General features: G+C 42.8%; 35 protein-coding genes. 31 read left to right on the forward strand and 4 right to left on the reverse strand.

The annotated features are described in order from the left end of the window. The 8 genes from Q0502_RS09210 to truA all read left to right on the forward strand — a co-directional run. A partial coding sequence (locus Q0502_RS09210) for a septum formation initiator family protein (RefSeq protein WP_366521783.1) occupies window positions 1-297 on the forward strand: 297 nt, incomplete at its 5' end. A gap of 94 nt (window positions 298-391) precedes the next feature. Then, window positions 392-736 carry a hypothetical protein gene (locus Q0502_RS09215; protein WP_298649871.1) on the forward strand — a complete coding sequence of 115 codons (345 nt, stop codon included), beginning with the start codon at window positions 392-394 and terminating at the stop codon, window positions 734-736. 29 nt (window positions 737-765) lie between these two features. Continuing rightward, window positions 766-2076: a response regulator gene (locus Q0502_RS09220; RefSeq protein ID WP_298649872.1), complete on the forward strand. Its 1311-nt coding sequence runs from the start codon at window positions 766-768 to the stop codon at window positions 2074-2076. 8 nt (window positions 2077-2084) lie between these two features. Next, complete coding sequence (locus Q0502_RS09225; protein WP_298649874.1) at window positions 2085-4613, forward strand: ATP-binding protein; 2529 nt, start codon at window positions 2085-2087, stop codon at window positions 4611-4613. 1 nt (window position 4614) lies between these two features. Continuing rightward, window positions 4615-5508, forward strand: a complete 894-nt coding sequence (xerD, locus tag Q0502_RS09230) for a site-specific tyrosine recombinase XerD (RefSeq protein WP_298649876.1) — start codon at window positions 4615-4617, stop codon at window positions 5506-5508. Window positions 5509-5645: 137 nt separating this feature from the next. Continuing rightward, entirely contained in the window at window positions 5646-6770 is a 1125-nt protein-coding gene (dnaN, locus tag Q0502_RS09235) for a DNA polymerase III subunit beta (RefSeq protein WP_298649878.1), read from the forward strand. 10 nt (window positions 6771-6780) lie between these two features. Beyond that, window positions 6781-7551, forward strand: coding sequence for a 3'-5' exonuclease (locus tag Q0502_RS09240; protein ID WP_298649880.1), 771 nt, complete (start codon window positions 6781-6783; stop codon window positions 7549-7551). A 16-nt stretch (window positions 7552-7567) separates the two neighbouring features. Then, window positions 7568-8317, forward strand: a complete 750-nt coding sequence (truA, locus tag Q0502_RS09245; RefSeq protein ID WP_298649881.1) for a tRNA pseudouridine(38-40) synthase TruA — start codon at window positions 7568-7570, stop codon at window positions 8315-8317. A 129-nt stretch (window positions 8318-8446) separates the two neighbouring features. On the opposite strand, the gene rho is transcribed toward truA, so the two are convergent. Together rho and Q0502_RS09255 are read right to left on the reverse strand one after the other, a co-directional pair. Then, the gene (gene rho / locus Q0502_RS09250) at window positions 8447-10405 is read right to left on the reverse strand and encodes a transcription termination factor Rho (protein ID WP_298649883.1); all 1959 of its coding nucleotides are present in this window, start codon (window positions 10403-10405) and stop codon (window positions 8447-8449) included. 523 nt (window positions 10406-10928) lie between these two features. Next, window positions 10929-11978, reverse strand: coding sequence for a DUF6340 family protein (locus tag Q0502_RS09255; RefSeq protein WP_298649885.1), 1050 nt, complete (start codon window positions 11976-11978; stop codon window positions 10929-10931). Window positions 11979-12319: 341 nt separating this feature from the next. Between Q0502_RS09255 and Q0502_RS09260 the strand changes: the two genes are divergently transcribed. The 22 genes from Q0502_RS09260 to Q0502_RS09365 all read left to right on the forward strand — a co-directional run bounded on the left by Q0502_RS09260 (window position 12320) and on the right by Q0502_RS09365 (window position 44217). Next, window positions 12320-13192: an electron transfer flavoprotein subunit beta/FixA family protein gene (locus Q0502_RS09260; protein WP_298649887.1), complete on the forward strand. Its 873-nt coding sequence runs from the start codon at window positions 12320-12322 to the stop codon at window positions 13190-13192. 96 nt (window positions 13193-13288) lie between these two features. Next, window positions 13289-14308 (forward strand): electron transfer flavoprotein subunit alpha/FixB family protein, encoded by a 1020-nt coding sequence (locus Q0502_RS09265; protein WP_298649888.1) that lies wholly within the window; start codon window positions 13289-13291, stop codon window positions 14306-14308. Window positions 14309-14361: 53 nt separating this feature from the next. After that, window positions 14362-14490 (forward strand): four helix bundle protein, encoded by a 129-nt coding sequence (locus tag Q0502_RS09270; RefSeq protein ID WP_298649890.1) that lies wholly within the window; start codon window positions 14362-14364, stop codon window positions 14488-14490. A gap of 112 nt (window positions 14491-14602) precedes the next feature. Continuing rightward, the gene (locus Q0502_RS09275) at window positions 14603-16321 is read left to right on the forward strand and encodes an acyl-CoA dehydrogenase family protein (RefSeq protein ID WP_298649892.1); all 1719 of its coding nucleotides are present in this window, start codon (window positions 14603-14605) and stop codon (window positions 16319-16321) included. Window positions 16322-16667: 346 nt separating this feature from the next. Further along, window positions 16668-18356, forward strand: a complete 1689-nt coding sequence (locus Q0502_RS09280) for a hypothetical protein (RefSeq protein WP_298649894.1) — start codon at window positions 16668-16670, stop codon at window positions 18354-18356. Between the two features lie 368 nt (window positions 18357-18724). Continuing rightward, window positions 18725-19096: a hypothetical protein gene (locus Q0502_RS09285; RefSeq protein WP_298649895.1), complete on the forward strand. Its 372-nt coding sequence runs from the start codon at window positions 18725-18727 to the stop codon at window positions 19094-19096. A gap of 127 nt (window positions 19097-19223) precedes the next feature. Continuing rightward, entirely contained in the window at window positions 19224-21215 is a 1992-nt protein-coding gene (locus Q0502_RS09290) for a transglutaminase domain-containing protein (protein WP_298649897.1), read from the forward strand. A 68-nt stretch (window positions 21216-21283) separates the two neighbouring features. After that, window positions 21284-23764 (forward strand): glutaminase family protein, encoded by a 2481-nt coding sequence (locus tag Q0502_RS09295; RefSeq protein WP_298649898.1) that lies wholly within the window; start codon window positions 21284-21286, stop codon window positions 23762-23764. Beyond that, the gene (locus tag Q0502_RS09300; protein ID WP_298649899.1) at window positions 23748-24539 is read left to right on the forward strand and encodes a DUF1573 domain-containing protein; all 792 of its coding nucleotides are present in this window, start codon (window positions 23748-23750) and stop codon (window positions 24537-24539) included. The genes Q0502_RS09295 and Q0502_RS09300 overlap by 17 nt, the downstream gene beginning before the upstream one ends. Window positions 24540-24892: 353 nt before the next feature. Next, the gene (locus Q0502_RS09305; RefSeq protein ID WP_298649901.1) at window positions 24893-25264 is read left to right on the forward strand and encodes a hypothetical protein; all 372 of its coding nucleotides are present in this window, start codon (window positions 24893-24895) and stop codon (window positions 25262-25264) included. Between the two features lie 245 nt (window positions 25265-25509). Further along, entirely contained in the window at window positions 25510-26478 is a 969-nt protein-coding gene (locus tag Q0502_RS09310; RefSeq protein ID WP_298649902.1) for a 6-bladed beta-propeller, read from the forward strand. Between the two features lie 200 nt (window positions 26479-26678). Continuing rightward, entirely contained in the window at window positions 26679-27875 is a 1197-nt protein-coding gene (locus Q0502_RS09315; protein WP_298649903.1) for a 6-bladed beta-propeller, read from the forward strand. Between the two features lie 46 nt (window positions 27876-27921). Continuing rightward, window positions 27922-28515 carry a hypothetical protein gene (locus Q0502_RS09320; protein WP_298649904.1) on the forward strand — a complete coding sequence of 198 codons (594 nt, stop codon included), beginning with the start codon at window positions 27922-27924 and terminating at the stop codon, window positions 28513-28515. Between the two features lie 32 nt (window positions 28516-28547). Then, entirely contained in the window at window positions 28548-29414 is an 867-nt protein-coding gene (gene lepB, locus Q0502_RS09325) for a signal peptidase I (RefSeq protein WP_298649905.1), read from the forward strand. Between the two features lie 7 nt (window positions 29415-29421). After that, window positions 29422-31254: an O-antigen ligase family protein gene (locus tag Q0502_RS09330; RefSeq protein WP_298649906.1), complete on the forward strand. Its 1833-nt coding sequence runs from the start codon at window positions 29422-29424 to the stop codon at window positions 31252-31254. A gap of 2 nt (window positions 31255-31256) precedes the next feature. After that, a complete protein-coding gene (locus Q0502_RS09335) occupies window positions 31257-32324 on the forward strand; it encodes an efflux RND transporter periplasmic adaptor subunit (protein ID WP_298649907.1) in 1068 nt (355 codons plus the stop codon). A gap of 44 nt (window positions 32325-32368) precedes the next feature. Next, the gene (locus Q0502_RS09340; RefSeq protein ID WP_298649908.1) at window positions 32369-35452 is read left to right on the forward strand and encodes an efflux RND transporter permease subunit; all 3084 of its coding nucleotides are present in this window, start codon (window positions 32369-32371) and stop codon (window positions 35450-35452) included. Window positions 35453-35471: 19 nt separating this feature from the next. Then, entirely contained in the window at window positions 35472-36962 is a 1491-nt protein-coding gene (locus Q0502_RS09345; protein ID WP_298649909.1) for a TolC family protein, read from the forward strand. Between the two features lie 6 nt (window positions 36963-36968). Then, a complete protein-coding gene (locus Q0502_RS09350) occupies window positions 36969-40265 on the forward strand; it encodes an efflux RND transporter permease subunit (RefSeq protein ID WP_298649910.1) in 3297 nt (1098 codons plus the stop codon). A gap of 997 nt (window positions 40266-41262) precedes the next feature. Further along, window positions 41263-42216: a substrate-binding domain-containing protein gene (locus Q0502_RS09355; protein WP_298649911.1), complete on the forward strand. Its 954-nt coding sequence runs from the start codon at window positions 41263-41265 to the stop codon at window positions 42214-42216. A gap of 71 nt (window positions 42217-42287) precedes the next feature. Then, complete coding sequence (locus Q0502_RS09360) at window positions 42288-43745, forward strand: VWA domain-containing protein (protein ID WP_298649912.1); 1458 nt, start codon at window positions 42288-42290, stop codon at window positions 43743-43745. Between the two features lie 115 nt (window positions 43746-43860). Then, window positions 43861-44217, forward strand: coding sequence for a hypothetical protein (locus Q0502_RS09365; RefSeq protein ID WP_298649913.1), 357 nt, complete (start codon window positions 43861-43863; stop codon window positions 44215-44217). Window positions 44218-44304: 87 nt separating this feature from the next. Here the strand turns inward: Q0502_RS09365 and Q0502_RS09370 are convergent, their stop codons facing one another. After that, the gene (locus Q0502_RS09370) at window positions 44305-46176 is read right to left on the reverse strand and encodes an AMP-binding protein (protein ID WP_298649914.1); all 1872 of its coding nucleotides are present in this window, start codon (window positions 46174-46176) and stop codon (window positions 44305-44307) included. Window positions 46177-46544: 368 nt separating this feature from the next. On the opposite strand from Q0502_RS09370, the gene Q0502_RS09375 reads away from it, so the two are divergent. Beyond that, window positions 46545-47138, forward strand: coding sequence for a sigma-70 family RNA polymerase sigma factor (locus Q0502_RS09375; protein WP_298649915.1), 594 nt, complete (start codon window positions 46545-46547; stop codon window positions 47136-47138). A gap of 12 nt (window positions 47139-47150) precedes the next feature. Here Q0502_RS09375 and Q0502_RS09380 read toward each other — a convergent pair whose 3' ends face one another. Next, window positions 47151-48038, reverse strand: a complete 888-nt coding sequence (locus Q0502_RS09380) for a hypothetical protein (protein ID WP_298649916.1) — start codon at window positions 48036-48038, stop codon at window positions 47151-47153. Window positions 48039-48296: the final 258 nt, after the last annotated feature.

Genomic DNA, 48296 nt, shown 5'->3' on the forward strand with positions numbered 1-48296 from the left:
AAATCAGGGTCAGGAAGAATTCTGGGGCTCACCGCTTACCAGATCATTATTCTGCTTGTGTTGATCGCGATGCTCTTTTTTTTCAGCGACAGCAGTGTTACCAAGAGGATCAGATATGAATCTCAGATTAAAGACCTTGAATCCCAGATTGAATATTATCGCCATCAGACGGAAACAGACAGAGAAAAACTGAATGAGCTTCAATCCAATAAAGAGGATCTCGAAAAGTTTGCGCGGGAAAATTATCTCATGAAAAAAGAGAATGAAGAGGTTTTTATCATTCAAGAAGAGAAGTGAAAAAGATATTGGGATGTAAAAATTAAAAAAAAGTAATATATTTGTAGGATCATGATCGGATTTTGTTTTGTTTTTCTTAATTAATACGTATAAAATGCATCACGTAAAAAATGTTTTATTTCGGGTTTCCGGCATTTTGATTTTGCTATCAGCGGTATTATATCTGTTTATACCTGCCGTAGCGCCCTGGATAATGGCATTTGCCGTGGGGGTCTTCTCCGTCATTACTTTTACCCATCCGTATCCGGGTAAGAGTATCCGCGGCAAGAGGCTGTTCAATTTCCAATTGTTTTCCTGCATATTGATGATTGTGGCGACCTATCTGATGTTCAGAGGGCGTACCGAATGGGTGCTGGCTATGATGGCAGGTGCGATTTTTTTGTTATATGCGGCTGTAGTAATACCGCGGGAACTGGAGAAAGAGAAAAACAGATCATAGACCTTACAGTATATGCATGTAATTCTTTTATGGATAATACAAGAAGAAACATACTCGTTATTGATGACAATCTGACTGTTTGTCTGATGCTGAAATCGTGGCTGGTAAAAAAGGGGTTCAGCGTGGAAACGGCTACCCATGTCGATGGGGCGAAGGAGAAGGTGAGGGAGCATCCGTTCGATTTAATCCTGACTGACATAAGGATGCCTGATGCCGACGGATTCAGCTTTCTGTCCTGGGTGAAAAAATATGATTCGGATATACTGGTGATCATGATGACCGGTTATGCGGATATCGAGTCGGCAGTTGAATCGATGAAATCAGGAGCGGTAGATTATATTTCCAAACCGATCGAACCGGAACAACTCTTCAAAAAAATCGATGAGGCATTCATCCTTCAAGAAAATATGCTGAAAAACAGCCGTTTTAATGATGATTTTATTAAGTTTCCCGGAAAGGAATACGAACAACTTTACAAGCAGCTCGATCATACCGCGGAAAATAATACCCATCGGTTGATCATTGGAGACAGGGGTACGGGGAAATTGTCGGTTGTAAGATATATCTACGAAAAAGGTATCCATCTGTCAAAACCGCTGGTGATTTTCGATATTGAAAAATCCGCAGATGCTGTGACCCTCCGTCGCGCGTCATCCAATGAAGCTGAGGACAGGTCGCCACTCATGCAGAAGTTCCATGAAGCAAAGGGAGGCCTTTTATATATCCGCCAATTGACCCATCTTAACATCAATCTGCAGGATGAATTGTTAAGCATCCTCACCCGGCAAAAAAGGGACGATGATTTTATACAAGTGATCATGAGTACGGATATGAGTAAAAGGGAATTGCAAGAGTATCTCATTCCCAAACTCTATTATCTGATTGAACCGGAGTGTATTACGTTGCCCACCCTGAAAGGAAAAAAGGAGGTAATTATTTTTCTTGCCGCCCATTTTCTCCAGTTTGCCAATTCCACGCTCCATAAACAGATACAGGACTTTGATCCCGCCATACAGGATCAACTGGTCGGTTATGCCTGGCCGGGAAATATTCAGGAACTGAAAAACTGCATTATAAAAGCTGCCTTGCTTACCGAGGAAGCGGCCATATCGGCCTCCATTGCGCCGGTGTTGTTTGGGTATGAATCAAAGAATGGGAGCCGCCTGCTTTCTTCGAGCCCTATACAAGGGCTTCGCAAGGAAAATTACGAGAAAGAAAAGATCATGGAGGCACTGGAACTGGCCAAAGGTAACAAAACGATGGCAGCGTCCATCCTGAATATCGACAGAAAAACACTTTATAACAAGATAAAATTGTATAACGTTCCTATCCATAACTGACAGATAATATGGATTTATCATCAAAAAACGGAAACAGAGACTCTTCAAAGGTTAAATCCACTGTGATCATCGGATATGTACTTGTGATGGCGGTGATGGCCTTCGGTCTCATTACCCTGTATAATAATCTGGTAAACTATTCCGATAAAAGGATCAGAAGTGAAGATATGTCGGAATTACTGATGGTGGGAAACACGCTTTCCATGCTTTACGAGATTGAAATCGAGCAGAATCTGTTCAGTGCGGAAAATGCGGAACAATATTTCCGTAAGTATGATTCCATTGCCCCGAAGATAAAGGTTAACCTGGATGAATTGAAACAGATGGCTGCCGATTCTTTGCGGATAGGAAAACTGGATACCATACAACTGTTGGTCGACCGGAAAAGGGAAAACCTGCAGGAAGTTGCTATATTGCTCGACTCCATCCGCCGTGCACCGAGGATCGTGGTACGGACCGAAAGCAGCTATATACCCAGGGAATTGAACAGGGAGATAGCCGACTACCTGGAAAGTAAAAATCTGAATAATCCCGCCGATAATCAGAGTGATACGAGTGTAGTTATCGGTACAAAAAGAGGTTTTTTGGATCGTGTTCGCGATGTGTTTGTAGCCCGTTCCGACTCCACGGTTGTGATAGAAAACAAGTCGATTGTCTCAGACAACGACCTCAGACTGATCGTAGACACAATTATCAACAAGGTACGCTATTCGGAAAGGCTCGACCTTGAACGGCAGAAGCAATTTCAACTCGCTTTCCTCCGACGCCAGGAGGTGATGAGCCAGACCAACCGGATGCTTACTTCACGTATCGACGAATTATTGAAAGGGATTGAGTATGAGGAATTAGAGAAGTCGGTGCGGCTCCTTAAAGAGAAAGAACGGACGCTTGCAGCTTCACAGCATACCATGTTTATTGCCTTTTGTATGGCGTTACTCATCGCGTTTGTTTTTGCCGTACTGTTTCTGGTAGATATCAACAGAAGCCAGCGCTACAGAAAACAACTGGAAGCATCGAACAAGCGTATTTCCGACTTGCTTGCCTCAAGGGAGAAACTAATGCTTACCATATCGCATGATATCAAAGCGCCCATGAGTTCAATCCTCGGATTCATTGAACTGATGAACACCCACGGGGATCAGAAAAACGAGTCCTATCTGAGCAATATGAAGAACTCAGGGGAACATATCCTGGAGCTTGCCTCAGCATTATTGGATTATCATAAACTGGAGGAGGGAAGCTGGCAGTTGAAGGAATCGGATTTCAACGTGCACAGCCTGGTAAATGAAGCTGTTTCGGGTTTTGAACCGCTGGCCACACGGAAAGGACTTGAATACAAGGTTGAAAATTATTTGCCGGAACAATTGTCTGCCTATGGCGATCCGTATATGCTACGCCAGATCATGAACAATATTATCTCCAACGCGATAAAATATACTCCTGAGGGTAATATTCTGATCAAGGCCCGGATGGAGAACGGCGATCTCCCGAAACGGCTGGTATTTTCCGTATCCGATACGGGAGCGGGAATCGATGAGTCTGATCAACAGATTATCTTTCAGGAATTCAAGCAATTGTATAATCCTGCCGGAGGGCATGTGCCCGTGGAAGGAAGCGGTCTGGGACTGGCTATCACCAAAGGGTTCGTGGAAGCCTTGAAAGGGAATATCCGTCTCAATTCCCGGAAAGGGGAGGGCTCGGAATTTATTGTAGAGATTCCGCTGAAAGATATACAGGAAGAACAGAAACAAAGCATAGACAAGCCTGAAATGGGACAGCAAGATATTGAAGGTGTCTCCGTACTGCTTGTGGACGATGATCCTGTTCAACTGACAATGACTTCGGAGATGTTTGCGAGAAAGAAAATAAAGAGCGTGGCGGAGGAAAACCCCGATAAAGTGTTGCCGCTTCTTCAATCGTTATCATTCGATATTCTGTTCATGGATATTCAGATGCCCGGTACCGATGGACTAATGCTGGTTGAAAAGATCCGGCATTGGGAGAGCGGACAGATAAAAAATATGCCTATCATAGGGTTATCGGCCCGATCGGATGTATCTAAGGAAAAAATGAAAGCCTCCGGATTCACCGATTTTCTCACCAAGCCGTTTACTTCCGACAGGTTATATCATATGATCCATAGATATGTGGGGAATGAAAATCCTGCGGAAGATACTTTCATGACGGATGAAAAACAGTCTTTTGACGAAAAGGGAGCCAGGGCGTTAATAGAGTTTGTAAGTGACGACAAACAAACCTCTGGAGCTATATTGCAATCGTTTATCGATGAAACGGGAGAGAGCAGGACTCAACTGGAAGAGGCTTTTCAGGAAAAAGACGAACAAACGGCCCGGCGAATTGCCCATAAGATGTTGCCGTTGTTCCGGTTAATGAGCAGTAAGTTGCTGGTAACCCTTATGGAAAAGCTGGAAAAAGGAGATCCTTTATCGGCCGGAGAGGAATCTTTGATACTGGGTAAGATCGGAGATCATCTGGAAGAGGCGGGAATCCTCCGAAAAGAGATAGGGGAAGATTGAAATGAAACCGACTCCGGATATTGAAAAATATAAGCGCTATCTTCTGTTGGAGAAAGGATTGTCATCCAATACCATCGATGCCTATATGACCGATCTGCAGAAGTTACTTGATTTCATGCAGATCCGGCAACTCACCGTAAGTTCAGTGCAGATCACTGAACTGGAAGAGTTCCTCGCCGGGTTGCACGATAAGGATATCTCGCCGCGTTCCATCGCCCGTATCATTTCAGGCCTGAAATCATTTTTCCGTTTCCTCCTGCTGGACAGGCAGCGTGATGACGATCCCAGCGAATTGCTGGAGGCTCCCAAGACCGGGCTGCAACTTCCGGTTGTTTTGTCGGTGGAGGAGATCGATTCGTTGCTGGCTGTCATTGATGTCTCAACGGCCGAAGGCACGCGCAATTATGCCATCATTGAAATGCTGTACAGTTGCGGCCTTCGTATATCCGAACTGACCAACCTCCGTTTTTCCAACCTCTTCTTCGGGGAAGGGTTTATCCGTGTGGAGGGGAAGGGGAGTAAACAGCGGCTGGTTCCCATTTCCGATATAGCCATACAAAAAATCAGGGATTGGCTTTACTACCGGAATCAGATCGCTATTAAAAAAGGAAACGAAGACATTCTCTTTGTCAGCTCGCGCGGCAAAGCGATTTCCCGTGTCACCGTTTTTTATTATATCAAACGGTATGCCGAAGAAGTGGGATTACAAAAGAAGATCAGCCCGCACGTTTTCCGTCATTCGTTTGCTACCCACCTACTCGAAAGGGGAGCCAACATACGGGTGATCCAGGAGATGCTGGGACACGAGAAGATTACTACCACGGAAATCTATACGCATATCGACCGTCATTTCCTGCGGCAGGAGATCATTGAGCATCATCCGAGAAACAGATAGCAGTGGTTAGGTGGAAAGGTGATTTGAAAGGATATGGAAAGCGGGAAGTGGGACGATGTCGATAAATTTATCGGGAAAACAAGGGATGCTCCAAGATAATTTTATATATTTGCTGAAAAAATAAATATTTTAATCATATGAAGTTTGTAGTATCGAGTGCCACATTGCTGAGTCATCTGCAGGCCATTAGCAGAGTTATCAATTCCAAGAACACGTTGCCCATCCTCGATTGCTTTTTGCTCGATCTGAAGGGTAATACACTGTCGCTTACCGCGGCCGACAACGAAACCCGGCTTGAGACAACGGTGGAGGTGAATAGTGCGGAAGGTGAAGGAAGCCTGGCCATCAATGCCCGGAACCTGCTCGATCCGCTTCGTGAATTGCCTGATCAACCGCTTACGTTCGATATCAACGACGAAACGCTGGAGATATTCCTCTATTACCACAACGGTAAATACAATTTTGTCGGTTTGAAAGGAGATGAGTATCCGGAACCGAAGCCGCTCAAGGATTCATTCATGACATTAGCGGTAGAGGCCGATACACTCTTTTCCGGTATCAACCGGACAGTCTTTGCCACTGCCGATGATGAGTTGCGCCCGGTGATGAACGGTATTTACTTCGATATCACTACCGATGATCTTACTTTTGTGGCTTCCGACGGGCATAAGCTGGTACGTGTGACCACTACCGAGGCTAAAGGCGAAGGACGCTCTTCGTTTATCCTGCCCAAAAAACCGGCTAACCTGCTCAAATCACTCCTTCCGAGAGAATCCGGGACGGTAGAGATCAGGTTCGATGAGAACAACGCGTACGTCGCCATGGCGTCCTATAAGATGGTGTGCCGCTTTGTGGAGGGGCGTTATCCCAATTATAATTCGGTGATCCCGCAGAACAACCCGAACACATTTACCTTAGACCGCCTGACACTGCTGAACGCCCTCAAACGCGTGGCTGTGTTTTCCAATCCGGCAAGCAACCTGGTGAAATTCCAACTATCGGAAGACAAAATAGTGGTGACCGCCCAGGATATCGATTTCCTGACCACCGCGGAAGAGACCATCCCCTGCACCTATGAAGGGAATGTGATGAACATCGGCTTTAAAGCCTCTTTCCTGATTGATATTCTTGATAATATACCCTCTTCCGATGTGCGTATCGAACTTTCCGATCCGTCTCGTGCCGGATTGATCCTCCCTGTGGAGAAGGAAGAGAACGAAGATATGCTGACACTCCTGATGCCGATGATGTTGAATGATTAATAACAATCTGATGAAGTTAAATCTCAAAAATCCGCTGGTTTTCTTCGACCTGGAGACGACCGGGATCAACATCACGCACGACCGCATTGTAGAGATATCATTCCTGAAAATTCATCCCAACGGAAAGGAGGAGATCAAATCACGCCGTGTTAATCCTGAGATGCCCATTCCGCCCCAGGCGACAGCCATTCACGGTATCACCGATGAAGACGTGAAAAACTGCCCTCCTTTCAAACAGGTGGCCAAGTCACTTGCCGACCAGTTGGAAGGGTGTGATCTGGCCGGCTTCAATTCGAGCAGGTTCGATGTGCCGATGCTGGCGGAAGAGTTTCTTCGCGCCGGTGTGGATTTCGATATGAGCAAACGTAAATTTGTGGATGTGCAGATCATCTTCCATAAAAAAGAACAACGCACGTTGGAGGCGGCTTATGCTTTTTACTGCGATAAAAAACTGGATAACGCGCACTCCGCCGAATCCGATACCATCGCAACCTATGAGGTGCTAAAATCGCAACTCGACCGCTACCCCGATTTGGCAAACGATATAGAGGCGCTGTCGAAAGAGTATTCGAGTTTCAATAGCAATGTGGACTTTGCCGGACGATTCATCTACGACGAGAAAGGAGTGGAAGTTTTCAACTTCGGGAAACACAAGGGAAAACCGGTGGCAGAGGTGCTCAGAAATGAACCGGGCTACTATGCCTGGATGATGGATGGTGATTTCCCCCTCAATACCAAACAGGCACTCACCAAGATCAGATTGAAGGAGTTGAACGGTTAACCGTTATTCATCAAAGATGCCTCGTTTTTTCATCACGCTCGCCTATAACGGTAAAAATTATGTGGGCTGGCAGATCCAGCCTAACGGAATGAGTGTGCAGCAAGCGCTTCAGGAAGCGCTTGCTGTCATTCTGAGACAAGAGGTGGCGGTGATAGGGGCCGGCAGGACCGACGCGGGCGTACATGCACGCGAGATGGTGGCTCATTTCGACTGGGAGGGGGATGCCTTCTCTTGCGGTGATCTGGTATATAAACTCAATAATTTTCTTCCAAAAGATATTTCCCTTTCCGCTATACGCCAGGTGCGTCCGGATGTGCATGCCCGTTTCAGCGCCATATCGCGTACTTATAAATACTATGTGACGACGGTGAAAGACCCGTTTCTCCATGAACACACCTACAGGTTGTTTTTTCAGCCTGACCTGGAAGTGATGAATGCCTTGTGCGATGTGTTGAAGGAATATAATGACTTCACCAGTTTCAGTAAGCTGCATACCGACGTAAAGACCAACAACTGCCGGATTGAGTATGCCCGGTGGGAGAAAAAAGGCGATCTGTACGAGTTTACCATTCGGGCCGACCGTTTTCTCAGAAATATGGTGCGCGCTATTGTGGGAACCCTGCTCGAAGCGGGTAGGGGGCGGCTCGATGAGAGGGGATTGCGAGGTATTATTGAAGCTAAAAACAGGGGTGTGGCGGGCGACTCCGCACCCGGGCATGCCCTCTTTCTTGAAAAGGTGATCTATCCCAATGATATCTGGATGTAAAAAAGAACCGGCGGACAGGGCTCGGGATAAAAGTAAAAAAACGCAGCGGAACCGTGAAGTTCGCTGCGTTGTATTTTTTATATGTGTTTCCCCTTTACAGGGAAACTTTTGAATAGGTTTCCTCAGCAATCAATCATTCATAGAAATAAGGAACTCTTCATTGCTTGAAGTACGTCTCAGACGGTTCAGCAGGAATTCCATCGCTTCCACCGAGTTCATATCCGACAGGAAATTGCGGAGTACCCACATACGGTTGAGCGTTTCTTCCGACAGGAGCAGATCGTCACGACGGGTGCTCGATGCGATGATATCCACAGACGGGAAGATCCGTTTGTTGGAGAGCTTGCGGTCGAGCTGCAGCTCCATGTTGCCGGTGCCCTTGAATTCTTCGAAGATCACATCGTCCATCTTGGAGCCGGTTTCCGTAAGCGCTGTGGCGATAATGGTGAGCGATCCGCCGTTTTCGATATTACGGGCGGCCCCGAAGAAACGTTTCGGCTTGTGCAGTGCATTGGCGTCCACACCACCCGAGAGCACTTTTCCCGAGGCAGGCTGCACGGTATTGTAGGCACGAGCCAGACGTGTAATGGAGTCGAGCAGTATGACCACATCGTGTCCGCACTCCACCAGCCGGCGGGCTTTGTTCAGCACGATCTCGGCGATCTTCACGTGGCGGTCTGCGGGTTCATCGAAGGTAGAAGCAATCACTTCCGCGTTCACGCTTCGTTCCATGTCGGTCACCTCTTCCGGTCGTTCGTCAATCAGCAGTATGATCATATATACTTCCGGATGATTGTCGGCAATAGCGTTGGCAATATCCTTCAGCAACATCGTTTTCCCTGTTTTGGGTTGTGCCACGATCAGGCCGCGTTGTCCTCTCCCGATAGGAGAGAAGAGATCAACCACACGACAGGAGAGATTATCATTGTGTCCTTTGGTGAGGTTGAATTTCTGGTTGGGAAAGAGCGGTTTCAGATGATCGAAAGGCACCCGGTCGCGCACATCATCGGGATTACGTCCGTTGATATTGTCTACTTTTACCAGCGGAAAGAATTTTTCTCCCTCTTTGGGCGGACGGATAGGGCCTTCCACCACATCTCCCGTTTTCAGTCCGAAGAGACGGATCTGCGACTGGGATACATAGATATCGTCGGGTGACGACATATAGTTGTAATCGGAGGAGCGGAGGAAACCGTAACCATCAGGCATGATCTCCAGCACACCGGCGGCATTCAGGATCCCGTCGAAATCGTAACCGGGATCTTTTTCCTTTTGTTGTGGTTGCAGGGACTGCACTTGAGCCTGAGCCTGAGGCTGTGGTTTGTTCTGTTGCGTAAGCGGCTGTTTGGGTTGCAACGGAGAAGGTGATATAAGATCCATCATAGAGAGTCTGCTCCCGGTGACGGGTATTTCTTTCGCGGAAACGACCGTTTTTTCTTCGGGCGCTTCTTCGGCCACTACAGGAGGTAATGTGACGGGCGCGGGAGCAGTACTTTTCTCTTCATTCCGGTGTTTCGATGAGCGGAAAACCAGCTGGATCGGCTTTTCGGGAGCCTTCGGAGTAATTTCTCCTTCAGCTTTTTTCTCTGGGATGTCAGCTTTTTTCTCAATGCCTCCGCCACTCTTTTCGGGAACTGTTTTGGCGGCTGCCGGTTTTGTTTCAGGTAAAGGAGCCGGGGCCGGGACACTCTCATTTTTCGTAGCCGGGGTTTTCTCCTCTACGGCCGCGAGTTCCTTCTTCACTAATTTGGGCTTTTCAGTAACCTGGGCCGGCTGCGGTTTGCTTTGGGCCGGTTTCCGGTCTTCTTCTTTATCTGCATTCTTTTCTTTGGATTCCTCTTTCTTGGCAGCGGCCCTGTTTTTCTGGTTATTTGTTTTGTTGTCGGAACCTCTTCTCGGTGTGTAACCTTGTAGGGTTCCGCCATCCGTACTCAGTTTTTTTGTCTCGGCAATTGCCTGTTCATCAAGAATCTTATAAATGAGTTCCTCTTTCTTGTATGCATCAGGGCGTCTTATCCCCATCTCTTTGGCAAGAACCCGTAATTCCGTCGTAAGCTTTTCATTAAGCTCAATAATGTTATAAGCCATGTAAATGTATAAAATTCGTTATGGTTTTTGAATAAATATTGTTGTTGAATAATTATATGTCCGGTTTCAGTGACGAATGCATTGATTTCATTCATGATGAATAAAACGGGCTGATATAATTGAATTTGAAAATGAATTTAAAACAGTGAACGTTCGCATCTCACTAAAACCCAAATAAGTTTGTTCTTTGGGTTCGCGGTTTCTCGTCAGCTACTTTGCCGAACGCAGAACTATTTCGTTAAGCCAAATAAGCAAGAAAGCAAGTTTGATTCCATTATACCGTGGCAAGAACTCCTTCGTTAAGCGAACACAGAGACAAATGAAATAGTCGAATCAAGTCCGAAAAGTCTAATTTTAATAAACAGTAGAATATAAGTAAAATTACTGTTGAAGATCCGGGAACAAAGGTACTCTTTTTTTTGAAAACGGGAATAAGTTTGCGGTTTTTTTATGGTTTAAATGAAATAAACCTGAAAAAAGCGGCCTAACCCACTTCTTTCGGGCTCTGCCTGATAAATATTTATCAAAAGTCACCCATATCCAACTTGTTGGTATGGTTGATCCGTCTCCCGATTTCATTCTTGTAAAGCAATGATCTTCTTCTCTCCGGAGAGTTGGGTGCTGTGGATTCATTGAACAGGTTGTTCGAGATGGTAGCCCATTCCAATGCCCGGCTCATATCATCCATCATCTCATAGGCAAGTGCAATGTTACTGGCCGCTTTGGCTTTGTCGGTTTTTTTAGAGTGAGTGTTGTAAAACGCTTCCCATTTCTCAATTGCATTCTTCCATTGCGATCCTTTGGCATATGTTTCCCCTTCCCGCATCACTGAATTAGGAAGCGTATAATACCATCGGTCCTGTATTTCCCAGTGTGGGGCAAATACGTAGGTCATCTTTTCCGCAGCCCTGACTGCCAGCAGTTTTATCGCTTCTTTATGGGAGGGGATCATCATATCTGCATAAGCCCTTCCGTCGTGGATGTCGAATCCTTCCCAACGGATGCTGTCGCTATATTGTACAGCCGGGATCTTTCCCGCCATCGTAGGCAGATATACGCGGAGAATGGAATGTATTTTCCCTGTCATGTCGGCATAGGTATATCCCTGTTGCCGGAAATGATCTCTCTTTTTAGTCTCAATGATCAGTTTGTCGAGAGAGATAATGGCCTGGACCCCTGTTTCCCTTCTGATCTTGTTCATCGTTTCGGGATCGACAGGTTTTTCCCGGAAGAAATCATTGTCATCCCTCAGAGGTTCGTTGTAATAAATTACCTGCTGAAAATAGTCCTCCTCATTCAGGAACTGCGCCAGCGCTTCGGTATAGAAAATGGCGGCACTGTCGGACGAAACTTTTGCCCTTTCCGCGTGTGTATGGCCTATGGGTATGCTGTCATGGCCTATTTCATCCGGTTGCTGCACCACATTATTAACAATCGCTATAGAAAGAACATTCGAAGGCAGATTCACTTGCGCAGGCTCACGCGTTTCTACTGTCAGGTATTTAATCCCCGCACAGCTGCCCATCAGCAGAGCCATAAGAAGAGTCGTCAGGAAGGAAGTTATTTTTTTCATACGATTATTAGTTTATCGCAAAGTTATTATATTTCATTCATATTTCCGGCAAAACAAATGTTTTCTGTTATTGTCCTTCTGTTAAATCCGCTGCCGGGAAGAAATATAGACCGTTCTTATAATGATTTATTTCTACCGGTTTGGTTTAATGACTCTTTTCATTTTTTTAGAAAATTGATAATGAAGCGGCGGGCGCATAGTAAAATTTGTGTATATTTGCAGTCCGATTTCATCAGACTTTTTCTCGTCATGGCAGAACCCAAGCAAGGTAGCCTTTGCTTATTTGGCTTAACGAAATAGTCCTTAAAACATCCAATAAGAAACAAACTAATCTAATGAATATGACATTTAACATTATTGTGTTGGCTAAGCAGGTTCCCGATACACGGAATGTGGGGAAGGATGCGATGAAAGCCGACGGAACTGTGAACAGGGCGGCGTTACCCGCGATCTTCAATCCTGAAGATCTGAACGCAATGGAACAGGCGCTGGATATCAAAGACCGGTTTCCGGGTTCAACGATTACGGTGTTGACTATGGGGCCGGGACGTGCTGCAGAGATTTTACGCGAAGGATTGTTTCGGGGAACCGATGATGGGGTACTGTTGACCGACCGGGCTTTTGCCGGCGCCGATACATTGGCTACTTCATACGCTTTGTCGATGGCCATCCGCAAGATCGGGAAATTCGATATTATTATCTCGGGACGTCAGGCTATTGATGGCGACACGGCACAGGTAGGTCCCCAGGTGGCCGAAAAGCTGGGGGTTCCGCAAATCACGTATGCAGAGAACATCGAAAAGGTCGAGAACGGTAAGGTAACCGTCAAGCGTCGTCTGGAAAACGGGGTAGAGGTGGTGGAATGTCCGCTGCCTGTAGTGATTACAGTGAACGGTTCTGCCCGCACATGCCGTCCCCGCAACGCGAAACTGCTGTTGAAGTATAAACATGCCAAAACCGTTACCGAGCGTCAGGCGGAAAATATCGATTACATAGATATCTATAGCAGCCGACCCTATCTGAACCTCATTGAGTGGAGTGTGGCGGATGTAGAAGCCGACCCTGTTCAGTGCGGTCTTTCCGGTTCTCCCACTAAAGTGAAGAAAATAGAAAATGTAGTATTTCAGGCCAAAGAGAGCAGGCAGCTCACCGATGACGACGTCGATATCGATGAACTGATGAAGGAACTGATAGATAGTCATACGATTGGATAACACAACGAACTATTTCGTTAAGCAATACGAACAGAAGACAAGTTTACTTGGTTATGCCGTTGCGAGAAATAGTCTAACTTTATTGAAAAATTAAAAATGAACAACTTATTTGTATATTTGGAAATCGAGGAGGGGATAGTGGCCGATGTGAGCCTGGAACTACTGACCAAAGGACGCTCACTTGCCGGACGGCTGGGTTGTAAACTCGAAGCCGTTGCCGCCGGCGGCGCGCTCGACAGGATCGAAGAACAGGTATTCCCTTATGGTGTGGATGTGTTGCACCTCTTTAAAGATGACCGTCTGTCGCCGTACACCACACTCCCGCATACTTCTATTCTGGCGGAACTTTTCAGAAAAGAGAAGCCGCAGATCTGCCTTATGGGAGCCACCATTATCGGCCGGGACCTGGGTCCCCGTGTTTCATCCCTTCTGGGCAGTGGGCTCACAGCCGATTGTACCTCGCTCGAAATAGGCGATCATGAAGACAAGAAGGCCGGAAAGACTTATAAGGATCTGCTCTACCAGATACGTCCTGCCTTTGGCGGCAATATTGTGGCGTGGATCATTAATCCCGACCACCGCCCCCAGATGGCTACGGTGCGTGAAGGGGTAATGAAAAAAGAAATTCTCGATCCTTATTATAAAGGGGAGACCGTGGAACACAACGTGGCTGATTACGTGAAGGAGGCGGATTTTGTGGTTTCCATTATCGACCGTCATATTGAAAAATCAAAGGTAAATATTAAGAACTCGCCCATTATTGTTTCCGGAGGATACGGTGTGGGATCGAAGGAGAACTTCCAACTGCTCTACCAACTCGCCGATGTGCTGGGAGCCGAGGTAGGTGCTTCGCGTGCGGCAGTGGATGCAGGGTTTGCAGAGCATGAACGGCAGGTAGGACAAACAGGGATCACTGTTCGTCCCAAGGTTTACATAGCCTGTGGCATATCGGGACAGATACAACATATCGCCGGTATGCAGGACAGTTCTATCATCATCTCTATCAACAACGATCCCAACGCACCTATTAATCCCATCGCCGATTATGTAATCACCGGCGAAATAGAGAAGGTGATCCCTAAAATGATCAAGTATTATAAAAAAAATACGAAGTGATTGTTTGAGAAGGTGGAACTCAGAATTAAGAACTCAGAATCAGGAACTTGAGAATGACAAGTAGAGAGGTATCATCATTTCAATCCCTTATTATCTGGCAGAAAGGCCACCAATTTGTATTGGATATCTCTCGGATGACAGGAAGATTTCCTGAAGATGAACGCTTTGGTATTGTTGGATAAACTATGGAGTGCATATGGTTCTGAAATTTCCAAAGATATTCTAACTTCTTAGTTCTAATTTCTTACTTCTTGTGGAAAGAATACAAACAACTAACAATATACCTAAAACGAAATGGCAAACTTTTATACAGATACACCGCAATTCCGTCATTACCTTCAGCACCCGCTGATGAAGCGGATTGTGGAATTGAAAGAGAGAAACTACGCAGACCGTGAGACATACGACTACGCTCCGATGGATTTTGAGGATGCAATGGACAGTTACAATAAAGTGCTGGAAGTGGTGGGCGAGATCTGCGGCGATATCATTGAGCCGAATGCCGAGAAGGTAGACCAGAGCGGGCCTACCGTAAACGACGGGCGCGTTGCCTACGCAACGCCTACGCAGGAAAACCTCGACGCGCTCAACAAGGCGGAACTCATGGGTATGGGGCTTTCACGCAAATACGGAGGGCTTAATTTCCCGATGGTGCCCTATATGATGAGTGCCGATATCGTCAGCCGTGCCGATGCCAGTTTCCAGAACATCTGGATGTTGCAGGATTGCGGTGAGACCATCTATGAATTTGCCGATCAGGGACAGAGAGAGAAATATCTGCCACGCATCGTGAAGGGGGAAACCATGTCGATGGACCTCACGGAGCCCGATGCCGGCTCGGATCTGCAGGCCGTGATGCTGAAAGCCTCTTACAACGAGAAGGAAGATCAATGGTATCTCAACGGGGTGAAGCGTTTCATCACCAACGGTGATGCGGATATCCACCTGGTGCTCGCACGTTCCGAAGAAGGGACGAAAGATGCCCGCGGCCTGTCGATGTTTGTCTACGACAAGAAAAACGGCGGTGTGGACGTACGCCGTATTGAAAATAAGATGGGGATCAAAGGTGCGCCCACCTGCGAACTGGTTTTCAAAAATGCCAGGGCTGAACTGGTGGGATCGCGCCGGATGGGACTGATCAAATATGTGATGTCGCTGATGAACGGAGCCCGACTGGGGATCATGGCCCAGTCGGTCGGTATTTCGGAAGCAGCTACCCGCGAAGCCTACAACTACGCGATTGAGCGTCGCCAGTTCGGTAAAGCCATCATTGAGTTCCCGCCGGTGTATGAAATGCTGGCGAATATGCGGGCTAAAACTGATGCGTCACGTGCCTTGCTGTATGAGACCTGCCGTTTTGTGGATATGTACAAAACGCTGGAAGATATCAGCAGGGAGCGCAAACTGACCCCTGAGGAGCGGAATGAAATGAAGCACTTTTCCCGTCTGGCCGATGCCTTTACGCCACTGGGCAAGGGGATGAGTAGCGAGTACGCCAACCAGAATGCTTATGATTCCATTCAGATACATGGTGGTTCCGGGTATATGAAAGATTACAAGTGCGAGCGGCTCTATCGCGATGCACGTATCACCAATATCTATGAAGGTACTACCCAGTTACAGGTGGTGGCCGCTATCCGCCATGTCACGACCGGAACCTACCTGCAGCAGATCAAAGAGTATGGCGATATGCCGGTAGTGCCTGAACTGGAGCCGTTGAAGCGCGTTCTCTCGAATATGGCAGAGACGTATGAGAAGCTGGTAGAAGTGGTCACTTCCCCCAAAGACGAGGATTACCTCGATTTTCATGCCCGTCGGCTTGTGGAAAGCGCCGGCCACGTGATCATGGGACACCTTCTCCTTCAGGATGCCAACAAGGAACCGGAGCTGTTCCGTCGCAGCGCGGAGGTCTATATCCACTATGGACAGATAGAGGTAATGAAGAACTATAACTTTATCACCAAATCTCGCATCGAAGATTTGGGTTACTATAAACCGGTCTTCAACGACTAAGGAAAACCGGTCTTCAGATATGCATCAAGCGGGAGAATTGAAATTCTCCCGCTTTTTCTGGTTCCTCTGTATTTGCAATTAAGTTCTGTTTTTATAAATAATGGTTTGACAATCAATTATATATTGAATAATCTTTTCCTGATCGTCGTAGGCGTTGAGCGACACTGTATAGTCGTCAGTTAGCCCGGAAATAAGTTGTTCCGGCAAGGCAAGTATAATTGCATCTGATTTAATCCTTCACCGGGAGTTAAATAAGGACAACTTCGTATTTCTATTCTGAAATGATTTCAATTTGTTTTTTTATAGAAAAAATGTAACTTTGTCTTGCCCTCAAATCGTCATATGTATGCGTAGTAGTTTTACCGGTCTGTCTGCCGTGATCCTTTTCGCTGTGTTGGTTTTGTTCTCGTGTAACCGGGAGCGGAACGAATCCTCCAGCCTCCGCCTGCAACAATGGGACATACTCTGTGACAGTCTGCCCGAGGCGATCAGGGACAGCCTGAACACGATGGATCCCCGGGATCTGTCGCCGGATAGTCGTGCCTGGTACGGACTGTTGAAGACCATTACCGATGATAAAACCTACACGCTGTTTACTTCCGATTCGCTGATCAACAGTGTGGAGAACTATTATCAGCGGCATAATCAGGAGTCACGCAATCATATTCGTTCACTTATCTATCAGGGGATTGTCCGTGTGCGTATGGGCGTTACAGACAGTACCGCGTATGAACCGTTGAAAAAAGCGCTCGCTATCCTGCATACACAAAAAGATCCCAACCCCACTTTGCTCTATTTTGCCAATTATTATATAGGGCATATACACCGGAAGAGCAATAACGATGATCCTGCGTTGTACTATTTCCAACAAGCCCTGACGTGCGCAAAACATGAGAACAAGGTAACGCATCTGTTTGATATTTACCAGAGATTATTCCAACTGCGGATGTCAGAGAAAGAATACGACGATGCCCGGCTCTACATAGATACGTTGACAACGTATGCCCGAACTGCGGAAGATAAGTATTATCTGCTGGATGCGGAGGCTGTTTATCTTGATATGCACGGAGAATATCACGAAGCTTTGGAAAAAGAGAAAGAGCAGTTGGTTTTGGCAGATCAATTGAAAAAAAAACCGGATTATTTCCGGATTTATTATTCCCTTTCCGACCGGTACTATCAACTTACCCTATTAGACAGTGCCCTGTATTATGTCCGTCAGGCCATTGCCCATATCGAAGATTCTACCTACCGATTAAATTATTTACTGTATGATAATGCGGCTGATATTGCTGTTGGGATGAACGATTACCGCCTTGCCGACAATTTCCGCCGGCAAGCACTGGAGTCATATAGTATTTCGGTCGAAGAGCGGCTGGATACGCAGATCCATGAACTTGAAAAACGGTACGACCTTGCCGAAGCCGAGAATCGGGCGTTGAAAACCGGAAACCGGCTTCGGTTTATTGTGGTGTTATCCGTTTTTGGGTTACTTTTTACGGTTATCCTGATACGCTATTTTAATAAGCAACGCGCCCTTGGACGGTTGCGGCAGGCAAAACTCACAGAAGAAAAGAATCGTGCTGAGGCGGAATCCAACCTGTTCCGTGAACAATCTGAGAACCAACGGCAGTTGTTGTCGCGCTACGACTCATTCCTGAAATTCCATGCCGAACAGCAACAGCAAATCCTGAGAATAGCTGATAAAATGCGATCTAAATATCCGTTACAGGGGGATGCCTACGACAAGATGCTGGAAATGGGCCGGCAGCGGTTTAACAGGCTCGTAAAGGAACTCTTCACGGCCGAGGATATGCAGCGGATGTTCGATATCCGTGACGACCAAGGTATTTTGACCGAGAGCGACCGGCTGTTGCTCTTTATGCTTGCCAACCATGCCCATAACGAACAGATTGCCGCGTTGCTCAATACCAATGTGAACAACCTGAAATCCAAAAAGTCGTACCTGAAAAAGAAAATTGCCCAATATGCCACTTCCGACAATGGTTTCCAACGCCTGTTAACGTTATTTTGAAAAAAATCCACTCGTTATCCTCTTTTACTTTTCGGTCAGGATTGCTTATTTTAAGTTTTTCATCTGATCAGAACAGCTTTTATTAGTAAGGGTCTTTTTTTACATTGATTTTTTATAGCTGAAGGACGTACTATTATCGGTAATTTCTGTGGAATTACTGATAATATTGTAAAGTGAGGTTCTTTTATTTTTCTTTTTCAGGTTAGAATCACCTGTTTAATATTATATTCATCTGTTTTATATATAGACGTTTATATACTTTATGATAGGTCAAAATGATATGACTCTATTGACAATCTTGTTTTTATATATTTACTTTGTAGGAGAGTGAATAAATATTTTTTTACGCATTGTTAAATAAAAACATCATGAAACAAAAAACAATCTTTTTAGTTGCTCTTATGCTTCAATTCTGTTTAACCAACCTTCTTGCAACACCCCAAACAGCAGGGGATCCGAAAGAAAAAGAAAAAATTGAATTGAAAGAGAAGGAAAAAATGACTTATTCCGATACAGTTATAGAAGTAGAAGCGTATCACGATGGATCTATAATTGAACTGTTTGTGAATAACTATACCGGATATGTAACCATGCATATACCGGGTAGCAGCCTGTATATAACTATGGAGGTCAATGAGAGCGGGTATGCCACAATGGATATTTCGCAATTACCAGAGGGAGGGCATACGCTTCTCATAAGGATTGGAAGTATGATCTTTGAAGGAGAAATTGAGTTATAACAACCTTCAATAGGTTGCTTTAACCTGCAATGAAACGCTAAATGGCTATTGCCAGAAGCGATAGCCATATTCCTTTTGTTGGATTTGTTATATGACCAGTATGTCGCTACCATACATACATTCTCTGATGCAAAAAATATGCTTTATTGTCGTCCTTGTTTTTTTGCACGCCTGCCAGAAAAAAGAGCCTCCATCATTACTGAGTCAGGCCCTTGTTCTTGCGGCAGAAAACAGGTATGAACTGGAAAAGGTACTATCCTTTTATAGCCAGGATCCCGGTGACAGCTTAAAATATAGGGCGGCCTGCTTCCTGATAGAGAATATGGGACATCACTATTATTACGACGGAGAACAACTTGAACAATATCAGAATTACTATAAAGCCCTTCATAATCATAAGAATAAATCGGCAGATCCGGTAGCTATATTGGATTCTATTTCTATGCTTTATGGTCCTTTTTCACTTAAGAACCTGACTCCAAAATATGATTTAAAAGAGTTGGATTCAGCTTATATATGCAATAATATAGAATGGTCTTTTAAAGTCTGGGAAGAGCAACCCTGGGGGAAAAACATATCGTTTGAGGATTTTTGCGAATACATTTTACCCTACCGTATTGGAGATGAAAAACCGACAGCATGGAAACAAGCTTTTTATGAAAAATACAATCATTATTTAGTACCCTTATCGGATTCGACCTATTCAGGCAGGGATGATCCTGTGGTAGCAGCAAAATTATTAATGGGATCGATTGCTAATCCCGATAGTGTCTACTTTACAATGACGGCTCCGGCCGGTTATCCACACGTTGGAGCACAGACAGCACTCTATCAAAGTGGCAGTTGCAGGGATCTGACTGATTTTGCCATCTATGCCTGCCGGGCTCTGGGGATTCCCTCTCATATAGATTTTATGATTGCAAGAGGAGATAACAATGCCGATCATTTCTGGATATCCTATACGGATAAGTCGGGTGAATTACATGTACAGGATTTTCCCGGATCTTTCAGAATTGCTCGCCAGGATGGTCTAAGATTTGACCCCAAAGCAAAGGTATATCGATATACGTTCAGCGTTGATCATCACACCAGAAACGCGATAATGTCCCTTGACAGCTCTGCCCCCTCATTTTTTGAAAGGCCTTTGTTTAAGGATGTTACAATATATAGTTCCGGATATTATATCCAGGAACTAAAAATACCTTCATCGCAAATATACAGGGCAAGCACAAAAGGGAAGATCGCTTATTTATGCCTGAGCCGGCAAATGGACTGGATTCCGGTAGCATGGGCTAGCTTCGATATAAATAATTTATCCTTTAAAAATGTACAAAAAGGCAGTGTAATGCGTGTTGCAACATGGGAAAATAATCGTCTGGTATTTCAGACCGACCCTTTTTCTATGCATTATTTATCGAATGAAATAACGTTTTTTCCAAGAACAGGTAGTTTGCAGGATGTGGTGTTGTATGCAAAATTTAAGTTGGACGAAGAAAATATTTACCGTGACAGGATGCTGGGGGGAGTCATAGAAGCAAGTGACTATCCCGATTTCAGAAAGAAAGATACATTATATGTAGTGAACGAAGTCCCCAAGAGGCTGAATACCAGTGTTCCTGTAAATTCTGTAAAACCATATAAATACTTGAGATATTATGGGGCAGACGGTACTCATTGCAACTTATCTGAATTGGCATTTTATGAAAATGTAAAAGATACGGCTGCGGTTAAGGGAAAAGTTATTGGTACCCCGGGAGACTGGCAAGGCTATGGCACCCATGAATATACAAATGTATTTGACGGAAAAACCTGGACATCGTTTGACTATAAAAATGGATCAGGAGGCTGGGCCGGATTAGAACTGGAAAAACCTGTAAAAGTCGGTCGAATAGTATATACTCCCCGTAACAGGGATAATTATATCAGACCGGGCGATACCTTCGAACTTTTTTATTGCGATAGTGAATGGAAATCCTTAGGAACAATAAAGGATGAAAACGCAGATTCTCTCTTATTCAAAAATGTCCCACAAGGGGCTCTCCTTTATCTCAGGAACCATACAAGGGGAGTACAGGAACGAGCCTTTGTATATGAAGGCGGTGAGCAAAAATGGAAATAATAGCATAAACAGACAAGCTGTGACATTGAATTCAAATATTCTACTTTTTAATAATCGTGATATCCGACATGGCTAAATTGATTTTCATTTTAATCTATACACCTGTTATACTTTTCTTCTTGGGTTGTAAAGAAGAGGTTTCAGACGCAGTGTATATTAGAAATGAGATACGCCCGCCTGCCTATCCTTTGATAATGATAGATCCCAATATGAACGCATGGTCAATGGCTGATACCCTTTATAATGATCATGTAAGACATTGGTCAGGACGGAAGTTGCCGCTGGTTGGAGCATTGCGGGTCGATGGCGAAATATATCGATTTATGGGGACTTCTGCCGTTGCTATGAAACCGCTTATACCCATATCAAAGGATGGTGAGTGGGAGGGAAAATACACTTTTATCCGGCCTGAAAGCGATTGGGTGGGACAGGATTTTGATGATTCCAAATGGCAGACAGGGAAAGCTGCATTTGGAACCAGAGGAGAGTTTAATGTCCAAACAATCTGGCCAACACCTGATATTTGGATACGCAGGGAGATAACTTTAGCTGATAGCATTCCGGAACAGGATTCTCTGATATTGATATACTCTCATGATGAGACGTTCGAGTTATACATAAATGGCATCCAATTAGTAAAGACAGGCCATGAATGGCATCAGAATGTAGAAGTTGGTATCCCGGATCAAATAAGGAAGACTTTTTCGGATGGAAAAATAATGATAGCCGCACATTGTAAAAACATGGAGGGTGCCGGGCTTGTCGATTTCGGTATTTATATAAAAAAAGAGCAACTATATTTAGAAAGGGCCGCATTTCAAAAATCAGTAGATGTCCAGGCCACCCAAACTCTTTACACTTTCGAATGCGGGGATGTTGCATTAGAACTTAACTTTATCTCTCCGTTCCTTGTAACTGATCTGGAGCTGGTGTCCAGCCCTTTCAACTATATTTCATGCCAGACCGTATCATTGGATGGAGAACCCCACGATATTCAACTCTATCTCGAAGCCTCCCCCTATTGGGCCTCTAACGAAGATAAACGGATGAACAAACCCGCATATAGCGAGACGAAAAATATGTTGCTTGTTAAGACAGGTAATATAGAGCAAAAATTACTAAACCGGGATGCTGCAGGTTGGGGATATTTCTGTATAGGAGGAGAAAAACAGAATTCTACAATATCTGCAGGCTATGCCGTAGATTTGCAGGAAGAGTTCACTTTAAACGGCAGGCTCATAAATGATGGGAATATCTCAGATAATTCAACTATCGCAATATGTCAGAATTTAGGAAAAACTTCAAAAACATCAGGACATGTAATAATCGGATATGATGACATTTCTGCCATTTCATATTTTGGTGATAACCTTCGGCCTTATTGGAATCGGAATGATAATAAAACAATAGAACAAATATTTGCAGATGCCAATAGTAAGTATGATGATATTACCACCCGCTGCCGGATTTTGGATTATGAAATAATGACTAAAGCGAGAAATGCTGGAGGAAAAGAATATGCAGAATTATGCGCTCTTGCCTACCGGCAAACGATTGCGGCGAATAAGCTTGTTCAAAGGGCCGACAAAGAGTTGCTTTATTTCAACAGGGAGCTCGGAACAGTAGATGTCTTCATGGCATCGGCACCCTTATTTTTATATTTTAATCCGGAATTAGTAAAGGCGCTCATGAACCCCTTATTTGAATATAGTGAAACCGGTAAATGGCCAAAAGCGTATCCGGCTCACGACTTGGGTCTTTATCCAAGAGTGTGTCAACAGGATTTCTTCGATTTACCTGTTGAAGAAGCCGGGAACATGCTGATTCTAACCGCTGCTGTTACAGCCATTGACGGGAATGGTGCATATGCTGACAAACATTGGGAAATACTCTCCAAATGGAATGATTATTTAATTCAAAATGGAATAGATACAAAAGATCAGCCATCTACAGATGTTTTTACATCTGTGATACCCCATAATGCCAATTTATCCATAAAAGCAATTATGGGAGTGGCTTCTTATGCTTATATGGCCAAGATCCTCGATAAGAATGAAATATCTGAAAACTATTTCAACAAAGCCAGGGAGATGGCAAGTGAGTGGGAAAAACTGTCGAATGCGGGCGACCATTATCGGATAGCATTCCATCAACCGGATTCTACCTGGAGTCAGAAATATAATTTACTCTGGAACAATGTATTGAATCTCGGTATTTTCCCGGATTCGATACATAAAAAAGAAATTGATTACTATAAAACAAAACAGAATAAATACGGATTACCTTTGGATAGCCGTGATCAATTTGCCAAGTCGGATTGGATATCCTGGATAGCTGCCATGGCAGAAGATAAAGAAGGTTTTCAGGAATTTATAAGACCTTTGCATCGGTTTATGAATGAGACAACAGACCGTGTTCCTATGGCAGATCTCATAAATACAGATACTGCAACCCACCGGGGATTCAGAGCGCGTTCCGTGGTTGGCGCCTATTATATGAAACTTTTAAAAGAGAAACTCAATACGAAAAACAATGAAAATAAGGAGTAATACGATTTATAGAGCTTGTATCCTATTCTTGCTGATAACAGTTTGTATTTCCTGTAGGAAGGATACCAAAAAAGCGGAAGCCGAAAAGATAGTTACAGAATGGACGGGAAAAGAGATTATTTTTCCTGCCGATATACACTGTACGTACCTAGGCCGCGATACGGTTTGCCCTGATCTCGATACTCCGTATAAAATCCTCCTCTATACTGATTCTACCGGATGCACAGATTGCAAATTGAAACTTTATAAATGGAATGCTATAATAGAGGAAGCGGAAACAATCATGCCCGGAAAGGTCAGCTTTCACTTCTTTTTTCAGCCTAAAGATGAAAAAGAGTTGAAGTTTATGCTGAGACGGGATAATTTTAGGCAAGCCGTCTATATAGACAGTCAAGACAAGCTGTACAGAGCAAATAAATTACCCGGCAATATGAGTTACCAGTGCTTCCTCCTGAATAAAGATAATAAAGTGCTTTTGATTGGAAACCCCACTCTCAATCCTGCAATATGGGATTTGTACAAGCAAACTGTTATGGAAAAGGAGAGTATGGGGCAGGAAGGAGATATTCCCCTTTTGATAAAAGATATCTCAGTTTCCTGTGGCTGCACTGTTCCCGAATGGGATAGGAAACCGATAAAACCGGGGGAAAAGACAGAAATAAAAGTAAAAGTGACGCCTGATGGTACGGGGTATTTCAGAAAAACCGTAACAGTATTTTGTAACACAAAGAGAGGAGCAATTCCACTATCCGTAAAAAGTACGGTAAAAGGATAAACCAAAGGGAAAAGGGCGGAGGATTGTCTCCTCTTGCAAAGTCCGACAATAAGACTCCGCCCTGCCTTCCCTGCTTAACAAAAAGAAAGGAGGTAATGCAAAGGTAAGTATTAAAATTTGAAATCCGAGTGGTTTTTCACTTGTTGAGACAACGGGCTGACAGTTTAAAACCTGTTAAAACTTATGCACCGACCAGAAAATCATCATAGGGAATACCTAAATCATGGTTCTTGTGGTATTCTTTGATGATTTTTATCGATCGCCACACCGATCGTAGCACATAAAAGTCTCCGGGATTTTCCCATCCCGGGATTGTAAATTAAAAAAATATCAATTTAAAAATTTGATTCAAAATGAAAAAGAAAATTTTATGCGGAATTGCAGTGTTGGCGACAGTGGCCATTGCAGCATTTAACATGAATTTGAATGTGAATAATGGAGAAGTTTCCTCTTTATCTTTGGCTAATGTGGTAGCATTAGCAGGAGAAAATGATGGAACTAACAAATGTATCCAAAATCACACAAGTGTGTATAGTAAGGAAATGTGCAGTACTTATCCTGTGAAGTATAGAATTCAATCGGGATTGAATTATACTTTTAAAAAAGATCCTAATGGATTTCTAACTCAAGGGAAAAAAGGCTTTGAAGGAACAATTACCAATGAATGTGCAGTTTGGCCATCACCCACGACGACCAATGTAACAGCCCCAACGGTAAATTGTTAGCATAATATTTTTTGGTTTATGGTGGTTTTTCATAATCACCATAAACTAATTTCTAACTCTATAACTCAGGCACAAATGAAAAATATTTGGAATCTTTTGTTTCTTTCAATTCTTGTTTCATGTACGGCTTCTTCAAGAAGATGGGATACTTCCCCTATTGCAAGAAACGAAGAATTATATGTAGTTAATATAGATAACGCACCAAGAGAAGATTTTATTAATTTATCCAGTTTCTTATTGTTGTAATGGATAGCGAAATAACTGAGACTGTCTTAGTTTTTGACAAAGAGGGTCGTTTCCTGCATCGAATTGGGCAAATCGGACAAGGGCCAGGTGAATATATAGATATCACAGACTCAAGTATAGATTTTGAAAAAAAAGAAATCTATTTAATTGATTTTCCAACGAATATGGTACATAAATATGACATCATTTCCGGGAAGTTTATTAACTCGATATATATAGATCGCGATGATTTCAAGAGTTATTTTATGCAATATGTCAATGGTAAAATATATACTAGTACGATACCATACTTTGGAACTGATGATTCTTTCTTGTTACAGGAATTTAATGCAAGTACAGGAAACCCAAAATCTTCCTATTTGAATGCTTCAGCATACAATAAGGGATGGAATGACTTTTATTCTCGTTCTGATGGATTCTTCTATCCAAATGAAGATGGAAGTATTAAATATATCCAGATGTTTATGGATACTGTCATCTCTATAAGAAATGATGAAATTATGCCTTATTTGGCGATTAAATCCAAAAATTGGATTACGGAAAAGGATATCCAGGATTTAATTGAATACAAAATAGCAAATGAGGGGACTTTGTCTCACGAAATACTATTTGGACGAAATATTTCATATAATATTAATCATTACTTTGATTTAGATAATATAGTTTATTTCCAATATCTAAATAGTGGAAATATGGAATTTGTTATTTATAATAAAGAGAACAATACAACGAGAAGAGCAGATTTTCTTAAAGATGATATTGTGTATAATGGAGACTGGTTTTTATTACCATCATTTGCATATGCAGATAGTAAGGGAGTATACAGTTATCTCAAGACAGAACAAATCCCCCGATTTTTGGAAATTGCATATTCAGATGGTTTAAATGCTGATTTAGATAAACGGGATCTCTTAAAGGGATTGCCAGAAGATTCAAACCCGGTAATATTCTATTATTCAAATAGATAAAATATTATTTATTTAAGAAATACAATACTTAATATGAGACTTAGGTTGTAATAGATATTGGAGGGATATTGGTATTTTTGGCGATAAAGGTCAAAAAACCGAATGAATATGTTCAGTTAACAGATATTTTAATCAGTTCTACAGATATATCATTGAATTTAATAAGTAGAATGAATAAAAAGATCTTGAAATAGAGTGTTATGGAAAAATATTACTATATAATCCTATTGATTGTCATGCATATTTCATGTGACAAAGGGGATGTACGTCGAGAGGTAACGGCAGATACCTTTATTTTCATTGATCGGGAGGAAATTAACATAGAAGTGATGGAGAAAGCTTCGACATATATAGAAGCCGTTCAATATATTCCTTTAGAAACTAATAATCAAAATATAATCGGAAATGTTACAAAAATCATATTATCTTCTAATTATATCCATATTTACGATAGTCAAACTAATAATGTCTATCAGTTTGATTATAAAGGAAAATTTGTAAGAAAAATAGGAACAACGGGAAATGGACCGAATGAATATGTAAGAATATCTACTTTTTCCGTTAATCCAAAAACAGGGAATATAGCAATTTATTGTGAAATTAAGCAATCAATAATTGAATTCACTTCGGAAGGATTACCAATTTCGGATAGAAAATTGGGATTTGTTTGTTCTGATTTTATATATTATGAGGACGGATATATGTTTTACGGGGGAAGATTCCCAAATCAAAACATATTTAAAGATATTTTTCCGGAACAATATCGATTGGTAAATATAGGTGCAGATAATGAAATAGTGGAAAAATATTTACCTACAACATATAATGAAGAATTATTAAGAACAGCTATTACCTCTGAGAGAAATTGTTTATATTACACACATGACAATGAGCTTAGGTTATTGGAAAAGTCAAATGGACTTGTATATGATGTGAATAATAATATGAAGTCAATTTACGTTGTTGATTTCTATAAATATACAATACCTGTTAGTTTTTTTTATGATTCAGATATTGGAGAGAAAGATATCCAATGCATTGAAAAAAGTGATTGCTGTTATTTATCATCATTTTTTGAGACGGATAACTATATTTATTTATCATATGTTGTAAACGGTTATAATAAAATGATTAGCCAATGCATGTATCTTAAAGGAAATGCAAAATCTGTCAACATTGGACCGATATGGGTTAATGACATTGATAACATAGCCATGCCGACAATCATTACATCTTTTAATAATTCTCTAGTCGGGTATTACGAAGCATATGAATTAAAAACGATGATTGATTCGAACACAAAAGAGTTAATATCAAAGATAACAGAATTGGGTGAAATAGTAAAAGAATCAGATAACCCGATAATCAGTATCATAAAATTAAGAGATATAAGTTGACTCTGTCATTATTCGTTTAGCGTTGATTTGTAGATTATTTCTTATTATGAAAACAATAATTTTAATACTCCTTGTATCAGCCATCAGTTGCATGAACGTTCATTCGCAAACCGTCATACATTCGTCTAAGTCAGATGAACGTATTATTTCTTCCGAAAAGATTGAATACCTAAATATGGAAGTAGGATGGGCGCAAGAAAAGAAAGTGTGGTATTATTATGGGAACCGGATAATGGTTACGCCTGTATCCTACAAATTGATAGAAACAACAGACAGCACTTATATGTCGAATGGGAAAGAAATTAAGATCCGGATAGAAATCAGAGAGGAATCATCCGGCAGTTATCAAACTTCTGAAGATGGGTGGAAGTGGAATAATGGAATTTGGATCTTTAGCGGGGATACCGTCCGTTCATATCCTCCGTCTTTTACAAAAAAAGGCCATGTAAGGAAAATGAGAATCGATAATGATGGCCGGAAAACGATTCAAACGGCTGAAATAGAGGAATTTTATCGAATTGATAGTGAGAAATGGACTTGGAGTTCAGATAGGAGAATTTGGCTTTATGACAATATTGACGTTCATAAATTGCCTAAATATAAAATCATAAAGTCAAGGATAGTTACTCATACCAATTAATACGGATCAATTACATCAAAAATTTAAGAAAATTGAAAGTCAAAAAAACGACAAGATCAATTATCCAGTGGATCTTTATCATTTTGGGTGCCATTGTTCTCGCTGTCTCCCTGCGTGTCTTTATCTTCGACACCTACACGATACCCACCCCATCGATGGAACCGGCCATCATGTCGGGCGACCATGTGGTGGTGAATAAACTCGTGCCGGGCCCCCGCATTATCAGGAACTTCTTTTCCTTGGGGAAAGGAGTAAAACCGGTCTTTACGAGATTAACCGGCTGGAAGGTTGAACGTAACGATGTGCTTATCTTCAATTTCCCATATTCAGACCGGGGGCGGATGGATTTGGATATGAACCTTTTCTACGCTAAACGGTGCGTTGCGGTTCCGGGTGACACCTTTTATATCGAAAACGGGTTCTATAAAGTAAAGCATGTTTCAGACACATTGGGATACCATGAAAATCAACGTATCCTGTCTGAAAGGCCGGACCATGAATTTGCCCCCGAGATATTCCATTGTTTCCCTTACGACTCTCATCATACATGGAGTATCAAGAATTTCGGACCGGTTTATATTCCGGAAAAAGGATCCACAATGCCGATCGACACCCTGAATGCAATAATATACCGGAACCTGATCACATATGAAACCAGGAAACCGGTATCGGTAAAAAATGGGACAGTGGTATTAGGAGATAGTGTTATCAGTGAATATACTTTCAACAGGAACTATTATTTTATGGCTGGCGATTATGTTTTCGATTCCCAGGACTCCCGCTATTGGGGGTTATTGCCGGAAGATCATATCACAGGAAAGGTCTCTTTTGTATGGAACACCAAGGATATGCGTACCGGTAAGATCAGATGGAACAGATTTTTGAAAAAAGTAAAATAGAAGAAAGGTGCTGAAAAAGATCGTACATAATTCAATCAACTCCCTATTACTGGTGCCATTTATAATGGTGTTGAGCACTGTTTTTATCGTCAGTAAGGATTTGGCAAACGGAATAGTGGCGGGAAAATATTTCTGGTTTTATCTTTCCATGATGCTGATTTCCGTAAATATTATGGTTTCTTTCTGTATGAACCGCAAAAAAGTTGTTTTTTCCATATTGGATATACTCATCGGCATATTCTGTGTTTCCGGAGTAGTAATAACATACATCCATAACGAAAGTATATCTAACAAATCGGTAATATTGTTACTGGTCTTACTCTTGTATTTTTATTTTAAAGTCTTCATCGTCCAATATAGATGGAACGCGTTTATCCTTATCATTGTCTTTGTTTCCACGGGATTTGTTGAGGCAATATGGGGCTTAAAACAACTGTATGGTTTCTCTTCTTCACAACATAGCCTCTTTAAAACGACAGGTTCATTTTTCAATCCGGGCCCTTACGCCGGGTACCTGGCAATGATCATGCCGCTCGCATTTTACTATATCCTCAACGATTACCGCATATTTAAGAATAAATTCCAATATACCCATATTCCATTCTATTGCAGAGGGGGGATATCTCTCCTGTCATTTTGCAGTATTTTGCTGGTACTCCCGGCAACAATGAGCCGGGCTTCATGGATTGCTGCGGTTACAGGTTGCCTTATAGCAGGCATATTATACCTGATGAAAAATCGAAAACTAAAAATATACATCAAACGTTTTCGCAACCACATACTATTTATTTTGTTGGGAATAGTAGCCCTTTCAATGGTCGGATTGGCAGGTATTTATTATTTAAAAAAGGATTCGGCGGATGGAAGGGCCTTTATCTGGAAAACGTCCATACAGGTTATCAAAGAACACCCTTTGGGAGTCGGTTTAGGTAATTTTCCCGGGGTTTATGGTGAAAAACAGGCTGAATATTTTGGCACACAACAAGGCTCGGAACAGGAGCAACTTGTAGCCGGGAACCCTGAATACGCATTCAATGAATATGTGCAGGTATGCGTTGAGTCCGGAATAATTCCATTCTTCCTATTCATTTCTATAATTATATGTATTGTTTATACTGCCGTCAGGAAAAAAAGATACGCGCCCCTTGGTGCCTTTTCCTCCATATTGGTCTTTGCTGCTATGTCATACCCGTTCAGTATCCTTCCATTCCTGATCTCATTTGTTTTTTTAATCGCTTTATGCCTGCCGGACAATCTGGCAAAGAACTACGCTTATTCACCAAAACTTTCAGTGACAATCATCTTTATTGTAGCTTTATTTTTTATCACAACGTTCTCTATCTATAACAGGTATCCGTCATATGATGCATATAAGCGGTGGAATAAATCGAAAACTTTATATGGCGTAGGTCTATACAAGGATGTGAATAAAGAATATGCCAAAATATATCCTTATCTTGATCATGAAGTAGAATTTTTATTTGAATACGCTCAAAGCCTTTCCAGATCAGAGTACTATGAGGAAAGCAACCGGATTTTAGAGAAAGCCATAAGAATCAGTTGCGACCCGATGCTATACAATATCACGGGAAAAAACCACCAGGCAGTTGGTAATTATGCTTTGGCAGAACAATATTTTAATAAAGCGGCTATGATCGTGCCCAGCCGGCTATACCCTTATTACCTGCTGGCGAAACTCTACGATGAGATGGGAGACAAGGAAAAAGTGTGTCAAATGGCCGGATTTATCCGGTCAAAAGAAGCCAAAGTACATTCTACGGCGGTTGATGAAATGAGGGAAGAAATGAGATCTCTATGTGAAAAATATAAAACGAAATAATTATGTCAAAGAAAATTCTTATGGGTATCGTCCTTACATCTGTATTGTATTCATGCTCATCCAACAAGGAAAATGAAGAGAACGAAAAGGAAGTGATAACAGAGATACCACAAGATAAACCGGTGGAGGTGAAAGCTAAACTGTTGGAATACCGGGATTTCAACTATGAATTGATCTCCAATGGGACAATAGCTGCCTTGCATAAAGCGGATTTACGCTTTCAGTCGCAGGAACACATTGTGAAGATATATGTGAAGAACGGCGAAAGAGTGGCCAAGGGCCAAAAATTGGCGGAACTCGATAAGTTCAAACTGCAGAACAGTATGGAACAGGCAGAAGAATCATTCGAGCGGGCCAAACTCGATTTGCAGGATGTGCTTATAGGCCAGGGATATTCTCTTGTCGATTCCACACAGATCCCCCCTGAAATAATGAAAATCGCCAAAATCAGGAGTAATCACGAGCAAAGCCGCAATAATTATATAATGGCTAAATACAATCTGGATATGACCACATTATACGCCCCGTTTAACGGGGTCATAGCGAACCTTACCGTCAAGGAATACAACCAGCCCGGAGGGGATCCCTTCTGTACGATTGTCGATAACCAGAATCCCGAAGTGGTCTTTCATATCCTTGAAAATGAATTGGCTCTTATTAATCTGAATGATAAGGTAATAGTATCTCCTTTCTCTCAAAATACGTATTCCGTAGAGGGAAGGGTATCCGAAATGAACCCCATCATTGACAAAAACGGGATGGTAAGAGTGAAAGCTGTGGTAAGCAACCGGGACAATAAATTTTATGAAGGCATGAATGTAAAAGTGCGTGTACAGCGTTTGTTGGACAAACAGCTTGTAATCCCCAAGTCCGCTGTGGTATTAAGGACTAATAAAAAAGTGGTATTTACATTGAAAGGCAGTAAGGCCATGTGGAATTATGTGGAAACAGCGCAGGAGAACTCCGACAGCTATGTACTTGTCCCGGATAAAATAAATGCCGGAGATAGTGTGATATATGACGGGAATATGAACCTGATGGATCAGGTACAGGTAATCGTTAAACGGTAAATTATGAAAATCTGAGTTGTGAATTAAAATTATAAAATAATTGCATGATCAAATATCTTATTCATCGCCCCATATCCGTATTGATGGTTTTCTCGGCACTTTTTATACTGGGTATTATTGTCTACATGAACATCCCGGTATCCCTGCTGCCCAATATAGCCATACCCGAAATGACCGTGCAGATATCCGGGCAGAATACTTCTGCCCGTGAGTTGGAAAACACGGTGGTCAGCCACGTCCGCCAGCAGTTGATGCAAGTGGGCAAACTGCGGGATATCCGCAGCGAAACCCGTGATGGCCACGCGGTCATTCGACTGAGTTTCGAATATGGGACCAATACCGACCTGGCCTTTATCGAAGTGAACGAGAAGATCGATGCCGCGATGAACTACCTGCCCCGTGAAATGACCCGTCCGCGGGTGATCAAAGCCAGCGCTACCGATATCCCGGTATTCAGCCTGGACCTCACCCTCCGTTCCGACAGTAGCTTCGAACAAACCGATGTCGCAAAATTCATTGAACTGGGTGAGTTTGCAGAAAGTGTCATCCGGCGGCGCTTCGAACAACTGCCCCAAGTGGCGATGATAGATATGTCGGGGATGATGAAAAAACAAATCATGATTTCTCCCGATAAGAGAGTGCTTGATATCAGCGGTATTACATTGTCTGATATCGAGAGGGCATTGAATAATAATAATGTGGATCCGGGGAGCATGGTTGTCCGTGACGGATATTATGAATATGTGATCCGTTTTTCCTCCATACTTAGGACGCTGGAAGACATCGGGAATATTTATATCCGCAAGAATGAACGTATATACCAACTGAGAGATCTGGCCAAAGTGGAGTTTGCACCTGAAAAAGAACAGGGAATGGCGATATACAACGGTAAGCGTGCCATCGTCCTTTCGGTAATAAAACAGTCGGAAGAAAATATGAGCAGCATGCAGCGTGCCATGAATGAGGTGGTAGGGCAATTCCGGAAAGATTTTCCGGAAATAGAGTTCAATATGACGCAAAACCAGACGGAACTTCTCGACTATACGATATCCAATCTGCAACAAAACCTCATCCTCGCGTTTATCTTCGTATTCCTGGTCTCTGTGATTTTCCTGAAAGACGGGCTTTCCTCCGTTATTATCGGCCTGAGCCTGTTTGTATCGCTTGTTATCAGTCTTTTGTTTTTCTACCTGTTCAATGTTTCCCTGAATGTAGTCTCCTTAACCGGGTTGATCCTGGCTTCGGGAAACATGATAGACAACTCCATTGTCGTTACCGATAACATCGGACAATACCGGAAGCGGGGTATGGCGTTGGATCGAGCCTGTATAACGGGAACCAAAGAGGTGAGTGTCCCGATGTTGAGTGCCGCATTGACCAATATCTCTGTTTTTCTCCCCCTTATCTTTATGAGCGGGATAGCCGGTGCCATATTTTTCGACCAGGCGTTTTCCGTTACGGTCGGGCTTCTGGTTTCGTATCTTACGGGAATGACGCTTCTTCCCATACTTTACAAAATTGTATATTCAGCAAAGATTCCTTTTATCCTACATAATAAAAATACGGCAATAAAGAAAGAAGAAAAGGATTCCCTTGCCCAGAAAATGTACCATAAGGGGATTGATTGGGTATTCTCCCACAGGATGCTGACTTTGATGCTCATGCTTGTTTTGTCCCCGGTGTGTGTGGCGTTGTTCATGGTTATCAGGAAAGAAAAAATGCCGGATATCAACCAAAATGAGGTCATAGTGCATGTTGAATGGAACGAGAATATTCATATACAGGAAAATTATGGTCGTTGTATCCATTTCTTCAAAACGTTCGGATCCCAAACGGAGGAAAATTCCGGTCTGGCCGGCCTGCAACAATTTTTATTGGATCGGGACCGGGATTTATCTTCCACCGAAGCGGAGATTTATCTGAAAACCCCCACAGCAGAGGAAATAAATCAGCTGAAAGAAAGTATCCAAAACTATTTTCTGCAACGATATCCGGAGGCCTTGGTCACATTTTCGCCCGTAGGTAATATTTTTGAGAAGATATTTACCACCGGAGAAGCAGACCTGGTCGTGGAATACTATTCTACGGATAAAACCCGGAATGTGGATGCGGAGACAATTCTTTCTATTGAAGAAAAACTGGAACGTTCTACCGGAGAGGTCCCCGTGGGGAATTCGTTCCAGAACCAGGTGAATTTGCGTATAGACAGGGAAAAGCTGCTACTTTACAATGTTGATTACGATCTAGTCTACCAGACGCTAAGAACTGCGTTTAAAGAAAATCAGTTCGCGACACTACGTTCCCAGCAGCAATACCTGCCAATACTGTTAGGGGATGAAGAAAAAACGGTTACGGAGGTTATCGATAATACGCTGGTCGAGATCTCCACAAATAACGACGGCACAAAAAATAAAGTGGCCCTTTCCACTTTTGTGACAGCTACCCCTACCGAAGACCTGAAGACGATCGTGGCGGGAAAAGCGGGGGAATATATTTCCTTCCCGTACTTTGAGACAGACAATGCGGAACGGATCATGGACAAGGTAAAAACCGGGACAATAAAGGATAGGGATTGGGAGATTGATTTTTCGGGGGGATTCTTTTCCAACAGGAAGATGATCAACGAAATGATCGTGATCCTTCTTGTTTCGATCATGCTCATGTATTTCATCTTGGCCGCCCAGTTTGAGAATTTCAAACAGCCGCTTATCGTATTATTGGAAATACCGATCGATATCGCCGCCGCTTTGGGTTTACTGATCATTACGGGGCATACGCTGAATCTGATGTCTGCCATAGGTATCGTGGTCACCTGTGGTATCATCATCAATGACTCCATCCTTAAAATTGACGTGATGAATCAACTGCGAAAAGAAGGGATGCAGATTATGGAAGCGATCCATGAGGCCGGCCGCAGGCGGTTGAAAGCTATCCTGATGACCAGCATGACCTCCATTGTGTGTATGCTCCCACTTTTGTTTACCAATGACCTGGGGTCTAATCTCGAGAAGCCCTTGGCGATAGCTACCATCGGAGGAATGCTCATGGGGACTCCCGTCAGCTTGTTTGTCGTACCCTTGGTTTATTGGTGGATATACAGGAAGGAAGAAAAAAGAAAGGATAAATAAGATCTTAAATAAGCGATAAATGAAGACGAAAAGGATACTATTATTTTGTCTGAGTACAATTCTAGCCCCGGTTTGGGCTATTTCCCAGACAGTAACACTTGACCTGGACCGGAGCATCGAAATAGCTTCTGACAGTTCACTGCAGGCTTTCCGGGCAAAAAACCTGTATATGGCTAATTATTGGGAATACCGCTCCTTCAGGGCGGGCCGTCTGCCCTCATTGTCTTTAAGAACAACACCCATTCAATACCGGCGTGATTTTACACAAAGGTACGATTCGGAGAATAACATCGATGTATACAGGCGGCAACAATCGTTGCACACCTACGGGAACCTTTCCATAAGCCAGAATTTTGACCTTACGGGAGGTACATTCTTCATAGACTCGGAACTGGGGTATATGCGCAACTTCGGGGACAATACCTATTCGCAATTCAGTTCGGTCCCGGTACGTATAGGGTATTCCCAGTCCCTGTTTGGCTTTAACAGTTTTAAGTGGGAGAAAAAAATAGAACCCCTTAAATATGAAAAAGCCAAGCAGCAATTCCTGTATGCAATGCAGGAGATATCGGAATCGGCCATCTCTTACTTTTTCTCGTTGGCCATGGCGCAGGCAGAATACGACATGGCAAAAGAAAATGTGGCTTCTTCCGATACACTTTACCACATAGGTGCAAAGAGGTACAAGATAGCCTCCATATCCCAATCCGACCTGCTGACATTGAAACTCAATGTGGTAAATGCGCAGAATACCCTGCAAAACACGGAAATATCGCTAAAAAGAGCCATGTTCGGTTTTGTATCCTTTCTCAATATGGACAAAGAAACACACGTGATGCTCGAACTGCCCGGACGTCCGGAAAAAATAGAGATATCGCCGGATTTGGCCCTTCAATATGCAAGGCTGAACAATCCCGATTTTATGGGATTCGACCAGGAGAGGCTGGAAGCTGAAAGGGAAGTGGACAGGACAAAAAAAAGCTCAAATTTTGACGCCAGCTTTTCAGTGAGTGTCGGATTCAACCAGGTGGCCGGTAATTTGACGGAAGCATATAAAAATCCCCTTCAACAGGATGTAGTAAGTATCGGACTGACGGTACCTATTGTCGATTGGGGAGTACGCAAGGGCCGTGCGAACATGGCCCGTAATAACCTGAACGTGATAAAAATATCTATCCAGCAAAAAGAGATGAACCTGGAGCAGGATGTCATTATGACGGTAAATGATTTCAATGTCCAGCAAAACCTTATAAGTAGTGCCGAGGAAGCTTTGGAGTTGGCATCCATGGCCTATGATGTGACAAAAGAACGGTTTATTATCGGTAAAACCGACCTGAATAGCCTTATTCTTTCCCAGGAAAGACAGAACAGGGCGCATCAAAATTATATCTTGTCGCTCAGGAATTACTGGTTAAGTTACTATAAATTAAGGAAGTTGACGCTTTACGACTTTTTAGGACAAGAGGTCCTGAGCGAACAGTTTGACAGGATAGAAGGGGTGAAAAACTGATATTATATGCGGGATAAAGATGAATTGACATATAGGGAGAATAAGGAAAAAGAGAGGGCAACAGGAAGATTCCCTTCTTTCTCCATTATCGTTGTTTTTATTTGTTTACTTATACTGGGATTAATCCTGGTTCCACAGTTGTCTGTAAAGCTCAATCCCTCAAGGAAATATCCGGTAGTCAATATTTCGTTCAACATGTGGGGACAATCGGCAAGGGTGATAGAGATGGAAGTAACTTCCAGGCTGGAAGCAATGCTCATGCGGATAAACGGGGTTCAGGACATAAGTTCCTATTCATCCAACGGGCAGGGCAGCATAACGGTGAGGTTATCCGAACATGTTGATCCGGATATGGCCCGGTTCGAGATGTCTACGGTTATCCGCCAGGCCTGGCCTTCCCTGCCGCCAGGGGTTAGTTATCCTTCCCTTTATATGTCAGGAACAACGGAAGAAGTAAACCAGCCGTTCATCCGTTACACGATAAATGCACCTGTTTCCCCGATTTTGATACAAGAGTATGTGGATAATAATATAAAAACAAAACTCTCAGGGCTGAAGGGTGTCGATCGGGTAGATGTAAGCGGTGCCAGCCGGATGGTTTATAAGCTGAAATATGATTTTATCCAATTACAAAATTATAAAGTCTCCCTTAACGATATACGATCAGCCATTCAGGCATACCTGAATAAAGAATTCCTGGGGACAGGTAAAATAAATGATGAAGAGGGCCATGAGCAATGGATCCGCATAGCCCTTATTGCCGGAAACAGGAACCAGCCATTTAATCCCTCTGTCATTCAGGTGAAAAATAGCGATGGAACAATTATATACCTGGACCAGTTGGTAGAAACCAGCTTCGAAGAGGAGGAAGCCTCCAGTTATTTCCGGATAAACGGGTTGAATTCGATTTATTTGTCTGTAACAGCTGATGATGCGGCCAACCAGTTGAATATGAGCGGTCAGGTTCAGCGATTGATGAAAGAACTCGAAAAGTCCATGCCTTCGGATTATGAACTGCATTTGTCGTATGATGCAGGTGAATATATAAAGGCAGAAATGGATAAGATATATTTCCGTTCGGGACTTACCGTATTGATCCTTTTATGTTTTATATTACTTATCTACCGGAATTTAAAATATTCATTCCTCATCATATTTTCTCTGGTTACAAATATCTCGATAGCGGCAATTCTTTATTATCTGCTGAAAATCGAACTCCAGATGTTTTCTTTGGCGGGAGTGACAATCTCATTGACATTAATTATCGATAATGCTATCATCATGTCGGACCAGATTATCCAGAGAGGGAACAAAAAAGCTTTCCTGGCTATCCTGACAGCCACAATCACAACAATCGGATCGCTGGTCATCATATTTTTTATGGACGAGGGCATAAGGCTCAATTTACTGGATTTCGCATGGGTCATTATCATTAACCTTGTCGTATCGTTATTTATAGCGCTGTTCCTGGTGCCTGCTCTGATCGAAAAACTCAAAATAGGAAAGAAGAAAAAAAATACAGGCAAAAAAAATAAAATGCATCAACGCGACAGGCTGTCCCGTATCCTTAAGAAAATAAAGGATAAAAGGTCATTGGCCATATTCAACCGGGTGTACGAAAGGATCATTTTATTCATGTACCGTAAAAGAGTCTGGTTTATCGTGGCACTCATATTGGCTTTTGGACTGCCGGTCTTCCTTCTGCCTGATAAGATCGATAAAAAAACGGAAAGGGGTTATTTTACCATAATTGAAACAAAGGGATTGGGATTCTGGGGAAACCTGTATAATAAAACATTTGGCTCTCCATTTTATAAAGAGACAATAAAACCGGTGTCGGATGTCGCGCTCGGCGGGACGATGCGCCTGTTCGCACAAAAGGTGCGCACCGGGTCGTATGCATCCGGAGAACGCAGTGAAACATCGTTGAATGTAGCTGCTACCTTGCCCAATGGTTCAACCAGGGATCAGATGAACACACTGATCCGGAAAATGGAAAACTATATAAAACAGTATCCCGAAGTTAAGCAGTTTGAAACAACTATTGAAAGTGGGCAGAGGGCCAGTATACGCATATTATTCGTAAAAAACCATCAAAGAAGTTCGTTTCCCCATACGTTGAAATCCAGACTGGTCAGTAAAGCGCTTGAGCTGGGAGGTGGTAGTTGGGGCGTTTACGGTTTAGGAGACGGTTTTAATAATGAAATCAAGGAGCAGGCCGGTTCCAGCCGGATAAAGCTTTTAGGGTATAGTTATGACGACCTCAATACATTGGCTCTGGCTATGAAGGACTCCCTGATGCAGCATCGCAGGATAAAAGAGGTGACGATCGACTCAAAATTCAGTTGGTACAAAAGTGACTATATGGAGTATGTCTTTAACCTGGATAAGGAAAGGCTGGCCCAGGAAAATATCCTGCCGGCAGACCTATTCCATTCACTGACACCGATGTTTGAAAAAAATATACATGCAGGAGATTGGATTAACGAGAGCCGGATAGAACCTGTCCAGCTTTTTTCCGAACAAATTAGCAAACTGGATATCTGGAACATGGAAAACTATCCGGGAAGAGTGGGGGATAGGGGATATAAACTGACCGAAGTGGCAACCATAGAAAAAGCACAGGTTCCCCAGGATATTGCAAAGGAAAACCAGGAATACCGTCTTTGTCTGCAATATGAATATATTGGCAGTTACCAACAGGCCTGGAACGTGATGGAACGCACCATTCAATCCTTTAATCAGACAGCACCGTTAGGTTATAAGGCCGAAAGTGAAGCTTACAGGTACTGGTGGGATCAAGGGGGAACCAGCCAATACTGGTTATTACTCCTGGTAATAGGAATCATATTCATTACTACAAGTATTTTGTTTAACTCCCTGAAGCAACCCTTGGTCATTGTCTTTATCATCCCGGTTTCCTTTATCGGTATATTCCTGACATTCTACTTGTTCGATTTAAACTTCGATCAGGGAGGTTTTGCCGCTTTTATCCTTTTGGCGGGGATCTCGGTCAATGCAAATATTTATGTTTTGAACGAGTACAATAACATCAGAAGAGCCAATATTCGGATAACGCCAATAAAAGCTTATTTAAAAGCATGGAATGTGAAGATCAGGCCAATTTTCCTGACTATTGTATCCACTGTGCTGGGTTTTATTCCCTTCATGGCAGGTGAACATAAAGAGGCTTTCTGGTTCCCCTTGGCAGCAGGAACAATAGGGGGGCTTATATTATCCTTTTTTGCATTATTTCTGTTTCTTCCACTGTTTATGGGGGTGGGAAGGTGCCGGTTAACTTAATTAAAGGATATCCAAATACAGTTTTGTACTTCTTTTTTCAGGTCAGAATCATTTGCTTGATACGTCATTATTTGTTTTAATTATAGCTGTTTGACCATTTTGTGGTAGGTCAAAATCACATAACCCTATTGCCAGTCTTATTTTTAAAAAGTTTTCTACATGAAGATAAACCATATATTTCTTGTTTTAGTAATCATTCTAATGGCTTTTACTTTAGCATGTAATGGAAATCGAAATAACATTGAAAGCGGGAAAGCCTCTAATGATTCTTTGGAATTTACTTATTTAAGGATAAATCCCAAGAAATTTAAAGATAATAGTGAATGGAGAGGTAACCGGAAAATATAAATTTAAGTTCACGACCAATAAAGAGACATTTAATTATAATAACAGTGAGGCCGTGAATAACGCTATTTACGAGAAAATAAAAAATGGCGATTATGTCAAATTGGGTTCATGCCTTGAATCAGATCACTATATATTTTTCAGCTACGGAATGGACGATTTTGTAATGGAATCATACATCACTAAAAAGATTTCGAGGTCAATAATGTAGGCCTGTTCTATTTTGATGATTTCAATGGTATTTCTTTTGGAGCGAGCATGATAAGTATTGAACGTAACAAATTAATAGCAACTATAGAACCGGCTGATTTACTTGCTCTAACGCAAAAAACAATAATGTATCGGAGAATCTCAGAGTTATAAAGAATAAAATAGACATGTCGGATAACCCGGTAATTATAATAATGGACTTAAAATGAAAACAAGCGGTGAGGCTCTGCTGGCAGAAGAATATGATAATTCACTGAAACCAATGGAGTAAGGAAAACTGACTTTTGGGGTCACTCCGGTTTTAGTATTAAATCCCTTTGTTTAAATATGTGTGAATAATCTGTATCTAACGTTAATAACTGGGTTTTTATGCAACATTTTTCTTAAAATTTCATCTATGGAAATAGAGGTGAAAACTTTCAATAACTGTATAAATACTTCAATGAAAAATTTAAGTCATTTATTATTAGGGTTATTCCTTATCCTTTTTCTTTTTTCCTGTGAAAAAGAGCCCATCGATTCCTCTTTTTATATAGAAGGAATGACTGCGGAGAATTATCCCCGTGTCGACGGTTCCACTTCCACGGCGCCCTTACAAACGCTTATTGCTTGTAAACTATTGAATTGCCGTTATGAATGGCGGCAACTGTTACATGCCTATTTCACATGGGAAATTGCGCCGAATTATGACGATGTGCCTCGCAGTTTTTTCGAAGAACGGATAAAAACATCGCAAACGCACCATTCTTTTATCAACTTAATCGATAAAAAGGCCGATTTTATTTTGACGCATCGTACCGTGTCGGACGATGAGAAAAATTATGCCGGGCAAGCCGACGTATCGTTAACAGAGACTCCGGTCGCACACGATGCTTTTATTTTTATCGTTAACGAGGAAAATCCTGTTAAATCGCTTACCCATAAGCAAATTCAGGATATTTATATGGGAAAGATAACCAATTGGAAAGAAGTCGGCGGAAACGATATGCCGATAAAGCCTTATGTACGGAATCAAAACTCCGGCAGTCAGGAACTGATGGAGACCATTGTGATGAAAGGGTTACAAATGCCGGAATGGAGCGAAGAAGCGGAACTTTCGAGCATGATGCTCGCTTTTACGCAGGTTCGCAGCGAAGAAAATGCTATCTGCTACACCGTATATTATTATAAAGAACAAATTGTGAGAGATGCCGAGCGTGTAAAAACATTGTCCGTCAATGGAATTTATCCCGATAAGAGCACCCTGTCAAGTCAAACTTATCCTTATATGGCGGATGTGTACGCCGTAATTCGTTCGGATCTGGGCAGGTTGTCCAATGCGTACAAACTTTATGAGTTGCTTCAAACAAAAGCGGGAAAGAGTGTAATTGCACAAAGCGGATATATTCCGAATTAATAAGAACGGAGTAATCTATCCCGTGCGCTTTATGATAAAAAACAGACAATAATAATTTAAAATCCCGGTTTATGAAAACAAACACTTATTTTTTTGCGCTTTTTGTATTGGCTTTTTTTATTTCGTGCCAATCGGGGCACGAAGATGACATTAATTTAGGGGATTGGAACAAGGGTGAAATGCCGGATATGTATAACGAGAAGTACAAGGACTATGATGAAAATCCGTTTTTGAAAGTAAGCGAATTCCCAAAATCCACGTTTTCCATTGACGCCGACGGCGCCTCTTATGCCAATATGCGCCGTTTTGTGTATCTCGGGCAAAAGCCGCCCAAAGCTTCGGTACGGACCGAAGAATATGTCAATTATTTTACGTACAATTATCCTGAACCTGAATCGAATGAAAATGTTGCATTGAGTTCCGATATTGTTACCTGTCCGTGGAATGAAGAGCATCATATTCTGCGATTGGGCATGAAAGGAAAAACTATTCCCGAAAATCAGTTGCCCAGTTCCAACTACGTGTTTCTGATCGATGTGTCCGGTTCCATGAACTCTCCCGATAAACTGGGTATCCTGAAAACAGGATTCAAGCAATTAGTGGACGAATTAAATCCGGAAGACCGGATCGCCATCGTCGTCTATGCCGGGCAGGTGGGGGTGCTGCTGCCATCTACCAGTGCATCAGAAAAGGATAAGATTAAAAACGCGATCGATAAGTTAGGCGCCGGAGGTTCAACGGCCGGGGCAGCAGGAATTACAACGGCATACGAAATCGCACAGGAAAATTTCATTCAGGATGGGAATAACCGCATCATATTGGGAACCGACGGCGACTTTAATGTGGGTATTTCCTCCACCGATGATTTAGTAGAACTGATAGAGGAAAAACGGAAAAGCGGCATTTACCTCACGGTGCTGGGTGTAGGTGGAGGCAATCTCAACGACCACATGATGGAACAAATTGCCAATAAAGGGAACGGCAATTACGAGTATATCGATAATGCATCGCAGATACAGAAAGTATTTGTGTATGAGAAATCGAAATTCCATACGGTTGCTAAAGATTCCAAAATACAGATTACGTTCAATCCCGATAGGGTGGACTCTTACCGGCTCATTGGCTATGAAAACCGTAAATTGAAAGATGAAGAGTTTGAAGACGACGAAAAAGATGCCGGTGAAATAGGTGCTTCCCAGACCATTACAGCATTGTATGAAGTGGTGTTGAAGAGCACGGATGCTGCGGGCGAATACGCCGATTTCGATTTCCGTTATAAATTTCCGGACAGTGATAACAGCCGGATACTGAATCTCTCCATTCAAAATAAACCGGTTAGTATAACTTCCGGTTCGCCTGAAACGCGTTTTGCAGTAGCGGTTGCCGGATTTGGCTTGCTTATGCGGGAATCGGAATACAAAGGTTCGCTCGATCTGAAAAAGGTAAAAGAGCTTGCCGGTTCTTCCCTTTCTTTTGATCCTAACGGGTACCGTAAAGAATTTGTGGAACTGATCGGAAAAGTGAATTAAAGTAAAAGAACCGGTATTAAAAATAGAAATACAGAAGCTGACGAAGATGAATATTATATGCCGATTTATTATTGTTTGGATCATTGCAGTGATTTTTTTCTCTTGTGATAAGAATATGATCACTCCGCCGGACATAAATGCCCCCACAATTATAGACACGGAACTATACAATGGGATTTCCGGTGTGAATGTGTTGGATGCGGAGATTATTGGTGATGTGCTTAAAGTGAGCATCGGTGCAAGCGGTTGCGACGGTTCAACATGGGAAGCCCGGCTGATCAGTGCGGGAGGGATAATAAAAACAAATCCGCCGCAACGCGAAGTAAAAATAGAGTTTATAAACAAAGAAGTATGTGCTGCCGCGTTAACAAAAACGTTTGTTTTTGACCTGAAGCCTCTCCGGGTAAAGGAAATCCGAAAAGTAAGTATTCATTTAGAGGGGTGGCCTCACCTGTTATTATATACATATTAATTAAAAACGTCTTTGTTGGGGCATTACACTATAGGGTATAATATCCCAACAAATCATTTAACATTTTATTTTTGGTTGTTGGCGACCTTATATTTTCCTCAGCGCTTCCAGGTTCTCCGCGGAAGCGGCTTGTTTTCCTTCGGGCGTATAGAGCGAGGCGATCCTCGAAGCGTATGTTTCATATACTTTATGCTTTACGATCTTCATGGTGGAGTTCACCAAACCGTTCTGTTCGGAAAAAGGCTCTTCTATCACGGCAAAGCCTGAAGGGATCCAACGGTGGGGAAAGAGACCGTCATGCTTTCCGCCGCTCCTGTACTCATTCAATGCTTTTTCTATCAGAAGGGCCGCCTGTTCGGGATCGGCTTTCACTTTTTTCAGTTCTGCTGCGTTCGGCACGATCAGTGCCGTGGTATAGGGACTCTGATTGTTATAAAGCACACACTGGTCGATAAAGGGTGATGTGGAGACGATCGATTCCTCGATCCCTTCGGGAGAAAACTTTTCACCGTCATCACTGATCAATAACGACTTTGTACGCCCGAGCACGTAGAGGTAGCCATCTGCATCGATATATCCCATATCTCCTGTCCTGAGCCATCCGTCCACGATGGTTTCGGCTGTTGCCTGGGGATTTTTCCAATATCCTTTCATCACATTTCCTCCACGAATGATGATTTCTCCTTTTTCACCCGTGGGCACCGCCTGCAGGTTGTCGTCCACAATCCTGATATCCATGCGCGGCATCGGCTTGCCCGACGATCCCAACTTGTGCTCGTGTTGGCTGTTTGCCGAAATAATGGGGGTGGCTTCCGAAAGTCCGTAGCCCTGGTACATAGGTATACCGATCGCGTAAAAAAAGCGCTGCAGTTCAATGTCGAGCAACGCACCGCCACCGATAAAATAGTCCATATTGCTGGCAAACGATTTTCTTATCTTCGAGAAAATCAGCTTGTCGTAAATAGCCAGCATCCAACGCCCTCTGCCGCCTTTGTTGTACCCTTCCTTATTATACGCGTAGGCCGTTTTAAGCGCTCTCCTGAATAGTGCGGAGGTAAATTTTCCCTTTTTCTCGATCTCCGTTTCGATGTTTTTCCGGAAATTAACGGCAAGTGCCGGAACGCTCATCAGTAGATGGGGATTAATGATCTTCAGACTTTTGGGTACATTTCTCAAAATCTCCATGGGTGACTTTCCCATCGCGACGGAAGCAATGGAAGCCCCGCATTTCATGAAGGTGTAAATGCCTGCTGTGTGCCCGAAAGAATGATCCCATGGCAATATCAAGAGCGTGCGGTAATAAGAGGGCAGGCCGCGGAGGTGGTCTACTGCCTGTTCCGCATTGCACACGTAATTCCCATGGGTGAGCATGATCCCTTTTGGATTGGCGGTTGTACCGGATGTGTAGGATATATTCGCCAATGAATCGGCTTTCACGGTATCCATCCGTTCTTTTAAAGCCGAGGGATCCGTATTCATGAGCTTTCTCCCCTTTTCCATGACCGATTCAAATAACCATTCGTCTTTTTCGGGCTGATCTTCCGGATCGAGTAAGATATAGTATTTCACAGTATTGAACAATTCCTTTATCGGACGCAGTTTCGCTATTTGCTGATCCGATGCCAGCACGGCTACACACCCGGAATGATTGATCCTGAAACTCAAATCCTGCTCGGTTTGCAACTTTACGGACAGAGGCACACTGATTGCCCCGGCATGCAAAATGCCCAACTCGCCGATCACCCAGTTATTCTTTCCTTCGGAAATAAGGGCTACTCGGTCACCGGCTTCAATTCCTAAAGTAATGAGGCCTGCCGCGAATTGCATGGATTGTTCTTGTACCTGTGTATAGGTAAGGGAAGTATATTGTGTACCCTTTCTTGCTTCGTACAAATAAGGACGATCGCCATATTTTTCTACGGATTCGTTCAGGAAATCCAAGATAGTTCTGTCTCTCATATGATTGTATTTTTAAGAGGTCTGAAATTTGAGAGCCAAGATTATCAGAATAAAGAATCATGACATCTTTTCCCCTCGCGGATACAAATATACTATTATTTTCTACATAAGAAATTTTCATTGACGGTACTTTTTATGTATTGAGGTTGGTACCTGTAAAAGTAATATGAATCGGTAAAATAACCTGAAGACGTAACATGGATCTATTTTACCATTCAGGAAAAGGTACACAGTGAAATTTCATCTCTTATTATTTGGCGATTATACTTTTTTTATTTTTCTTTGTCTTATAAAATAAACGTTAAAATCATTTGCCTATAAGTCCTCTTTACTCTATTGAATTTATATAACAATTAAGAAGTAAAGCAATGGATACTTTCTGCATGATGACCGATGAGGAATTGGTTGTTTCGTATGCCGAGGGCAATGATGATGCGTTTGATGTACTCCTCAACAGGCACAAACAATCTCTTTACGCCTATATTTTCTATACTGTTCGTGATCAGGGGCTGGCTGAAGATATTTTTCAGGACACTTTTTTCAAAGCGATTACTACTATCAGGCAGGGTAGATACACTGAAACGGGCAGGTTTAAGGCATGGATCACCCGTATAGCGCACAACCTGATCATCGACTATTTTCGTCAGAGAAAAAATGAAAACACCGTTTCCAATGATGATTACGAGGTAGATCTGTTGAACAATTCCTCGCTGTGCGATGATACGGTAGAGCTGGAGATGGTGAAAACGCAGGTGTTCAACGATGTGAAGAAACTGATTGGTTTTTTACCTGATGTACAGCGCGAAGTGCTGGAGATGCGATATTACCGGGATTTAAGTTTCAAGGAGATTGCCGATGTTACCGGCGTGAGTATCAACACCGCCCTCGGACGCATGCGCTACGCCATTCTCAATATGCGTAAACTGGCGACTGACCACAAAATGATTTTAACCGTCAATTGAGCATGCTATTATTCATCTCCCCGGTCTGAAAAGTAGTTCCAGTTTGGGTTGCGGGCGCATCTTGCCGGAGAACATATCCCGGATCCAGATCATACCGGCTTCCACACCCATAGTGGGTTTGAACCAGTGTTCCACGGAGCCGCCGTAATAGGGAGTATTCATCATTGGCATCATGGGGCGGTTCGGCTGATTGTTGTTTTGTAATACAGGCATCCCTCCGTAGGCATTCAGATACCAGTCGTCGGAAAGCCGGTAGCGGCCATGCAGGTCGACCATTACTGCCGACTGGTTGAGGCTGAACATATTGCCGGCAGTCTTCATATAGGTCAGCCCTCCGTCGAACATCAGATTTCGATTCAGCTGGTAACTGGCGTCAATTCCTGTATTCCAGAAAGGCATTACCCCGAAATTGGAATTGTAACCACCGCTGATTCCCATCATCAATGCGGGATTAATGGTATAATGAGCTCCGGCATCTAATATGTAGTAATAGCCTTTGCCGAAAAAAGGAGTTTCCACCAGGCCGATTGTGGCGGATGAATGCAGCAGCAGGCCGGGCATCGGCATGGTAGTGGCAATGGCCGTACGGCTTTTGGTATTGATGAAGTCGGATGCGGCCCCATGCCAGTGGATGGGTGGGAGATTAGTATCCGAATGTTGTGGCGTCAGGGTGAATCGTTGGTAGGGAGTGAACTGCGGCAGAAGATTCTCTGCCGGATTCAGTCTGGGAAATCTTAAGGGAAGCTGCCCGGATCTGAGGGAATCGGCCTGTTTGGGTAATTCGCCGGTGACCCCGGTTTTCAGATCCAGACTATCCCCTTTCACCGGGATATCCTGCGCAAAACTTTTCGTGTATACGAAGAAGAGGATCATCAGAAGCGGAAAGTAAAATCGTCTCATATAGCCTGTGGAGTTAAGAGTTACCCTGCTGGAACAAAGATAATGTAAAAATTCAGGAAATCTTATTTTCAAATATCACTCTTTTCCTTATTTGCATTCTAATAAAACCTATACAGGGTGCTATTGCGGAACATTCAATCCTTCGTTTTCTATGGCATGAAAGAATTAGGAAGATTATAAATATTTGTTTTTGAGGGAATTGAGCTATTTTGAAAACTTGTTTCCAAAGCATAAAAAAAGAGACTGACTCTTGGTGTG

It is taken from the genome of uncultured Proteiniphilum sp. (assembly GCF_937873925.1).
Classification (GTDB): domain Bacteria; phylum Bacteroidota; class Bacteroidia; order Bacteroidales; family Dysgonomonadaceae; genus Proteiniphilum.

What these genes read in the sequence shown, in the direction of transcription:
- dnaN (WP_298649878.1), top strand. Translation starts at nt 5,646, where the DNA reads ATGAAGTTTGTAGTATCGAGTGCCACATTGCTGAGTCATCTGCAGGCC.
- Q0502_RS09295 (WP_298649898.1), top strand. Translation starts at nt 21,284, where the DNA reads ATGGCTAAATTGATTTTCATTTTAATCTATACACCTGTTATACTTTTC.
- Q0502_RS09240 (WP_298649880.1), top strand. Translation starts at nt 6,781, where the DNA reads ATGAAGTTAAATCTCAAAAATCCGCTGGTTTTCTTCGACCTGGAGACG.
- Q0502_RS09270 (WP_298649890.1), top strand. Translation starts at nt 14,362, where the DNA reads ATGACAAGTAGAGAGGTATCATCATTTCAATCCCTTATTATCTGGCAG.
- Q0502_RS09310 (WP_298649902.1), top strand. Translation starts at nt 25,510, where the DNA reads ATGGATAGCGAAATAACTGAGACTGTCTTAGTTTTTGACAAAGAGGGT.
- Q0502_RS09315 (WP_298649903.1), top strand. Translation starts at nt 26,679, where the DNA reads ATGGAAAAATATTACTATATAATCCTATTGATTGTCATGCATATTTCA.
- Q0502_RS09300 (WP_298649899.1), top strand. Translation starts at nt 23,748, where the DNA reads ATGAAAATAAGGAGTAATACGATTTATAGAGCTTGTATCCTATTCTTG.
- Q0502_RS09350 (WP_298649910.1), top strand. Translation starts at nt 36,969, where the DNA reads ATGCGGGATAAAGATGAATTGACATATAGGGAGAATAAGGAAAAAGAG.
- Q0502_RS09365 (WP_298649913.1), top strand. Translation starts at nt 43,861, where the DNA reads ATGATCACTCCGCCGGACATAAATGCCCCCACAATTATAGACACGGAA.
- Q0502_RS09260 (WP_298649887.1), top strand. Translation starts at nt 12,320, where the DNA reads ATGACATTTAACATTATTGTGTTGGCTAAGCAGGTTCCCGATACACGG.
- Q0502_RS09340 (WP_298649908.1), top strand. Translation starts at nt 32,369, where the DNA reads ATGATCAAATATCTTATTCATCGCCCCATATCCGTATTGATGGTTTTC.
- Q0502_RS09370 (WP_298649914.1), bottom strand. Translation starts at nt 46,176, where the DNA reads ATGAGAGACAGAACTATCTTGGATTTCCTGAACGAATCCGTAGAAAAA.
- Q0502_RS09320 (WP_298649904.1), top strand. Translation starts at nt 27,922, where the DNA reads ATGAAAACAATAATTTTAATACTCCTTGTATCAGCCATCAGTTGCATG.
- truA (WP_298649881.1), top strand. Translation starts at nt 7,568, where the DNA reads ATGCCTCGTTTTTTCATCACGCTCGCCTATAACGGTAAAAATTATGTG.
- Q0502_RS09285 (WP_298649895.1), top strand. Translation starts at nt 18,725, where the DNA reads ATGAAACAAAAAACAATCTTTTTAGTTGCTCTTATGCTTCAATTCTGT.
- Q0502_RS09360 (WP_298649912.1), top strand. Translation starts at nt 42,288, where the DNA reads ATGAAAACAAACACTTATTTTTTTGCGCTTTTTGTATTGGCTTTTTTT.
- Q0502_RS09275 (WP_298649892.1), top strand. Translation starts at nt 14,603, where the DNA reads ATGGCAAACTTTTATACAGATACACCGCAATTCCGTCATTACCTTCAG.
- Q0502_RS09355 (WP_298649911.1), top strand. Translation starts at nt 41,263, where the DNA reads ATGAAAAATTTAAGTCATTTATTATTAGGGTTATTCCTTATCCTTTTT.
- Q0502_RS09375 (WP_298649915.1), top strand. Translation starts at nt 46,545, where the DNA reads ATGGATACTTTCTGCATGATGACCGATGAGGAATTGGTTGTTTCGTAT.
- Q0502_RS09265 (WP_298649888.1), top strand. Translation starts at nt 13,289, where the DNA reads ATGAACAACTTATTTGTATATTTGGAAATCGAGGAGGGGATAGTGGCC.
- Q0502_RS09305 (WP_298649901.1), top strand. Translation starts at nt 24,893, where the DNA reads ATGAAAAAGAAAATTTTATGCGGAATTGCAGTGTTGGCGACAGTGGCC.
- Q0502_RS09380 (WP_298649916.1), bottom strand. Translation starts at nt 48,038, where the DNA reads ATGAGACGATTTTACTTTCCGCTTCTGATGATCCTCTTCTTCGTATAC.
- Q0502_RS09220 (WP_298649872.1), top strand. Translation starts at nt 766, where the DNA reads ATGGATAATACAAGAAGAAACATACTCGTTATTGATGACAATCTGACT.
- rho (WP_298649883.1), bottom strand. Translation starts at nt 10,405, where the DNA reads ATGGCTTATAACATTATTGAGCTTAATGAAAAGCTTACGACGGAATTA.
- Q0502_RS09345 (WP_298649909.1), top strand. Translation starts at nt 35,472, where the DNA reads ATGAAGACGAAAAGGATACTATTATTTTGTCTGAGTACAATTCTAGCC.
- Q0502_RS09225 (WP_298649874.1), top strand. Translation starts at nt 2,085, where the DNA reads ATGGATTTATCATCAAAAAACGGAAACAGAGACTCTTCAAAGGTTAAA.
- xerD (WP_298649876.1), top strand. Translation starts at nt 4,615, where the DNA reads ATGAAACCGACTCCGGATATTGAAAAATATAAGCGCTATCTTCTGTTG.
- Q0502_RS09335 (WP_298649907.1), top strand. Translation starts at nt 31,257, where the DNA reads ATGTCAAAGAAAATTCTTATGGGTATCGTCCTTACATCTGTATTGTAT.
- Q0502_RS09255 (WP_298649885.1), bottom strand. Translation starts at nt 11,978, where the DNA reads ATGAAAAAAATAACTTCCTTCCTGACGACTCTTCTTATGGCTCTGCTG.
- Q0502_RS09280 (WP_298649894.1), top strand. Translation starts at nt 16,668, where the DNA reads ATGCGTAGTAGTTTTACCGGTCTGTCTGCCGTGATCCTTTTCGCTGTG.
- Q0502_RS09290 (WP_298649897.1), top strand. Translation starts at nt 19,224, where the DNA reads ATGCAAAAAATATGCTTTATTGTCGTCCTTGTTTTTTTGCACGCCTGC.
- Q0502_RS09215 (WP_298649871.1), top strand. Translation starts at nt 392, where the DNA reads ATGCATCACGTAAAAAATGTTTTATTTCGGGTTTCCGGCATTTTGATT.